This window comes from Bacillus sp. I-2, from assembly GCF_001974945.1.
GTDB classification, from domain to species: domain Bacteria; phylum Bacillota; class Bacilli; order Bacillales; family Bacillaceae; genus Bacillus; species Bacillus safensis.
Window position 1 is genome coordinate 173,014 of sequence record NZ_LZRW01000043.1, and the last position, 57,671, is coordinate 230,684.

Annotated in this window: 42 protein-coding genes (2 of these 42 only partly in view); 23 read left to right on the forward strand and 19 right to left on the reverse strand. The window is 42.8% G+C overall.

Features of this window, described 5'->3' with window-relative positions:
* The 3 genes in view from BAE31_RS13890 to BAE31_RS13900 are tightly spaced (at most 14 nt apart) and all read left to right on the forward strand, a layout consistent with a single transcriptional unit that may run on beyond the window.
* Positions 1–4,015, forward strand: partial view of a non-ribosomal peptide synthetase gene (locus tag BAE31_RS13890; protein ID WP_076840712.1) — the 3' portion only. The gene continues 6,119 nt to the left of window position 1, outside the view; the window shows 4,015 of its 10,134 coding nt (coding positions 6,120–10,134); its start codon lies off the left edge, out of view; its stop codon occupies positions 4,013–4,015.
* 14 nt (positions 4,016–4,029) lie between these two features.
* Complete coding sequence (locus tag BAE31_RS13895; protein ID WP_076840713.1) at positions 4,030–12,225, forward strand: non-ribosomal peptide synthetase; 8,196 nt, start codon at positions 4,030–4,032, stop codon at positions 12,223–12,225.
* Between the two features lie 6 nt (positions 12,226–12,231).
* Entirely contained in the window at positions 12,232–12,972 is a 741-nt protein-coding gene (locus BAE31_RS13900) for a thioesterase II family protein (protein WP_076840714.1), read from the forward strand.
* A gap of 37 nt (positions 12,973–13,009) precedes the next feature.
* Here the strand turns inward: BAE31_RS13900 and BAE31_RS13905 are convergent, their stop codons facing one another.
* A complete protein-coding gene (locus BAE31_RS13905; protein WP_076840715.1) occupies positions 13,010–13,924 on the reverse strand; it encodes a DMT family transporter in 915 nt (304 codons plus the stop codon).
* Between the two features lie 130 nt (positions 13,925–14,054).
* Between BAE31_RS13905 and BAE31_RS13910 the strand changes: the two genes are divergently transcribed.
* Positions 14,055–15,392, forward strand: coding sequence for an aminotransferase-like domain-containing protein (locus BAE31_RS13910; protein ID WP_076840716.1), 1,338 nt, complete (start codon positions 14,055–14,057; stop codon positions 15,390–15,392).
* Here the strand turns inward: BAE31_RS13910 and BAE31_RS13915 are convergent.
* The 5 genes from BAE31_RS13915 to tcyA form a co-directional block, all read right to left on the reverse strand.
* A complete protein-coding gene (locus BAE31_RS13915; protein WP_076840717.1) occupies positions 15,389–16,081 on the reverse strand; it encodes a 4'-phosphopantetheinyl transferase family protein in 693 nt (230 codons plus the stop codon). The genes BAE31_RS13910 and BAE31_RS13915 overlap by 4 nt on opposite strands.
* Before the next feature lie 191 nt (positions 16,082–16,272).
* A complete protein-coding gene (locus BAE31_RS13920) occupies positions 16,273–16,917 on the reverse strand; it encodes a YczE/YyaS/YitT family protein (protein ID WP_041089049.1) in 645 nt (214 codons plus the stop codon).
* A 144-nt stretch (positions 16,918–17,061) separates the two neighbouring features.
* Complete coding sequence (locus BAE31_RS13925; RefSeq protein WP_024427293.1) at positions 17,062–17,805, reverse strand: amino acid ABC transporter ATP-binding protein; 744 nt, start codon at positions 17,803–17,805, stop codon at positions 17,062–17,064.
* A 12-nt stretch (positions 17,806–17,817) separates the two neighbouring features.
* Positions 17,818–18,510, reverse strand: coding sequence for an amino acid ABC transporter permease (locus tag BAE31_RS13930; RefSeq protein ID WP_024424286.1), 693 nt, complete (start codon positions 18,508–18,510; stop codon positions 17,818–17,820).
* The gene (gene tcyA, locus BAE31_RS13935; protein ID WP_076840718.1) at positions 18,497–19,312 is read right to left on the reverse strand and encodes a cystine ABC transporter substrate-binding lipoprotein TcyA; all 816 of its coding nucleotides are present in this window, start codon (positions 19,310–19,312) and stop codon (positions 18,497–18,499) included. Before tcyA ends, BAE31_RS13930 begins: the two co-directional genes overlap by 14 nt.
* A gap of 304 nt (positions 19,313–19,616) precedes the next feature.
* Here tcyA and BAE31_RS13940 point away from each other — a divergent pair, with 304 nt between their 5' ends.
* Together BAE31_RS13940 and BAE31_RS13945 are read left to right on the forward strand one after the other, a co-directional pair.
* The gene (locus BAE31_RS13940) at positions 19,617–20,231 is read left to right on the forward strand and encodes a dienelactone hydrolase family protein (RefSeq protein ID WP_041106580.1); all 615 of its coding nucleotides are present in this window, start codon (positions 19,617–19,619) and stop codon (positions 20,229–20,231) included.
* 314 nt (positions 20,232–20,545) lie between these two features.
* Positions 20,546–21,979, forward strand: coding sequence for an amino acid permease (locus BAE31_RS13945; RefSeq protein ID WP_041106578.1), 1,434 nt, complete (start codon positions 20,546–20,548; stop codon positions 21,977–21,979).
* A 143-nt stretch (positions 21,980–22,122) separates the two neighbouring features.
* Here the strand turns inward: BAE31_RS13945 and BAE31_RS13950 are convergent, their stop codons facing one another.
* From BAE31_RS13950 to BAE31_RS13965, 4 genes are all read right to left on the reverse strand, one after another.
* Entirely contained in the window at positions 22,123–23,673 is a 1,551-nt protein-coding gene (locus tag BAE31_RS13950) for an MFS transporter (protein ID WP_076840719.1), read from the reverse strand.
* A gap of 82 nt (positions 23,674–23,755) precedes the next feature.
* Complete coding sequence (locus BAE31_RS13955) at positions 23,756–24,610, reverse strand: SDR family oxidoreductase (RefSeq protein ID WP_076840720.1); 855 nt, start codon at positions 24,608–24,610, stop codon at positions 23,756–23,758.
* Positions 24,604–25,701 (reverse strand): mannonate dehydratase, encoded by a 1,098-nt coding sequence (gene uxuA, locus BAE31_RS13960; RefSeq protein ID WP_076840721.1) that lies wholly within the window; start codon positions 25,699–25,701, stop codon positions 24,604–24,606. The genes BAE31_RS13955 and uxuA overlap by 7 nt, the downstream gene beginning before the upstream one ends.
* Before the next feature lie 18 nt (positions 25,702–25,719).
* Positions 25,720–26,397 (reverse strand): GntR family transcriptional regulator, encoded by a 678-nt coding sequence (locus tag BAE31_RS13965; RefSeq protein WP_041106570.1) that lies wholly within the window; start codon positions 26,395–26,397, stop codon positions 25,720–25,722.
* A gap of 349 nt (positions 26,398–26,746) precedes the next feature.
* Here BAE31_RS13965 and BAE31_RS13970 point away from each other — a divergent pair, with 349 nt between their 5' ends.
* The 3 genes from BAE31_RS13970 to uxaC all read left to right on the forward strand — a co-directional run bounded on the left by BAE31_RS13970 (position 26,747) and on the right by uxaC (position 30,620).
* Positions 26,747–27,913: a Gfo/Idh/MocA family protein gene (locus BAE31_RS13970; protein WP_041106567.1), complete on the forward strand. Its 1,167-nt coding sequence runs from the start codon at positions 26,747–26,749 to the stop codon at positions 27,911–27,913.
* A gap of 63 nt (positions 27,914–27,976) precedes the next feature.
* Entirely contained in the window at positions 27,977–29,074 is a 1,098-nt protein-coding gene (locus BAE31_RS13975) for a Gfo/Idh/MocA family protein (protein ID WP_076840722.1), read from the forward strand.
* Positions 29,075–29,183: 109 nt separating this feature from the next.
* A complete protein-coding gene (uxaC, locus tag BAE31_RS13980) occupies positions 29,184–30,620 on the forward strand; it encodes a glucuronate isomerase (protein WP_076840723.1) in 1,437 nt (478 codons plus the stop codon).
* Positions 30,621–30,687: 67 nt separating this feature from the next.
* On the opposite strand, the gene BAE31_RS13985 is transcribed toward uxaC, so the two are convergent.
* Positions 30,688–32,181, reverse strand: a complete 1,494-nt coding sequence (locus tag BAE31_RS13985; RefSeq protein WP_041106561.1) for a peptide MFS transporter — start codon at positions 32,179–32,181, stop codon at positions 30,688–30,690.
* A 262-nt stretch (positions 32,182–32,443) separates the two neighbouring features.
* Between BAE31_RS13985 and BAE31_RS13990 the strand changes: the two genes are divergently transcribed.
* The 10 genes from BAE31_RS13990 (at position 32,444) to BAE31_RS14035 (ending at position 43,539) form a co-directional block, all read left to right on the forward strand.
* A complete protein-coding gene (locus BAE31_RS13990) occupies positions 32,444–34,231 on the forward strand; it encodes a right-handed parallel beta-helix repeat-containing protein (protein WP_076840724.1) in 1,788 nt (595 codons plus the stop codon).
* 199 nt (positions 34,232–34,430) lie between these two features.
* Positions 34,431–35,756, forward strand: coding sequence for an LLM class flavin-dependent oxidoreductase (locus tag BAE31_RS13995; protein WP_076840725.1), 1,326 nt, complete (start codon positions 34,431–34,433; stop codon positions 35,754–35,756).
* Positions 35,757–35,773: 17 nt separating this feature from the next.
* Positions 35,774–36,277 carry a GNAT family N-acetyltransferase gene (locus tag BAE31_RS14000; RefSeq protein ID WP_024425523.1) on the forward strand — a complete coding sequence of 168 codons (504 nt, stop codon included), beginning with the start codon at positions 35,774–35,776 and terminating at the stop codon, positions 36,275–36,277.
* 21 nt (positions 36,278–36,298) lie between these two features.
* Positions 36,299–37,093 carry an amino acid ABC transporter substrate-binding protein gene (locus BAE31_RS14005; RefSeq protein WP_024427304.1) on the forward strand — a complete coding sequence of 265 codons (795 nt, stop codon included), beginning with the start codon at positions 36,299–36,301 and terminating at the stop codon, positions 37,091–37,093.
* Between the two features lie 24 nt (positions 37,094–37,117).
* Complete coding sequence (locus BAE31_RS14010) at positions 37,118–37,792, forward strand: amino acid ABC transporter permease (RefSeq protein ID WP_024427305.1); 675 nt, start codon at positions 37,118–37,120, stop codon at positions 37,790–37,792.
* A 12-nt stretch (positions 37,793–37,804) separates the two neighbouring features.
* Entirely contained in the window at positions 37,805–38,551 is a 747-nt protein-coding gene (locus BAE31_RS14015) for an amino acid ABC transporter ATP-binding protein (protein ID WP_025093644.1), read from the forward strand.
* A gap of 34 nt (positions 38,552–38,585) precedes the next feature.
* On the forward strand, positions 38,586–39,743 hold the full coding sequence (locus tag BAE31_RS14020; protein ID WP_076840726.1) for an amidohydrolase: 1,158 nt from the start codon (positions 38,586–38,588) through the stop codon (positions 39,741–39,743).
* A complete protein-coding gene (locus BAE31_RS14025; protein WP_076840727.1) occupies positions 39,734–41,068 on the forward strand; it encodes an MmgE/PrpD family protein in 1,335 nt (444 codons plus the stop codon). The genes BAE31_RS14020 and BAE31_RS14025 overlap by 10 nt, the downstream gene beginning before the upstream one ends.
* A gap of 361 nt (positions 41,069–41,429) precedes the next feature.
* Positions 41,430–42,122, forward strand: coding sequence for a response regulator transcription factor (locus BAE31_RS14030; protein ID WP_024425529.1), 693 nt, complete (start codon positions 41,430–41,432; stop codon positions 42,120–42,122).
* Positions 42,112–43,539 carry a sensor histidine kinase gene (locus tag BAE31_RS14035; protein WP_076840728.1) on the forward strand — a complete coding sequence of 476 codons (1,428 nt, stop codon included), beginning with the start codon at positions 42,112–42,114 and terminating at the stop codon, positions 43,537–43,539. Before BAE31_RS14030 ends, BAE31_RS14035 begins: the two co-directional genes overlap by 11 nt.
* Positions 43,540–43,577: 38 nt before the next feature.
* Here the strand turns inward: BAE31_RS14035 and BAE31_RS14040 are convergent, their stop codons facing one another.
* From BAE31_RS14040 to BAE31_RS14055, 4 genes are all read right to left on the reverse strand, one after another.
* Positions 43,578–44,423, reverse strand: a complete 846-nt coding sequence (locus tag BAE31_RS14040) for a GAF domain-containing protein (RefSeq protein ID WP_024427310.1) — start codon at positions 44,421–44,423, stop codon at positions 43,578–43,580.
* Positions 44,424–44,587: 164 nt separating this feature from the next.
* On the reverse strand, positions 44,588–45,964 hold the full coding sequence (locus BAE31_RS14045) for an aspartate kinase (RefSeq protein WP_034283784.1): 1,377 nt from the start codon (positions 45,962–45,964) through the stop codon (positions 44,588–44,590).
* 174 nt (positions 45,965–46,138) lie between these two features.
* Positions 46,139–47,575 carry an MDR family MFS transporter gene (locus tag BAE31_RS14050; protein WP_076840729.1) on the reverse strand — a complete coding sequence of 479 codons (1,437 nt, stop codon included), beginning with the start codon at positions 47,573–47,575 and terminating at the stop codon, positions 46,139–46,141.
* A gap of 16 nt (positions 47,576–47,591) precedes the next feature.
* Positions 47,592–48,458: a TetR/AcrR family transcriptional regulator gene (locus BAE31_RS14055; RefSeq protein WP_076840730.1), complete on the reverse strand. Its 867-nt coding sequence runs from the start codon at positions 48,456–48,458 to the stop codon at positions 47,592–47,594.
* 322 nt (positions 48,459–48,780) lie between these two features.
* Between BAE31_RS14055 and BAE31_RS14060 the strand changes: the two genes are divergently transcribed.
* The gene (locus tag BAE31_RS14060; protein WP_076840808.1) at positions 48,781–49,092 is read left to right on the forward strand and encodes an ArsR/SmtB family transcription factor; all 312 of its coding nucleotides are present in this window, start codon (positions 48,781–48,783) and stop codon (positions 49,090–49,092) included.
* 31 nt (positions 49,093–49,123) lie between these two features.
* On the opposite strand, the gene gabR is transcribed toward BAE31_RS14060, so the two are convergent.
* Entirely contained in the window at positions 49,124–50,548 is a 1,425-nt protein-coding gene (gene gabR / locus BAE31_RS14065; RefSeq protein ID WP_076840731.1) for a MocR-like transcriptional regulator GabR, read from the reverse strand.
* Between the two features lie 109 nt (positions 50,549–50,657).
* Here gabR and gabT point away from each other — a divergent pair, with 109 nt between their 5' ends.
* Genes gabT through BAE31_RS14080 form a run of 3 tightly spaced genes read left to right on the forward strand, consistent with a single transcriptional unit; the run spans position 50,658 to position 54,753 of the window.
* Positions 50,658–51,974, forward strand: coding sequence for a 4-aminobutyrate--2-oxoglutarate transaminase (gene gabT / locus BAE31_RS14070; RefSeq protein WP_076840732.1), 1,317 nt, complete (start codon positions 50,658–50,660; stop codon positions 51,972–51,974).
* 21 nt (positions 51,975–51,995) lie between these two features.
* Positions 51,996–53,384 carry an APC family permease gene (locus tag BAE31_RS14075; protein WP_076840733.1) on the forward strand — a complete coding sequence of 463 codons (1,389 nt, stop codon included), beginning with the start codon at positions 51,996–51,998 and terminating at the stop codon, positions 53,382–53,384.
* On the forward strand, positions 53,359–54,753 hold the full coding sequence (locus BAE31_RS14080) for an NAD-dependent succinate-semialdehyde dehydrogenase (protein ID WP_076840734.1): 1,395 nt from the start codon (positions 53,359–53,361) through the stop codon (positions 54,751–54,753). The genes BAE31_RS14075 and BAE31_RS14080 overlap by 26 nt, the downstream gene beginning before the upstream one ends.
* Positions 54,754–54,797: 44 nt before the next feature.
* Here BAE31_RS14080 and BAE31_RS14085 read toward each other — a convergent pair whose 3' ends face one another.
* The 3 genes from BAE31_RS14085 to BAE31_RS14095 form a co-directional block, all read right to left on the reverse strand.
* Positions 54,798–55,394, reverse strand: coding sequence for an NAD(P)H-dependent oxidoreductase (locus tag BAE31_RS14085; protein WP_076840735.1), 597 nt, complete (start codon positions 55,392–55,394; stop codon positions 54,798–54,800).
* A gap of 158 nt (positions 55,395–55,552) precedes the next feature.
* Positions 55,553–56,167, reverse strand: a complete 615-nt coding sequence (locus tag BAE31_RS14090; RefSeq protein ID WP_076840736.1) for a YcnI family copper-binding membrane protein — start codon at positions 56,165–56,167, stop codon at positions 55,553–55,555.
* A gap of 16 nt (positions 56,168–56,183) precedes the next feature.
* On the reverse strand, positions 56,184–57,671 hold the 3' portion of the coding sequence (locus BAE31_RS14095; protein WP_076840737.1) for a copper resistance CopC/CopD family protein. The gene runs 147 nt beyond the window's last position; the window shows 1,488 of its 1,635 coding nt (coding positions 148–1,635); the start codon falls outside the window, past its right edge; the stop codon is at positions 56,184–56,186.

Below are 57,671 nucleotides of genomic sequence, written 5' to 3' on the forward strand. Positions count from 1 at the left end.
ATTCGACGCCTTATTGGTCGGTGGTGATGCTTTGTCAGCTGCTCATATCCGTAAAGCGTTGCCGTATCTGCCTGAAGGTCTTTTAAACGGCTATGGACCAACTGAGAATACGACGTTCTCCTGTGTGCATCACATTCGAGCAGTGGATGAGGGGCAGACTTCGGTTCCTATCGGTCAGCCAATTGCGTATTCACAGGCCTATGTACTAGACGACCAGCTGCAGCCGGTTCCGCAAGGTGTCATTGGAGAGATCTACGTAGGCGGTACAGGCCTTGCACTCGGTTACCTTGGAGATGAAGAAAAAACATCGCAATCATTTATCCCGCATCCTTTCCAAGAAGGAGCGCGTTTATATAAAACAGGCGATATGGGCCGCTGGCTGCCAAACGGCATCATCGACTGCCTTGGAAGAATCGATCATCAAGTGAAAATTCGCGGACACCGCGTCGAATGCGGAGAAATTGAAGCCGCCATGCTGCGCTTTGATGACATCATAGAATGTGCGGTCATTCCGCATCAGCATGAGAGTGGTCATAAGCGATTGATCGGTTATTTTGTCCAAAAGGGCAGCATGACCACGCAAGACATTCGCCATCAATTAAAAGAAATACTGCCAGATTATATGGTGCCAAGCCTATTAATAGAGCTGGAGGAACTCCCGCTCACGGCAAATGGCAAGGTAGATCAAAAACGTCTCCCGCCGCCAGAGTGGAGACAGGAAGAAGTGGACAAACCGGCTTACAGGGCACTCAGTGAGGAAGAACGCGTACTGGAAAAAGTGTGGACTCAGCTGCTCGGTACGCCTTCGATTGGCGTACATGATAACTACTTTGAGCTTGGCGGAGATTCGATTATTGTCATACAAATGGTGGCGCGCTTAGCACAGGAAGGCTATGTCATTCAGCCGAGAGATGTATTTGAAAAACAGACGATTTCACAGCTGGCACTTGCTATGAAAAGGTCAGATGCTGCTGCGTTCTATGATCAGTCGCCTGTCACAGGAGATGTTCGTCTGCTTCCAATCCAATCATGGTTCTTTGAGCAATCAATGACAAACCAAGATTATTGGAATTTATCAGCGCATATGGAATTCAAGCAATCCATACAGCTAAAGCAGCTGACACAGGTTCTCTCAAAAATTGTCGATCATCACGATATGCTGAGAGCGATGTATACAAAAACAGCAGATGGATCATGGATTCAAACCATTCGTGCGCCTGGCATCACCCCTTGTGTCACCTTCTTTGATTTGACGGATGTTTCTCATGAGGAAGCGCTGGAACAAATCCGCATGGAGACCACCGCTTGTCAAGGAACGTTGTCATTAGAGCGGGGAGAATTAATCAAAGCCATTCTTTTTCACACAAGTGATGGTACGTCTGAACTCTTTATCGCAGCCCATCATCTTGTAATGGATGGAATCTCATGGCGCATCATACAGGAGGACCTATTAAATGGACTGAAGCAGCTTGCGGCAGGGCAGGAAATCGTGCTTGCAAAGAAAACTGCGTCCTATCAGCAGTGGGCAGAAGCTCTCTATGAATATGCACAAACCGATGAATTACAAGAGCAGGTTCCTTTTTGGCAAAAGATCACGAGCCAAGAGGAAGAGGGTTCTCCTTTTCAAACACCTGCGCTTTTCAATATAGAAGAACATGCAGAGATTTTGTCTGTTCAATTGACGAAGGATCAAACAGATATTTTACTAAGGCAGGCATCACAAGCGTACCGAACAGAGGTAAACGATTTACTCTTATCCGGACTCACGCAAGCCGTTGGAAAGCCGCTGCTCATAACGTTAGAAGGGCACGGACGCGAGGATTTATTTGAACAGATGGATTTGTCACGAACAGTCGGATGGTTTACAAGCTCTTATCCTATTTTTATTCCTTTTATTCAAACCGATATTCAGAGACAAATCAAAGATGTCAAAGAAACCTTAAGAGCTGTGCCGCAAAAGGGAATCGGCTATGGCTTGCTTCAATATATGACAGCATCTCGTTTACTCAAAGAGGCCGCGCCGCAGATGAGCTTTAATTATCTTGGACAGTTAGATCAAATAGACGGTGAAGCACATCTTTATTTAGCAGATGAACGAAATGGACATGTACATGATCCAAAAGCAGAAAGACAGCATTTGATCGATGTATACGGATATGTTGTGAACGGTCAGCTTCAGATGAATTTTATGATCCATCGGGAACTGCTTCAGTATGAAGAGGTGCGCTTGTTACCTGAACGGTTCAAAGAAAAAATGGAGGATATTCTGACGCATTGTGTAGAGACAAAAGGCGGCTTTACGCCATCTGATTTTCCAATGGTTCAGCTGACGCAAAAGCAAATCGAAGAACTGCCAGACAATGTAGTGGATGTGTATCCACTATCTCCAATGCAGCAAGGGATGCTGTTTCATGCTCTATTAGATCAAGCGTCACAGGCGTATTTTGGTCAAGTGCATATGACACTCGTAGGCTTAACGGACGGCGCAGCCTATGAAAAGGCCTGGAATCTGCTTGTAGAGCGGCATTCGATTTTGCGGACAACATTTGCTTGGGAAGGGCTAAAGGAGCCTGTTCAGTTGATTCAATCAGAAGGAAGCATTCATCTCACTCAGCACGATGTGCGCCACCTGAGCGAAACGGATCAGAAGGAAGCCATTCAGCAATATTTGCAAACAGATCGTTTAAAGGATTTCAAACTAGAAGATACGGATGAACCGCTGATTCGTATTGCTTTATTCCATCGTGATGAAAACACATGCACGTTTGTTTTTAGCTTTCATCATATTTTAATCGATGGCTGGAGCTTGTTCAGTTTTATTGAAGAATCCTTTTCTTTATACCGCTCTCTTGTGGATGAACGGGAGGTGGATCTTCCTGCTGTACGTCCATATAAAGATTTTATCGAGTGGCTGCAAAAGCAGGATCAAGAGAAGGCGCTAGAGTTCTGGAAAGGTTATATGTCAGGAGTAGAGGAGGCTACACCGCTTCCAGGAGACGGCGGGCATGCTTCGGATGAAGAAGCAGGTGTTGATCAGCTAAGTATCAAACTAACGCCCGAGATGCAGCAGAAACTCGAAAAGATGACAGGCGCGCAGAAGGTGACAATGGGCACATTGATTCAAACAGCATGGGGGCTGCTTTTGCATCTTCATTCAGGATCAGAGGATGTTGTGTTCGGAGTGACAGTATCAGGACGGCCGGCGGATTTACCACAGGTTGAAAGCATGACAGGGCTCTTTATTAACACATTGCCGCTCCGTTTGCCGATCACGCCAGAGTGTACCATTTCCAAGCTGCTGGCACATACGCAGGAAACAGTTTTTCAGATGCGGGAATTCGAATATACCGTACTGCCGGATATTCAGCAGCTGACCCACATTCCGAATGGAGATTCATTGTTTAACAGCATTGTCGTGTTTGAAAACTATCCGATTGAATCTATCGAACCATACGGAGTACGCATTTTAGACATTGCGAGTCATGAAGAAACGAACTATGACCTGACCCTTGTGGCAGTTCCAGGAGATACGCTGGAGCTTCGGGTCACATATCGCTTCAATCAATATACAGAAAAGCAAATACAATCGCTGATGCAGCAGTTGATCCACACACTTGAAGCGATGACAGAACAAATGGAGACACCCCTCTCTTCCTTCACAATCGTGACGAATGAAGAAAAAGAGCGGATGATCACCGATTGGGCGAAAAATGCACAAGTCAGCGTGCTGTACCCAGATCAAGAAGAGGTCTATTCAGGTGTGCATGATCCTTCCTGTGAGACGGAAATATATGTCCTGAGCGAAGAGCATCAGCTCATGCCGGTAGGATTTCCTGGAGATATTTTTATCGGCGCAAAGGACATCAAAGCATTTTGCGGGGAGCTTGCCGATTGGATGGAGACGCATAAAATTCCGCATCCATTCAAACATCAAACTGGCGAATACCTTTATCCGACAGGGGATGTCGGCGTTTGGACTGAAGAAAACAAGATTCAGATTTTGGATTGGATGTAGGAGGAGAAGAAACGATGTTAGTGAGTAGACGAAAAGGACATGCAGCAAATCATATCGTCAGAATCAACGGAAAACGAATGGATCTCAAAGCATTAGAGCAAGTCATGATGCTTCATTTTCCGCTTAAGGAATGTGCAATCATTCCGAAGAAAAATCAAGAAGGCAGTCTATCGCTTGTGCTATTTGCACAGGCGAAGGACCCTTCGCTGACAAGAGAGGATCTGATGAAAGGTCCGCTTCATCCTCATGAAGTGCCAGCCGCTCTCGTCTTATTACCTTCTTTGCCAAAGACAGAAAGTGGAGCAGTCGACAAAGAGGCACTGCTTTCAATTGAAATCATAGATCAAGAGGAACTAAGAAAGATAGAAGAACGCACCAAAGCTATAGATGGTGTAGAGGAAGCGGCTGCTTTCATTGAAAGTCAGCCAGAAAAACGAACGCCCTATCACTTAGATGATCTGTTTCCTGATCGACAGCGTACCCAAGGGAATGTACCGCTTTCGAAAAGTGAAGCGAGCGAAGCAAAACCATCATCTCTACATGAGAAGCCGCCTGCACTTGTGTATGGCGGAGATGTGATCAAAAAACCAGGCACACCTGTCACGCTGACAGAGGTGCTGATTCGATCAGCCTTTATGTCACCAGACCGCGGGGTGACTTATTTGAAAGAAGGCGGGCGTACGTTGACCCAAACCTATCCTGAATTACTAACTAGCGCTGAACGCGTTCTGTCCGGTTTAAGGGCAGCAGGACTCTCAAACGGCGATCAAGTGTTACTTCAATTGAAAGAGCATCAAGATTTTATCACGGTGTTCTGGGGCTGTATTCTCGGAGGAATCATTCCGACCCCAGTCTCTGTGCCGCCTGTTTATGATGAAATGAATCAAGGTGTGAATAAGCTGAAGGGCGTGTTTCAGCTGCAAAATGAACCTTTCATTATTACGAATGAAGCAAGTGCTGAGGACATTGCTGGGCTGCGTGAAGCATTTGAAACGAAGGTCATGCCTATCTTAACAATTGAAGCGTTGCTGGCGTATGAACCAGATGAACAGCATTATGAGCCAGAGCCGGATGAGCCTGTGCTGCAGCTGCTGTCTTCAGGAAGTACGGGTGTACCAAAGTGTATCCGTCATCATCATCAAAGCATTTTATCTAGAATTATGGCCTTTGAGCAGGTAAACGGCTTTACACATGAGGATGTGTCGCTTAACTGGATGCCGCTTGATCATGTTGGTGGAATTGTTATGTTTCATGTACATGACGTCTACCTTGGCTGCCAGCAGATTAGTCCATCCATCGATCAATTTATCGAGCGGCCGATGGTGTGGCTGGATTGGGTAGAAACATACGGTGTCACAAGGACATGGGCACCAAACTTTGCCTTTGCCATGATGAATGAATATGAAGACGACATTCGTAAGGGAAACTGGGACCTGTCCACTCTGACTTATATCATGAATGCAGCCGAAGCGGTTGTTCCGAAAGTCACGCAGCGCTTCATGCACATCATGGGGCAGCACGGATTAAGCCGTCATGCGATGGTACCTGCTTACGGTATGTCAGAAACATCCTCAGCCATTGTTCAGTCAAAGAAATTTATGCGGAACAGTGAACAGGATGGACAGCTGACGATTGATCAGACCTCGTTAACAAGTGAGATCGAATATGTGACGCACGATCATCCGAACAAGATGACGTTTACAGAAGTCGGCACGCCGATTCCGTCTGTATGGATTCGAATTGTAGATGAGCATCACGAGGTGCTGCCAGAAGATCAGGTTGGGCGCTTGCAGGTGAAGAGTCCAACAATTATGATGGGCTACTATCAAAATGAGGAAGCCAATCAAGAAGTATTTGCGGAAAACGGCTGGTTTCACACAGGGGATTTAGGTTTTATTCATGAAGGGCGTCTCGTTCTGACAGGTCGAGAAAAAGACATCATTGTGATCAACGGCGCAAACTATTTGAATTACGAAATTGAAGCGGTTGTAGAAGAAGTGGACGGGGTTGAAGTCACCTTTGCCGCTGCGTACGGCATTTATAATCCCGAATCAAGCAATGACACGCTTGCCGTCTTTTTTGTCTCACAAAGGGATTCAATAGAGGAACAAATCGCAATAATTCAACAGATGAGAGAGGCTATCATTCGAAAAATCGGAATAGAGCCTGATCACATCATTCCGGTGAAAAAAGACCAATTTCCAAAAACGGAAAGTGGGAAAATCCAGCGTGCCCAGTTAGGCGCAGCACTAAAAGATGGAGCCTTCCGTGACATTGAACAGGCACTGGATCTTGCTTCTGAAAATGAACAAACACTCCCAGACTGGTTTTTCAAACGCATTTGGGCTAAGGAGCATATCGGTCCAACTCAGCCTATTGCTGACCATGTACTCGTTTTCGAGGATGAAAAAGGACTTTATCAATCGCTTTACGCACAATTTGAGCAAAAGAATCAGCCATATATTTCTGTGAGAAAAGGGCATGAATTTTTGCGTCTGTCCAAAGGGATGTACCAGATAAATCCGAGAATCAAGGGGGATTACGTCAGGCTCGTTGCCGCACTTGAAGCAGATGAACTAAAGATCGGGCGCATGCTCCATCTGTGGAATGTGTCAGACAAAGAAGACATCGTTGATCCTGCGCAGTTCAAAGAGCTGCATGCCAGCACGGGTCAATCCATTTTGTACTTGTATCAAGCATTGAGACAAGCAAATAAAGAGCCCATCCGTCTTGTCGTTGTGACAAAAGGCGGTCAATTTGTGAAGCCTGAAGACGATCTTCATGTGGAGAAAACGTCCCTTGTAGGTCTGCTAAAAACCATTCCGCAAGAATGGGAAGGAGCAGAGGTGTCTCATCTTGATATTGAAGCGGAGAATGTAGAACAGGATGCCAAGCATATTGCGGAAGAATTGTCTGCGATTCTTATAAAAGCAGAGGTTTCTTACCGAAATGGGGACAGATTCGTACCAAAGCTTGAAAAAGTCAATATGATCGAAGCGCCTCAAACAGAAGGGTTTTTAGAATATGAAGGTCTTTATTTATTGACTGGAGGACTTGGCGGTATTGGGTTTGAGCTGTCTAAGCAGATGCTCCAATTTGGCTTAAAGCTCGTCTTGATCGGACGGACATCTCTGGAAGACAGCTTGGAAAAGAAAGAAGCCTTCTCACAGCTAAAAGATGTTGGTGACGTCATTTATATCCAAGCAGATGTGACCAACTTAAGTGACGTCGAGCAGGCGATTTATGAAGCAGAAAAGCATTTTGGACAATCAATTCGGGGTGTGCTGCATTTAGCCGGTGCTGGCAATGTGTCTGAACATTTTCAGCAGGCGGACAAGTATTCACTGGCTCATACGTCAGAAGAGGATTTCACAAAAGAAATGTCAGGGAAAGCAGACGGGGCATGGGTCCTGCAGGAAGCCTTTAAGTATGATCCGACAGTACCGTTTGTCTTTTTTGGATCGGTCAATGGCTTTTTTGGCGGCACAACATTTGGGGCATACTCTGCGGCCAACAGCTTTTTAGATGGACTCGCGCACGCTCTCACCTTTCAAGAAGGAAGACGAGCAATCTCTTTGAACTTCAGTATGTGGGATAATCTCGGTTTGTCTAAGGGGCATACCGGAGCAGCTCTCACCGTTCGCAAGGGATTTCAATTGATTGGAAAGAAACAAGGTCTCCATTCATTATGTTTAGGTGTTCGGCTCAATGAAGCGCATCTGTTTATCGGTCTGGACGGAGCAAATCCAGACATCGCCGGGTATCTTCAGCCAGCTCCAATACCGGTCTTTGAGAAAAAGCTTTTTTACACCGTTCAGCCTGGCAAAGAAGTGCATGTTGAAGAGATCACGAGCGTCTCAGAAGGCAAATGGGACATTCAGCAAGTACAGGAAATACCGAAAAAGCAAGATGGCTCTATTGATCATGAAGCACTCAAATTGAATCATGACAAAAACGTCCAAAGCCTTGAAAAGCAATTGCCAGAAACGAAGACAGAGCAGCTTCTTGCCGCCATATGGGAGGACATTTTAGATGTAGATCGCGTGTACAAAGAGGATCAATTCTTCGATCTTGGCGGACATTCACTAAAGGCAACTCAAACCATTTCCCGGATCAATCATGAATTTTCAATGAAGGCGCCTTTAAAAATATTATTTGAAAGCAAGCATCTGGCACATCTGGCGCAAATGGTTGATGACATCAAAGGGGCGCCAGCCGTTCAGGAAGCTAAAATTCCAAAGCTTGAAAAGCAAACAAGCTATGAACTGTCACATGCCCAGAAGCGTATTTGGTTCTTATCCACATTAGAAAAGAGCCATCATTACAATATATTAGGTGCTTGGAAGCTGACAGGACCATTACACATTCAAGCATTAACAAAAGCGATTGGCCTTTTAACAAAGCGGCATGAAGCACTTCGGGCAGTATTTAAATCACTTGGCGGCAAGCCGGTGCAACTTATTCGTGAAGACCTTCCGCCATCTGTGACAGTGGCAAATTTCTCATTATTTAATGAAAAAACAAGAGCGAGAAGACTCAAGCAGCTCATTCAGCAAGAGGCAGAACGTGTCTATGATTTAGAAAGAGGGCCTCTTGCGCAGTGGACGATAGTAGATATGGGCAAGGAGGAGTATTATCTCCTTTGCGCGCAGCACCACATCATTTCAGATGCATGGTCACTCAGCCTGCTCATTCAGGAATTAGAAGTGGCATATGACGCGCTGCTTGCAGATGAAACGCCGCAGCTCCCAGCCTTAGAAATCGAATGGACAGATTATGTACATTGGGAAAATGAACAATTAAAGCATCATCAAGAAGACCAAACCTATTGGCTCAATACGTTACAAGGTGAACTTCCAGTGCTGGAGCTGCCGTTTGACCGTCCTCGTCCGCCGGTTCAAACATTTAACGGTGCTACAGAGCAAATCGTACTGGATGAACCGCTTATCCGCCGCTTGCAGGCTTTGTCCAAGCAGCAGGGCACGACCTTGTTCATGACGATGCTGTCCGCGTACTACGTCCTGCTTCACAAACTGTCCGGACAGACAGATATCATCATTGGATCGCCTATCGCGGGTCGGGATGCCAAGCAATCAGAGCAGCTCGTTGGGATGTTTGTGAATACACTTGCGCTGAGACAGGATGTCTCAACAGCAGAGACGTTTGCTGATCTTTTGGAAAACGTGAAAGAGATGACATTAAAAGCGTTTGAGCATCAGCATTATCCATTTGACAAGCTTGTCGATGACCTTTCGTTAGATCGAGATTTAAGCCGGTCACCTATTTTTCAGGCGGCCATGGGGTATGTCACCGATTCGCTCGATGTAAACCTTAAAGGGCTGACAAGTGAACATGTGATGATCCATCATACAGTATCTAAATTTGATCTCACCCTGCATGTATTTGAACAGGAAGAGCAGCTGTCCATTCATGTGGAATACAATACGGATTTATTTGATCAAGAGACCATTCATCGTTATATGAACTATTATCTCCATGTGCTAGATGGCATGACGGCTCAGCCTGAGCGTACATTTGCTGATTATTGCTTAATGAACAAAGCGGAACAGGCGGCCATGATTCTAGGGAAAAATCAAACAAATACGCCATATCCAAAGCGGACGCTTCAAGAATTGTTTGAAGAGCAGGTGCAGCGTGATCCGCATCGTATTGCCTTGTCCTATATGGATGAACACATGACGTATGAGGCCTTGGATAAGAAGGCGACAAAGCTTGCTGCTTACTTGCAGTCAAAAGGAATTGGAGCAGGCTCCCTTGTACCGATGCTATTTGATCGCTCCTTTGACATGATTGTGTCGGTCCTAGGAATCATCAAATCTGGTGCTGCATATGTTCCGATGTCACCTGAATATCCTGATGCACGCATCCGTCTCATTGTTCGTGATACGCAAAGCGATGTGATCATCACTCAGTCTCATCTTGCAGATCGTCTAGTAGGCTTTACAGGTACAAGGATTATCATGGACAAGCCAATACCAGAAACAAATGCAGGTTATCAAAGAGAATCATCGATTATAGGTAAAGACCAGATCGCCTATGTCAATTACACATCAGGCTCAACAGGTACACCAAAAGGCGTGATGCTCCCTCATGCAGGAGTTGTCCGCTTAGTTAGAGAAACAAACTATATCAAGCTCGGTCCAGATGACAAAATGCTTCAGCTCTCAAACTATGCTTTTGATGCTTTTACATTTGAATTATGGGGGATGCTGCTGAATGGCGGTCAGCTGATTCTGCTCCCAAAATATGCAGCACTGAATATGGAAGAATTAACGCAATTCATCAAAACGTATCAAGTGACAGCCAACTGTCTGCCAACCGCTTTATTTAATCGACTGGTAGAGCACGATCCGAAAAGTGTGGCAGGCTACCGCACATTACTCGTTGGCGGGGAAGCCATGTCTAGTGAGCATGCACGAAAGGCACTGCCGCATATGGAAGGTGTGCTCGTCAATGCTTACGGTCCAACAGAAAACACGACATTAGCCACAACACATCAAGTCACACACGTGCCAGCAGGCGCAAAATCAGTTCCAATTGGTGTGCCGGTGTCGAACTCAACTGTTGTCATACTGGACGAAGCGCTAAACCCAGTACCAGCAGGCGTCAAAGGAGAAATTTATATCGGTGGAACTGGCCTTGCTAAAGGCTACCTTCATGATCCAGAGCAGACAAAGGAGCGGTTTATTGACAATCCTTTTCCTGAACTAAAGGGAGACAAGCTGTATCGTTCAGGCGACCTTGGTACATGGCGGTCAGATGGCACCATTGAATATCTCGGCCGAAAAGATCACCTGGTGAAAATTAGAGGCTACCGGATTGAATGCGGAGAAATTGAGACAGCCCTGCTCAAGCATCCACAAGTCAAAGAATGTACAGTCATCGCCAAAACGTATGGCAGCTCAAAACGGCTGGCGGCCTACCTTGTAACAAACGGAGAAAACCCTGTTCCGGGCTGGAAAGCCTTTTTGCAGGAAAGCCTGCCAGGCTATATGATACCAAGTTACTTTGTCGTACTGGATGAAATGCCGGTGACAACGAACGGAAAGGTTGATCAAAAAGCATTGCCAGAGCCAACAGAAACAATTTCCCTTTCCCATGATGACGACAAACCGGTCACCGAAACGGAGGAGCGGATTGTCGCAGCTTTCAAGGAAGTGCTTGGTGTGAAGCAAGTAGGTATGCATGACTCCTTCTTTGATCTGGGCGGCGATTCCATTATGAGTATTCAGGCTGTGGCCAAATTAAAAGAAAAAGGTGTTCGTGTTGATCCAAAATGGATTTTCATGCACCCGGCGCCTGCGCAATTAGCCGCACATTTGGACGCAGTGCCAGAAGCCGCTGAGAACGTCGAAAGGTCTCCGAAGGACTACGTGATCGAGCTGAAAAAAGGCGATCCAGCCGAACCGAGAATATTCTTCGCGCCGCCTGCTGGTGGAACGGTGATGGGCTATATCGATGTTGCTAAGCTCATGACACATCAAGGCGCTGTGTACGCCTTGCAGTCTCCTGGCCTATATGAGGATGAAGAGCCGCAATTCCTCCATTATACGGAGCTTGTGACCCTTTTTATTGAAGCCATTGAGACGTTCTACCGTCCGGGCATTGACTATCTCGCAGGGCATTCAATGGGCGGGCATCTTGCCTACGGAATGAATCAGCGGCTCTGCCATGCAGGAAAAGCACCGAAAGGACTCATCATTTTAGATACGGTGCCAGTGCTAAGAGATGAGGCAGATCAGGCACTTCATGCCGATATGAACGAAGAAGAAGTGAAAATGCTCGCGCTTGTCCTTGGAATGGGGAACCTGGTCGGCATTCAGCCAGAAGCTTTACAAGGATTGAGCTTCCAAGAAGTGAAGCAGAAAATCCTCAAAGAGGCAGAAAAGGATGAAGTTGTTCATCAATTCATGAATGATCAATATTTAGATAAATATTTACAAATGCAAACGCATAATACGATCATGTCACAAGCCATTGAATTAGAAAAAGAACCATTCCCTGTGCCATTTTATATTGTCCAAAGCAGTGATCACGCAAGCGATTTCCAGAAGAAGTTCGCAGATTGGGAGGCTTATACGAAAGAGTCGTGCTCGTATTACCACATCAAAGGCGACCATGTCACCATGATGAAAAGACCGCAGGCAGATGAACTGGCACGGATTCTTCAAACGATTATAAAGGGGTAAAGACGTATGAATCAGTTATTGAAAACCTTTGAAAAAAAATCAGATCTCATTCAGCTTATTTGTTTTCCTTTTGCCGGCGGATATTCCGCCTCATACCGTCCGCTCTTTGAACAGCTAAAAGACGTGGCCGAAGTCACAGCAGCAGAGCCCCCAGGGCACGGCACCAATCTCATGCCGCTTGAATCAAGCATTGACCGGCTGGCAGAGCTGTATAAAGAAGGACTCACGGACAAATTGAACCGCCCATTTATTCTGTTCGGACATTCAATGGGAGGGCTTGTGGTATACAGACTAACCCAGCTGCTAGAAAAGGAAGGAATTTATCCTGCAGCAGTGGTGATCTCAGCCATTCAGCCTCCGCAAACAAAACGGCAGATGCTGACGCATTTATCCAACGAAGCATTTGTACAGCATATTGCCGAAATGGGCGGGATTCCAAAGGAATTACTAGAGAACAAACCAATGATGGATTACTTTACGCCGTCATTGCGTGCAGACTATCGGGCGCTGGAAACCTTTCAGCACACAGATCAATCGATCATCGACACACCTGTTTATTTATTCAATGGAAAGCAAGATGAGAAATGCATGCAGGATGCAAGCGGCTGGTTAAAATGGGCAAAAACCATCGAACGCACCAATTTCGATGGAGGCCACATGTACATCAACACACATCTTGAGCCATTTGCAGAGCAGATGAGACATGTGATTGAGCTTGCAGCCAAGCAGCAATTGATCAGACATTAAAAAAGAAAGCGGCTCTCTATAAAGAGGCCGCTTTTTCTTATGAATGCTGTTTCTTCACCACATTCCCGCCAATCACCCCGCCAATGACCAGCACCCCTCCGAGGAAATGATACCAATCAATCGTTTCGTGTAAAATGAGAACCCCGGCGGCGACCGTGATAAACGCTGATAAATTGTTAAAGATGCTGACCTTTGCCGCTTCTAGCTGCGAGAGTGCATAGTTTGATAAATATGCGGTAAGAAGAGATGAAAGAATACCTAAAAAGAGCATCGACCATACAAAGGATGCTTCTGTAAATGGACTGAAAAACTGAGGCAATGAGCCATTGATCGAATGCCGGATAAGCGCGGCGGCATTGAAAAAGACAAAGCCAAAGAAGGTCATCACAAAGGTGAGTTCGATCACATGGAATCGTTTTGTAATCACTCTGGCAAACACACTATATGCACTGGATGACAAGGCTGAAAGTAAAATCAGCACATAGCCGATGAAGTGAGAATGCTGGACATCAATTCCCTTCATGACAAAGAGAAGCATTACCCCGCACACAGAAAGAAAGGTAAACAGCACTTGTATCCATGTCGCACGTTCTTTTAAAAACCAGGCTGCCAGCAGCATCGTCAAAATGGGAATCGTCGCTTGAATGATGCCAGCCTCTGAAGAAGATGTATACATCAATCCCCACACTTGAAAAGCAAAGAACAAAACAGGATAAAGCAAGGAAAACGGTACGATATAAATGAGATCACGCCATTGAATGGATATGCAATTCTTCTTTCGTAAAAATGGATACAGCAATAGAGCGGCTGCAAAAGAAACAGTAAAGCGGTGTGCCAATAAATCGATTGGGTTTGCTGATTCTAATGCTATTTTGACAAACAAAAAGGAAAAACCAATGATAGAGGCGTATGCGATTGCGGCAGCATACGCTTTTTGTTTTGAAATATTCATAACGTGACTCCTTACATGAGCATGCATGCTTCAAATGAATTGACCGGTTCTGTTCTTCTATCGTAATCGGATCATTTACCGTGTACAATAAGAGAACATGATATCTGTACCGGTACAAGGAGGAAAAGGTGTGAGGAAATATGATCAGCTTGTTTTGAGTTTAAAAAGAAAAATGGATTCTGGTGAGTACAGTGCTGGGATGAAAATTCCATCCATTCGCCACTTAGCAGCTCAATATGCAGTGAGCAAAAGCACTGTCATCAAGGCGCTGGATACATTGGAGCGTGGACATCTGCTGTATTCTGTAGAAAGAAGCGGCTATTATGTCGTGAAAACGAAGCAGCGAGCAGGCAAGCAGGACGGCACATGGATTGATTTTGCTTCATCTGCACCTGATCCCGTTGTGTTTCCATATGTCGATTTCCAGCACTGCATCAACCAAGCGATCGATTTGTATCAAAATGACTTGTTTATTTACGGCACAGCCAACGGCTTACCATCACTGCTGCCAGTCATTTCAAAGCGATTAATGGATTATCAAGTGTTTGCTCATCCAGAACAGATCGTCATGACCTCTGGCATTCAGCTCGCTTTATCCATTTTAAGCACCATCCCTTTTCCGAATGGAAAACAAACCATCCTAGTCGAACAGCCGGGGTATCACTTATATCTCCAATATTTAGAGAAAAACCAATTGCCTGTGCGCGGAATTCAGCGGACGGAAAAAGGGATCGATCTTATCGAATTAGAACGTATCTTTCGAGAAGAGGAGATTCGTTTTTTCTATACGATGCCAAGATTTCAAAACCCGCTTGGAACGAGTTTATCAAAACGAGAAAAAAGAGCGATTGCATCCCTTGCCGAGAAATATGATGTCTACATTGTTGAGGATGATTATATAGCAGATTTAGAATTCGATACAAAAAGAGACCCGATCTATTCGTATGATCAGGCAGGAAAGGTCATTTATTTGAAAAGCTTTTCGAAAATCATTTTTCCGGGGCTTCGAACAGGAGCGGTCGTCTTACCTGAAGAACTGATTACACCTTTTAGCGAACACAAACGACTGATTGATATCGACAGCTCGATGCTGTCCCAGGCAGCCTTAGAAATATATTTAAAAAGCGGGATGTTTGAACGGCATAGAGATAGAATGCGGGAGACCTATCGAAACCGCTCCAAGCAGCTCGTAGCAAGTTTAAAAAATGATCAGAGCGCTTATCAGCTGGGAGAACAGGAGCCGGCTACCCATACACATGTACGTGTCGACCGGTCGATTCCCATGAATCAGCTCATTCAGCAGCTGAAAAAGGCATCTGTTTCCATTCAGCCAATTGACCGTTATTACCTGTCGGACTATCAAAAGGAGCCCATTCTTCAGCTGAACATTTGGCAGGTGAAAGAAGAGCAGATCACACGCGGAGTTGATCTATTAAAGACGGTATTTCAGAAAAGCACGCGTTATTAAAGGCGGGGCAGTATATCGCTGCAAGTGAGTCTCTCAACGCTTTCAGCCGCAGCAGACTTTCGTGAGCATACCGCCATTTGGTAGGCAGGGTCAAGTGAATATGTTTGAACAAAGCAAGGCGCTTCATGATCAGGTAATGTCAACGCCGCCTGTCCATCCTCTGACAGACGGGCTGTAAAGGACGAAAGCCCATAGGATAAGCCTTTTCCAGTCAGCTTGATAAAGGCCTCCTTCATTGACCATAGATGAAAGAAATAGGCTTCCTGCCGTTCTGCCGGCTGTGAGAGTAAATCCTGATACTCATCCGCTGAAAAAAATCGTTTGGCAATCGCCAAATCAATTGGTTTGATTTCCTCAATATCAATCCCAACAGGTGCATCATCTACTGCACAAACGACCCAATTGCCAGAATGAGAAAGATTAAAATGAAAAGAAGGAAGATGCCGTACGACAGGCTTGCCATTGCCCTCTGTTTCAAAAACGATCTGATCCATAGGCAGATCATACATATCATGGATCGTTTGACGAACCAGCACCTCACCTAACAAGGTTCTTCTTGCATCGATCAAAAAACGAAAGCGTTCAGCCGCTGCACGCTTTTCAGATGACACAAAGGGTTTCAGCCGCTCTATTTGTTGTCGTGCATCAATTTCATCTAAGTGTTGTAATTGGATAGCATATATTTTCATAACGAACCTCTAATTTTTTTACATTGATTGTACCATTGGAGAGTGCCGTGCAAAAGAGAAAGAGGCCTCCTTACAGTGAAAGCCCAAAAGGAGAGGAAGATGCAGGCTGATTTCCTCTTATAATTAAAAGAAAAGTCTGTTTATTTATTTAACCAAAAGAAAAGCCATTCTGATTATAGAATGGCTTGTTCTCATCTAGTCAGTGTTTGAACAGGTTTTTCAGCTGTTTTAGTAATTAGCAGCTGTAGGAGCCGTGTTGATTGCGGCAAGGAGAAACGAAGGACAAGACCTGTGAAGATCGCAGTCAAAATCGTTCCAATGCCAATCGGTCCACCGAGCATCCATGCAAATAAAAGCACTGTTAACTCAATGCCATTTCGAACCCACTGTACGTTCAGTCCCGTTTTCGCTGAGATGAGCAGCATTAATGAGTCCCGTGGCCCAGCGCCAAGATTAGCTGAAACATAAATGCCAACACCGTATCCAGAAACTACAACACCTGTAATAAATACATATAAAGCCGGTAAATACCCATGCGGCGCAGGTAATATCGCATTAAAGAAATCAATAAACACGCCAATCAGCACCATATTTAGTAAAGCGCCGATCTTTGGAAATGATTTCGTAAAAATAGAAGTCAGTGTCACAATAAGTGCACCAATAATAATGGACCATTGTCCAATTGTGAGTCCAAAATGCTGAAACAGTCCGTAGTGGAAAGCGTCCCAAGGACCAATCCCAAGGATCTTCCCTTTCACTGTCAGCGATAGTCCAAAAGCTAGTACGATCAATCCAACAAAATAAAAAAACCAACGTAAAAGATGTTCCCGCTTCAAAAGCATTCCCTTCTTTCTTAAACACTCGATTTCCATCGTAACATACTCTCACACCCCTTTAAATGGCTTTGCTCAATTGTAATCGCTTACTTTTAAAAAGATGAAAAAAGGCTGTCCTCACCACGTGAGAACAGCCTTTTTTCATCATACTGGATTCAAAATCCGGTTTAAGAATTGTTTTGTTCGTTCTTCCTTTGGTCGTTTGAAGATTTCTTCCGGGGGACCTTGTTCGACGATGACGCCGCCATCAATAAAAATCACTTCGTCTGCTACTTCTTGGGCAAACTTAATTTCATGTGTGACAACTGCCATGGTCCAGCCTTCCTTCGCTAGATCCTTCATGACCTTTAAGACTTCCCCGACAAGCTCAGGGTCAAGCGCAGAGGTTGGTTCATCAAAAAGCATGAGCTCTGGCTGAATGGCAAGTGCACGGGCAATCCCGACACGCTGCTTTTGACCGCCTGAGAGCTGGAATGGATACAGATCCTTTTTATCTTCCAGACCGACCTTTTGCAAGAGCCGAATGGCTTCCTTTCGAACCGTTTCCTTTGGACGGCGCTGCACCTGAACAGGACCTTCCATCACATTTTCAAGCACTGTACGGTGAGGAAACAGGTGATAATCCTGAAACACCATTCCTGATTTCCGGCGTAACTTCAGGAGATCAGCTGATTTATTTTTTTTCGAAAAATCAATCGAGAAATCATCGAAGGTAAAGGAGCCGCCATTTGGTATTTCAAGTGCATTTAAACAGCGAAGCATCGTTGTTTTTCCTGAACCAGATGGACCGAGAATGGCCACAACCTGCCCTTTGTTGATCGAAAAATCAATCGACTTTAAAATTTCGTTTTCACCAAAGGATTTCTTGAGACCTTTGACTGTTAGCATGTCGTTCCCTCCTTACCTTGCGACATATCGATCAAGTCGTTTTTCAATTTGATGCTGAACGAGCGATAGAATGAAGCAGAATACCCAATAGATGAGGGCTGCTTCCATATAAATAAACAAGATTTGATCCAAGTTCGCCGCAGCAATTTCCTGTGATTTACGGAACATCTCTGCCACGAGAATTTGGGAGGCGAGGGATGTATCCTTCACCAAACTAATGAATGAATTAGACAGCGGTGGAATCGATACACGCACAGCCTGCGGTAAAATCACGCGGACGAGCGTTTTGCGATGTGTCATCCCAATGGAATAACCTGCTTCCCATTGTCCTTTTGGAACAGACAGGACAGATGCACGGATAATTTCAGACGCATACGCACCTACGTTTAAAGAAAAAGCAATAATGGCACTTGGATATGGATCAAGTGTGATATTAAATGTCGGAAAGAAATAGAAAATAATAAACAATTGCACAAAAAGCGGCGTTCCGCGAACGGCCGACACATAGATGGAGAAAATCCATCTGAGGGCTTTAATTTTAGACATTCTAGCAAGAGCTGTCACAAGCGCGATAAAAATACCAATAATAAAGGCAATGATGGCGAGGGGAATTGTATAATAAATCCCCTGCATCACCATTGGCCAAAAAGATTGCTGAAGAAGATCCCAAGGAATGACGACTCCTAGGATGTTATTTTGTAACATCTTCACCAAACCATTTCTTAGAAATCTTAGCGAGTGTACCGTCTTTTTTCATTTCTTTTAGTGCGCCATTCACTTTGTCAACGACTTCGCCGCTGCCTTTTCTGAATGCGAAATACGTTTCTTGAGGATCTCCTGTTTCAAATGCAACTTTTAGGTTTTTGTTACCGCTTGTTTTCAAGTAATTCAATACAGCCAATTTGTCATTGAACGTCAGATCAGTACGTCCTTGCTGAATCAATTGAATGGATTGTGCAAGACCTTCAACGCCTTCGATCTTAGCGCCAGCATCTGTTGCTAGTTTATTGTAGTTACTTGTTAACGATTGTGCTGCTTTTTTGCCTTTAACATCAGATAGTTTCTTGATGTCGTTGTTATCTGATTTTGTTACAACAATGGCTTGAGATGTCGTGTATTTATCAGAGAAATCGTATTGATTTTCACGTCCAGTTTTCCCCACTTGGTTCGCTACCACGTCAAAACGTTTTGCGTTCAGTCCAGCAAACATACTGTCCCATTGTGTTTCTTTGAATTCAGGTTTTAAGTCAAGACGTTTTGCTACTTCAGTGATGACTTCTACATCGTAGCCAGTTAATTTATCTGTCTTTTTGTCATGGAATGTGAAAGGAGCATAAGTACCCTCTGTTCCGATGGTTAATACACCTTTATCCTGAATGGATTTCCAAAGGTCTCCTGATTCCTTAGACCCAGATTGTTTATTCGCGTTGTCGCTTGCACCAGATCCACATGCCGTGATCAATGCAACACAAGCGCCTAAAATAATGGCAAAGAACATTTTTTTCATTTTATTCCCCACTTTTCTTGTTGGTATTTACAACATATGATCTTACAGAGAAGCAACCTAAAAGTAAAGCATTTGAAACTAGCTTGAGCGAATCTCACCAACTTTATGCCTTCAAACGGTCGAACGGACAAACGATAGAACTATACCCAAGTTAAAAGGTGAATAAAACCATACACAAGTTCAAGATGATTTGATTGGTGGAACGTTAGATAAACGATTCGGGTAAAATATGCTATGATCATCCCAACGAAATTTTCCAATCGATTCAATTGACTTCTAAGAAACAAAAGGGAAGTGTGAACATTTGCATACATCGAAACAAAAACCTGTCATGATCTTAATACACGAAATATACGGAATAAATGATCATATGAAGAGTATGATCCATTATTTCGACAAAGCTGGATTTGAGGTTTATTGTCCTCATTTATTGGGACAGGCGAAGCACTTCCCTTATGTCAGTGAAAATGAGGCTTACGACTACTTTATGAATAAAGTTGGTTTTGATAAGCCTGTAAAGAGTGTACTGAATCTGGCAAAAGAGTTAAAAACGAAGAATGCCGCGATAGACATATTTCTGCTAGGTTTTAGTGTGGGGGCAACAATTGCCTGGCGATGCAGCCAAAATGATCAGCTGTTTACCGGAGTTATTGGATTTTATGGTTCAAGGATCAGAGATGACGTCGATCTTGCGCCCGCCTGCAAAACGCTGTTATTTTTCCCGGAGATCGAAGCATCCTTTCATCCCAGGGAGATTGCGAGTGTTTTGGAGAAAAAGAAAAAGCTTTGCGTGACAATAGTAGAGGGAGAGCATGGATTCGCCAATCCTTATTCTGCGGCTTTTCACGCTGAATCTAAAAATCGCTGCTTTCAGGAAATAGATGAATTTATCAAAGTGTGTTTGCTAAAAGCAGAATGACTTGTGACAAAAGTGATCATAAGAACTGTCTAAAATGAGACTCGAAAAGAATGAAACGAAACCAGTGTGCAACGATAAAGTTTCATGCTGGTTTTTTTGTGCAATATTTTAGATATATGGCATCCTATCAAATGGTTTGATCCACCACATATTTGTGCGAACATTACTAAAATAAAGACTTTGAGACAGTGACCATAGAAGGAAGCATATTTATTATAAAAGATGTATAATTAGTAGGTTGTTTTGAAAATGGAATGAATCACATGGAGACATGTTTTGATAACAGAGCATCTTAGAAGAAGGAGGGCATCATTGTGGATGTTGGACAAAATCAGCCTGAACAATTGAAAAGGGCGATGACCTCCCGCCATTTATTTATGATTTCACTTGGCGGTGTCATTGGGACAGGCTTTTTCTTAGGAACGGGCTATACGATTGGACAAGCAGGGCCGGTCGGAGCCGTTCTTTCATATATTGTGGGCGGATTGATCATGTATTTAACCATGCTGTGTCTTGGGGAGCTGTCTGTTGCACTTCCTGTGTCGGGCTCGTTTCATACGTATGCGACGAAATTTGTCAGCCCTGCAGCAGGTTTTGCTGTCGGCTGGATTTATTGGCTCGGCTGGGCGGCTACGGTCGCCCTTGAGTTCTTATCAGCAGGACAGCTGATGAGGCGCTGGCTGCCGCAAGTAGATGTGTGGATTTGGTGTCTCATATTCGGACTCTGTCTTTTCTTATTAAATGCCCGGTCAGCGAAAGCGTTCGGGGAGTCGGAGTTTTTCTTTTCCACCATTAAGATTATTGCGATTTTACTCTTTATTGGCGTAGGCGGAGCGGCGATGTTTGGGTTTATTGAAACAACGAGCGGTGAACCCGCCCCATACTTCAGCCATTTTGTGAGTGACGGGCTATTTCCAAATGGCCTGCTCGCTGTTGTGGTTACGATGATAACAGTAAATTTTTCGTTTCAAGGAACAGAGCTGATCGGGATTGCGGCAGGTGAAAGTGAAAACCCTGAGAAAACCGTTCCCCGCTCAATCCATCAGACCGTATGGCGTACACTCGTCTTTTTCGTCTTATCTATTTTTGTCTTAGCGGGTATGGTGCCTTGGAAGGAAGCTAGTGTGCTGCAAAGCCCATTTGTTACTGTGTTTGAGAGAACGGGCATTCCTTTTGCGGCAGACATCATGAACTTTGTCATTATCATTGCTTTATTATCTGTTGCGAACTCTGGCTTGTATGCATCAACGAGAATGCTGTATTCCTTATCGAAGGAAGGAATGGCAGGAAAAGCATTTAGACGCGTCAATCAGCGCGGTATTCCGATGAATGCCTTACTGCTCACCTTCCTGTTTACAGGGATTTCGCTGTTATCCGGCTTCTTTGCAGAGAAAACGGTATTTGCCTGGATCGTGTCCATTGCCGGCATGAGTGCCCAGACAGGCTGGATCACGATTACATTATCACAGCTGCTTTTCCGTAGAAAATACTTGAAAGCAGGCGGAAAGCTGGAAAACTTAAAATTTAAAACGCCTCTTTATCCGGTGCTGCCGATCATCGCAATTACACTGAATACCATCGTATTGGTCAGCCTTGCCTTTGATCAAGAGCAGCGCATCGGGCTATATGTCGGTGTACCGCTTATGATCATTGGATATGTTGTCTATCACCGCTATGTGAAAAAGCATCAGGCGAAAAGTGAACCGCTGAAGCTGCAGATCCGCGGAGATGATGAGATCCGGTTTTAAAATCAAAAAACACTAAATTTAAGATATTTAAAAACACCTCTGATATCAATCTGAAGGTGTTTTTTTTTGAAGTGATTCTGGAACTTCTCCTATTAATAGAAGTACTATTTAACTGAGCTGTAGTTCTTAACTAACAACAAAAGTTAGTTCATATCCTGCTTAAAATCTTGTTGTTCAAAATGTTGGCGCTTATTCTGATATCCTACGTTATTATTACCCCAAAGCTTCTCGTAATCCCATCCTGTTAGCGCTTTCAAAACACTTCTTGTTTCATCATCAGCCTGTTCCATTGAACCATTATTCTTTAACCTATTAATTTCATTAATCATAATGGAATGAGTTTTCTTAGATAATTTAAATCTAAATGAAATAACTAAACTAATACCGACTAGCCCTACAGTTCCGAAAAACAGAATACCTACAATCCCATTTATTGCTGTAGTAGACTGTGTCGTCGCATTTGCAACGAATCCACTTTCCTGTAAAATAACTCCTACCAAGAATGTGGCTAAAGCTGTAGTACTCTTGCGTGTAAAAGTCATAATACCTGCAAATATTCCTTCTCTTCTTTTACGAGTGACCATTTCATCTACATCAGGAATGAAAGTGTAAATATTCCATGGTATATAATATAATCCACTCTTTCCGATGCCTAAGATAACAGAGAACGCATACAACGCTATAATCATATAAGCTGGCTGTGTGAAGTATAAAAATATATAACCACTTATACATGTAATAATCGCAATATAAGATATTTTCAAAGATGGCGCAGGACCTATTTTAATCACGAGCCAACCAAACAATATTGTACATACCATTTGAAGTAATGAACCAATAGATAATAAATCGGCTGCCAGCACTGCATCTTTATTTAAAGAAAACACAACAAAGTAGACAAAGACAGCGTTTAAAATATCCATGGCCGTAAACGAACAAATATACATCGTGAGGTGCTGACGGAAACTTCTTATTCTAAAAGTAGATGTTAAGTCAATGATGACTTTTTTTATGGATTCTATAGCAGGTACTTTTTCTACACCATCAGGTTCTATCATGTCTTCTTCTATTTTACGTTCCCATGTTGTTCTATGTGTAATTAATAATGCGGCCATAAAAATAAAGGTGAAGATAATCCCATTGTAAAGAAAAACTTGAGGTGAATCTTTTCCGAATATTTCGAATAATCTGCCTGGAATAAAGGTAGCTAAAAATGTTCCTAGTCCTGAATAGATTAATCTTATTGTTGAGAGCTTGGTCCGAGCATTAAAATCATTCGTCATTTCAGCTCCAAGTGTTTCAAATGGAATTAATACCATTGCTGCAAGGAATTCTAACAAAATATAAACCGTTAAATAGTACCAGTAATTCATATCAGAAATCCAAAGAAGAGAATAAATAACCATTAAAGGGCTTCCAACTAGCAAAAAGAACCTGCGTCTTCCAAATTTTTTCCCAAGTTTTGTACGACCAAAATTATCAGTGATATGGCCCATAATTGGGCTTGCTATCGCATCAATAATACGTGCAATTGCAATAATAGATCCTGCTTCAACAGGGGTAAGACCGCAGTATGTAATGAAAAAATATAACATCCATGCGCCTATTATAGCGAATGCTCCCCCTCCAAATATATCCATTGTTCCATAACCAATATAATTTTTGAGTGTTAGTTTCCTGTTCTCAGTCTGCATTCTTATGTCTCCTTTCCAAGCCTACTTATAAATTTAAAAAACAGATAAAATAAAGATGTATGACAAGGAAAAAATAAAAATATTAAACACCTGAATACGCCATAAAACCTCCATCAACAGGAATTGTCACGCCGGTAACAAATGCTGACATATGATCATCAACAAGCCATAATAGGGTACCAAGAAGATCTTCTGGCGTACCAAACCTTCTCATTGGTGTATTCGAAATAATCTTATGTGACCTCTCTGTATAATCTCCATCTTCATTTAGGAGAAGGTTTTTATTTTGTGAGGTTAAAAAGAAGCCCGGTGCAATAGCATTTACTCTAATTCCTGCCTCAGCCATATGAACAGCTAACCATTTGGTGAAATTTTCAATTGCTGCTTTTGCCGCGCTATAAGCAGGCACTTTGGTCATTGGAGAAGGGGCACTCATAGATGACATGTTGATGACAACTGCTCCCTTTTGATGAACCATATGTTTAGTGAAAATTTGTGTAGGAATGAAAGTCCCCATAAAATTTAAATCAAATACATTTTGTACACTATCTGTACTTAAATGAAAAAAAGTATTTACCTTAGGATTAGTAAGATCTTCTGTTTGAAATATTTCGTTGGTTGTATTTGCACTGGAGTGGTTACCACCAGCTCCATTTATCAATATTGTACACATGCCTAATTCCTCTGTTACAATCTTCTCGGCTTGTTCCACACTATCTTTATTCATCACATCACATTTAATCGCAATCGCTTTCCCACCCATAAGGTTAATTTCTTCGGCTACCTTTTCACCCTTTTCGACTGTTCTATTTAAAATAGCCACAGACACGCCATGTCTAGCAAGTTCCTTTGCCATGGCGCTGCAAAGTACGCCACTTCCTCCTGTTATGACAGCTACTTTACCAGCTAAATTTTTATTTTCTTGTATGTTTACCATGTAGCTTCCTCCTTTGCTTCTTTTCGTACAGACTGTTTATTTTTTAAAGCATCCCAAGCTCCCCACAAATACATAATTCCAAGTGCTCTATCATAAAGACCATATCCAGGCCTGCATTGTTCATCCCAAATGTGTCTTCCATGATCGGGTCTACAATAACCTTTGAATCCGCTTTCATAATAAGCATGTATAATGGCTGAAACGTCTACTGATCCATCTTTTGATCGATGCGATGTTTCAACAAAGTCCCCGTTATCATATACGCGTACATTTCTTATATGAGTAAATGGTATTCTATCAATAAATTCGTGAATCATAGAAACTAAATCATTCTCTAAGTTTGCTCCTAAAGATCCTGTACAGAGCGTTATACAATGATATGGGCTGCTATTTAGTTGTAAAATTTTTCTGATGTTTTTTTGGTTAGTTACTATTCGCGGTAGACCAAAGACAGGCCAAGGTGGATCGTCAGGATGAATAGCCATTTTAATATCATGAAGTTCTGCAATTGGAATAATCTGATCTAAAAAATATTTCAAGTGGGCCCATAAATCCTCTTCTGTTATATTTTTGTAGGCTTCAAAAAGTTGGTGGAGGTGATTTAACCGCTCTGGTTCCCAACCTGGCATGGTTAAACTGGAGTTCTCACTAATTTTATTTACTAATTCTTTCGGATCAATATCTTTAATTCGACTATGTTCATAAAATAGAGCTGTAGATCCATCAGAAAGTGTTTTATTTAAGTCTGTACGGATCCAATCAAAGACAGGCATAAAGTTATAACATATGACTTTAACACCCACCTTTGCTAGCTTCTGAATTGTTTTCTTATAATTTTCTATGTATTGATCTCTAGTTGGAAGTCCGAGCTTAATGTCTTCATGAACATTCACGCTTTCAACCACTTCAATATGAAGGTTATGTTTATCGGCTAATTTTTTCATTTCTAACATTCTTTCTATTGGCCACTCTTCTCCTACGGGCACATCATGCAGTGCCCAAACAATTCCTTCCACTCCTGGAATCTGCTTTATTTGTTCCAGTGTGATCGTGTCGTTTCCTTCTCCAAACCATCTGAATGTCATTCTCATCTACCATCACCCCTAATTTTATTGAAAATAATTTGGATATTCTTTCTTCAATAATTCTTTATCAACAAGTGCAATTTTCAAATGTTCTTCCATGATTTTTTCAGCTTTATCAGCATCTTGATCTTGTATAGCTTTGAAGATATTTACATGTTGAGAAAGAATATTATCCCAATTATAATCTGTTACTAGCCTTAACATGCGACTCCTATTAAAGTGTACATTCATCTGTTGAATAACTAACCATGTTTTTTCTTTTTTACACCGTTTGAAAATAGTTCTATGAAACTCCTCATCTAATTCAAACATTTTTTTATAGTCTTTTTTCTTAACGCAAATTTTTTGCATACTTAAATTCATATCTAAATCATTAATCAGCTCTTCCGAAAATTCCTGACAGGCTAGTCTAATCACTGCCTTCTCGAGATGTTCTCGCATAAACCGTGCTTCCTCCACAAGGTTCAAATCAATTAAAGAAACAAATGTACCTCGTTGAGGATAGATACTTAATAATCCTTCTTGAGATAATTTTAAAAAGCTTTCTCTTACAGGAGTTCGACTCACATTAAATTGAACTGATATTTCCTTTTCAGAAATATTTGTCCCAGGTGGAAGCTTCAGGCTTAATATTTGATCTTTTAGCATATTGTAAACTTGTTCCCTCGTAGAGAGGTTTTGGTTTTTAAAATCAATATTCATTATTCTAATCTCCTTTCTCTAACATACTACCATACAAGTAGATTAGAATGGTAGACATTCATTTCATTTTTCTGAATACTTGTACTGTGAGCATCTCTTGATGATTCCACTGTGTAAGCCATGATCAATCATAAAAGTGTGGGATATTAAAAAGAAAATTCAAAAAACTATACAAAATTCAAAAAGATTGAGTTATAATGTTTTTGATCTACCATACTAGTATAACTAGAATATTAACAAAATGAACGGTACTCTGATCTATCAGTTAGGTGAATCATTCAGTTTTTTGAAAGCGCTATCTCATTATTGGAAGTGAAAATTTATCTTATTGCAGAAGGGAAAGATTGATATGTCCAACATCGCCATTATAGGAACTGGATCTATTGCAACTGCCCATATCGAGGCTTATCTTGCAATGCCTGAAATGAGTAAAATTGTAGCTTTAGCTGATATTTATCCTGAAAAAGCAATGTCTGCAGCAACAAAATATAACCTGGAAGCACGGGTTGTCGCTAACTACCAAGAATTATTGAATGATCCTACGATTGATGCCGTTTCCATTTGTACACCTCCTTATATGCACGCAACCATTGCCATCGATTTTCTTAAAGCAGGCAAACATGTCTTAGTAGAAAAACCTATGGCTTCTTCTCTAAAAGAATGTGACGAAATGATAAAAGCATCTATTGAAAGCCAGAAGCTTTTATCTGTTGTTGCTCAAAACAGGTTTATGACGCCCATTATGAGATTAAAACATGTCCTTGATCAAAACCTCATTGGAAAAATCGCTCATACTCAAGTTGATTCTTTTTGGTGGCGTGGTCATAGTTATTATGATTTATGGTGGCGCGGTACATGGGAAAAAGAAGGTGGAGGCTGTACACTTAATCATGCTGTCCATCATATTGATATGTTGCAATGGATGTTAGGATTGCCGGCTGACATTTTTGCAGCAACTAGTAATACCTTGCATGATAATGCAGAGGTTGAAGACCTTTCTATTGCTGTACTTCGCTATGGAAATGGCAGCTTAGCACAAGTAACCAGTTCTGTTGTTCATCATGGAGAAGAACAACAACTGATTTTTCAAGGTGAAAAAGCTAGAGTATCTGTCCCATGGAAAGTAAATGCTCAAATAGCTAAAGAAAATGGGTTTCCTCAAGAGAAAAATGATGAGGATTTAGAAAATCGTATTCAGGAAGCTTTTCATCAATATCCGGAATTACTATTTGAAGGGCATAAAGGACAAATAAATAATTTTTTAATGGCTATCAAGGGTAACCAGAAGCTTCTAATTGATGGAACGGAAGGAAGAAAAACACTAGAACTCATTACAGCCATCTATAAATCTGCCAACCTAGGTGTTCATGTGAAGCTTCCTCTTTCAGCAGACGATCCTTTTTATACACGTGAAGGAATGCTCGCGAACGTTAAGCATTTTTATGAAAAACAAAGCAGTGTAGAAAATTTTTCAGACGATACGATAACCGTTGGAGGGAATTACGAGGAAATATAAGTCTAACGTTATCAAGTTATAAGTATTCAAAATAAACTGGAAGCTACTTGAGGAGGAACAATCATGCAGAAAAGTGATGGAATGAATTATGCTCCTAAGGGAAAAAGTGCCCCTGTCGTTACAGAAGGACAATTCGTCATGGCGGCTATTGGTCTTGATCATGGACACATCTATGCAATGTGCAATGGATTAACTGAGGCTGGGGCTACATTAAAATGGGTTTATGATCATGATCAGAAAAAAGTACAAGAATTTTGTAAAGCATATCCGGAGGTACAGGCAGCCAAAAGTGAGAAAGAAATTCTCGAAGATCCAGATGTCAGGCTCGTGGCAGGCGCAGCCATTACATCAAAACGCTGTGATTTAGGGCTGCGTGTTTTAGATCATGGTAAGCATTACTTTACGGATAAATCACCTTTTACAACATTAGAACAATTGGAGCTTGCTCGTAAAAAAACAGCTGAAACGGGGCTTAAATGGGCTGTTTATTATAGTGAACGTTTGCATGTGGAGAGTGCCGTATTTGCTGGTCAATTGATTGAACAAGGAGCCATTGGAAAAGTGGTACAAGTTCTTGGAACTGGCCCACATCGTAGTAATGTAGAAAGCAGACCAAGCTGGTTTTTCGAAAAGGAATATTATGGAGGTATTCTATGTGATATTGGCAGTCACCAAATTGAACAATTCCTTTTCTATTCTGGCGCAAAAGATGCAAAAGTTGTACATAGTAAAGTGGGCAATTATAAGCATCATCAATATCCAGAATTAGAAGACTTTGGTGATGCTACTTTGATTGCTGATAATGGGGCTACAAACTACTTTAGAGTAGACTGGCTGACTCCTGATGGCCTTAGCACTTGGGGAGATGGGCGCACATTCATTCTTGGAACAGATGGGTATATTGAAATTCGCAAATACGTAGACATCGCAAGGGATAAAATAGGAGACCATTTATACTTAGTAAATCAACATACAGAGCAGCATTTTTCTCTAAATGGAGAAGTAGGATTCCCTTACTTTGGCGAACTTATTTTAGATTGTTTAAACGGTACTGAAAATGCTATGACTCAAGAACATACTTTTAAAGCCGCAGAACTATGCTTAATTGCACAACGAGACGCAATCTACGTAAATACGGAGTGTGAATTAAGTAAGATCTAAAAAAGTGAGGTGTTATTTTTGTTAATAACACCTTATTTAAATTTAATTGAGATTTTCTAAATTAAGTTTGAAGGATAAAGAAACGATAAAATGTATAGAGGTGACGATATTGTCTACATTCCTAAGCGAAGATATGATGCTTCATCACGAAAGTTCAAAAGTTCTTTATCATGATTACGCGAAAAATATGCCAATCTATGATTTTCATACGCATTTAATGGCTGATGACATTGCTAATAACAAAAAATATGAAAATATGACTGATATTTGGCTTAATGGAGATCACTATAAATGGAGGGCTATGCGATGGTTAGGCGTAGAAGAAAGATTGATCACGGGGAATGCAAGTGACAAGGAAAAATTCTTAGCTTGGGCCCAAACTGTTCCATATACAATAGGAAATCCTCTTTATCATTGGTCACATTTAGAATTAAGTCGTTATTTCAATATAAATGAGTTGTTCTCAGAAAAAAATGCACATAAAGTTTGGGATATCTGTAATGAGAGATTAAATGAAAGTAACATGTCCACAAATGGAATTTTAGAAAAATTTAATGTAAAAGTTGTATGTACGACTGATGATCCAATCGATACTTTAGAAATTCATCAAATCATACGTAAAGATGTAGGAATTAAAACCAGGGTCCTACCTACATTTAGACCGGATCATGCTTTAAATATTGAACAATCAAATTTTCTGAACTATATAGAAAAATTAGGTGATTCAATCAACGGCGCTGTTTTAACATATGAAAACTTTATCGCTTCATTACATTCACGAATTGATTATTTTCACGCGAATGGATGCAGAATTTCTGATCATGGTTTTGAAATATTTCCATTTTCACCAGCTACTGAACAAGAAGTGTCTTCTATATTTGTACGTGCTCTGCAAGGAAAAACACTATCCCTAGAGGATATCAATAAATTTAAAACAAACACTCTTATTCACCTGAGTAAAAAATATCATTCTCTTCATTGGACCATGCAATTACACATAGGTGCTTTAAGGAATAATAACACACGAATGTTCAAGTTAACGGGGAAAGATAGTGGGTACGACTCTATGTCTGACTTTCACCTAGCAAGACATTTAAATGGTTTTTTGAATGAATTAGACAAAGACAACCTTTTACCTAAAACCATTATCTATAATTTAAATCCCGCTCATAATGCGATTGTGGCCTCTACTATAGGGAATTTTCAGTCTTCTGATGCCAGAGCAAAAATTCAATTTGGATCCGGGTGGTGGTTTAATGATCAAAAAGACGGCATGCTAGATCAAATGAAAACATTATCTAATATAGGTTTGCTTAGCACTTTCGTAGGTATGCTTACAGACTCAAGAAGCTTTTTATCGTTCCCTCGCCATGAATATTTCAGAAGAATTTTATGTCATTTATTTGGGACTTGGATAGAAAATGGTGAGCTTCCAAGGGATTACGAATTTATAGGAAAAATAGTCAAAGATATTTGTTATCACAATGCCGTGAATTATTTTAACATTGAAATAAATGAGACAGTACCAATGAAAACGAATGAATAATGCAGTAAGATAATGATCATAAATAAAGTAAAAAACTGGACATGATGTACTCATGTCCAGTTTTTTATTAATGAACGCCTTTCATCGCTTTCTTAATTACTGGTGTCAGTAATAGCATCACACCGCATAAAACGATGGCAAGGAATCCGATGATACCGAAATAGACGGTTTCTGGCACTTTATCAAACAGTTTGACTACTTGCGCATTGATCGCCTGTGCCATTGCATTTGAAAGGAACCAAAGGCTCATCGTTTGCGCTGAGAAGGCAGCAGGGGCCAGCTTTGTTGTCGCTGACAGTCCAACTGGTGATAAGCAGAGCTCCCCGATCACGACGAGGAAGAAGCTCAAAACGAGCCATAATGGGCTCACAAGTGTGTTCGGACCAGACATGTATGCAGGAATGATCATGATGATGAAGGATAACCCTGCAAACAAAAGACCGAGTGAGAACTTAATCGGGGTAGACGGCTGTTTCTTCCCAAGTCTGACCCATAACCAAGCAAACACTGGAGACAGCAGCACAATAAAGATTGGGTTCAATGATTGGAACCATGAAGACGCTAGTGTCATCCCAAGGAAATTCAAGTTTGTTCGTTGATCTGCATATGTTGCTAAAATGTTTGAGCCCTGCTCTTGAATCGCCCAGAACATCACGGCAGCAAGGAACAATGGAATATAAGCGAGAACCCTGGATTGCTCCACTGCGCTCGTCTTTTTACTGAAATACATGACAATGAAATAAACAATCGGAATGAGTACACCAAGGGCACTAACAAACCAAGTGAATAGATTAATTGTGAGTGCGCCTGTTTGAATGCCAATGACAGCAAAAACCGCAAGCAAAATCACAACCAATGATCCGTAAATTTTGAAGTTCTTACGTTCGGCAGCTGATAATGGATTGGTCACATACGTGCCGGCAAGACCAAGGTTCGGTTTTTTTGTGACCACAAATGTAATAAGTCCAACAAGCATCCCCACCGCAGCGAGTGAGAACCCGAGGTGGAAATTCACTTTTTGACCGAGTGTTCCGACAATTAATGGGGAGATAAAGCCGCCCATGTTGATCCCCATGTAGAAAATACTAAATCCAGAGTCCCTGCGCGGGTCTGTTTTTGTATACAGGTCGCCAACAATGTTTGAAACGTTTGGCTTGAGAAGACCTGTCCCGATAATAATCAGTCCCATACTAATAAAGAGCGCTGTTGCTCCGCTTGGCAAAGCCAAAATCACGTGGCCGAGCATAATAAAAACTCCGCCATAAAAGACCGTACTGGACGAACCAAATACTCGGTCGGCGAGCCATCCGCCAATCACTCCTGACATATAGACAAGCGCACCATAGACAGACATGATCGAATTGGCTGTCGTCTGGTCAAAGCCTAGACCGCCTTTTGTCACCTCTGTGTACATATAATAAATAAGCAGTGCACGCATGCCATAATAGGAGAAACGCTCCCAAAATTCAGTGAAAAACAGTGTGTAAAGTCCTTTAGGATGTCCAAAAAACCCTTTTTGAGGAACACTTTTAACAATTTTATCGTGATCAATTGTAGACATGGCATAGATCCTTTCTTAAAAAAAGAGATATGAGAAAAATGATATTCTTGTATAGTTCTTGTGTCAATATAAAACTATTCTAAAACAGGAAAATGTTAGTTCAATAGGCGTAAAGACTCAAAAAAATGAAAAATTCTTTGAAGTGAAAATTATCGGAAAGTTATTCCAAAAGAATTTATTTAAAATTTGAAGGAATGTACAAGCAAACCTTTACCACATGCATAGGATGACAAGAGAACATGTGTGAAAAGGAGTGATTAGGTTGGGGGAATTGAATGAAGCTGATCTAAGAAAACCTGTTGTCAATGTACTAGATTTTGGTGTAATTGCTGACGGGAAAACGGATTGCACAGCTAAGCTCAATGAATGTTTAGAGTGGACAAAAGCACAGGGATATTCCCATATCTGGCTGCCGAGCGGCACATATTTAATCGATGCGGTGTACAGAGGTGATCCATTTTTTCCTTTCCGAGGTGCAGGTATACGGGTGCCAAGTCATATATGCATTGAGATGGCGTCAGACGCTGTAATAAAGGTGAAACCAAATGATTCATGGGGGTATGCAGCTTTTTATATAGGAAAGGTTGAGAATGTGACCATTCGAGGCGGGCGTATTGAAGGGGATCGTCATGAGCATGTATACAAGCCGCTCCCCGCTGAACGAAAAACCCATGAATGGGGCTTTGGGATATGTATTGAAGGTGCCTCCCATGTAGAGGTCAATCATGTCCAAATAAAAAATTGTACGGGAGACGGCATCATTGTCAGTCCCCACGGTTTGTTGACAGAGGGGGAACCATACTCGCCTGCTGCATCTATTAATATTTCTGGCTGCACCATCACAGATTCGAGACGCAACAATATTTCGATTACAGGATGTGATGGGGTTATTGTGGAGGACTGTCTCTTGGAAAGAGCAGGAGTAAATGGGGTCGAGCCAAGAATGGGCATTGATATTGAAGGCTATGGAGAAAATGCCGTTAATATGGAGGAGCCTTTGAATATTCAGATTCGCAACAACATCGTCAGAGGAGGTGCAGCAAGCTCCATCTATAACTTTAACGGCTATGGTGTGATCATTGAAGGCAATCATACAGATAGCAGTATCTCCTATGGCTTCTCCACCGAAACGATCATTGCCAACAATTTGATTCGTGCAGTAGGAGGAGGTGTTACAAAAGCAGGGATTACGAGTTTAGGCGTCTCACTTGGCCAAACGGAAAACAATGTGATGATTATTGGCAATATGATTGAGGGGTTTGAAAAAGGAATTGATGTGAGAGGAGACAGCGTTCACATTACAGGCAATAAGATTAGTCTTTTTGAAGATGCGGCTGTGTCCGTTTATATGGCGAATCGTATTCTAATAGAAGGAAACCATATTGAATCAGGAACGAATACCGGAAAAAGAAGCGCCTCGCTGCGTATCTATCAATCGGATAGTGTCGTCTTTTCAAACAATACGGTCTACTCTGTTATCGATGCGGCCGTGGTGAGAGGAACGAATATTCTCATCCAGCACAATCAATTCAAAGAATTCAGCAGAGGAATCTGGGTGCAGGAAGGGGAAGCAGGAATCAACGGCAACCACTTTATTCAAGAAGGACACCCGGAGCTAGATTCTTCGTATACGATCAGTGTCACTGGAAATGCAAAGGCTTTCATCTGGCAGAATCGCTTTAAGCACTATCAAAACTACGCTGTATACAGCAGCACGACGGGGGCATTGGAAATTAAAGATAATTCCTTTGAAGAAACATCCTTATATGTCGTGATGTATATTAAAAATGGTTCACCACAAATTGGAGATAACCGCTTCTATTTAAATCGATCGATTGGACAGCCGACGGCGATCTTTATTGACCAGACTGCCTCAGCCCGTGTGCTGCGTAATAACATCATCAATAGATCTCCTCAAAAAGCAATTGCCGTCCGCACCGCAAATTCCACTCATTCTGTGATCGCTCACAACATGCTGGAGCGTAGTCAATTGGTGACACATACCACAGACCGGCTCATCGGAAATATTGAGATTGATACACCGTCATGAGCGTTTGAAATCCCTTATTTTGGAGGTTCAGAAGGCGGTTGACAATCCTGTAAAAAGGGCATATAGTAATAATTATTTTTCATTTTTCGCAACATTTGCCCTTTTTTTTATTAATAAAACCGATTAATTCAATCAGAAAAATGTATCTTCTAAGGACTTCGGTTTGATACATTTAGGATATAGAAAGGATGAAGAACAAGTGTCACAGCCGAAAAGGAAGCTCAAGCTAGGCGTATTCATCGCAGGAACTGGACATCACGTTGCCTCTTGGAGACATCCGAATGCAGTACCAGATGCAGCCATGAACCTAAATTATTTTAAACAATTAGCGAAAAAGGCAGAGGAAGGAAAGCTGGATTTGCTCTTTTTAGCCGACAGTTTATCCATTAATCAAACCTCTCATCCGAACGTATTAACGAGATTTGAACCGCTCACGCTGCTTTCATCTATTGCTGAGTCTACTTCAACCATTGGTTTAGCAGCAACAGCTTCCACTACATACAGTGAGCCTTTCCATATTGCAAGGCAGTTTGCCTCCCTTGATCATTTATCAGGCGGAAGAGCGGCATGGAATGTGGTCACATCTTCTATTGAAGAAACAGCGAAAAATTTTAGCGGAGAAGAGCATTTAGCACACCATAAACGATATGAGCGGGCTGAAGAGTTCGTCGAGGTCGTCAAAGGTCTCTGGGATTCTTGGGAGGAAGACGCTCTGGTCCGAAACAAGGAAACAGGAGAATTCTTCGAATCTAGTAAGCTTCATGAGCTCCAGCACAAAGGTGAGTTCTTCTCAGTCAGGGGGCCTCTCAACGTATCACGTACGCCGCAAGGGCAGCCCGTGATCATTCAAGCAGGATCTTCCGAAGATGGCCAAAAGCTTGCAGCAAAAACAGCAGAGCTCATTTTCACAGCACAAAACGATCTCGATAAAGCGAAGGAATTTTATCAAAGCTTGAAGGGGAAAGTAGAGGCTGCTGGCCGTGCTAGAGAGGACGTCAGTATCATGCCGGGTATCTTCCCGATCATTGCTGATACAGAGGAAGAAGCCCAAGCGAAATATGAAGAATTACAGGAGCTGATTGTTCCTGAGATTGGACTGAGCATTCTGCAAAATTACTTAGGCGGAATTGATCTGTCTCAGTATCCTTTAGACGGACCGCTTCCAGAGATTGATCCGAGCACGTCAAATGCGGTGAAAAGCCGTTTTGATCTCGTGATGAATATGGCGAGAAAGGATAACCTGACCATTCGCCAGCTCTATCAATCGGTTGCCGGCTCACGCGGTCATAATATTTTCATTGGAACGCCGCAGCAGCTGGCAGATGTGATGGAAACATGGCTTCGTGAAGAAGCAGCAGACGGCTTTAATGTCATGCCGCCGCTCTTGCCAGAAGGGCTGGATGTGTTCGTAGACCGCGTCGTCCCAATCCTTCAGGAACGAGGCTTATTCAAAACCGATTACACAGGACAAACCTTGCGAGAAAATCTCGGATTAACAGAGCCAAAAAATCGCTACACGACATAAGGGTGAGGTGACTAACGTTGGGATACACGTTTCGTCTGGCAACAGAGGCAGATATAGAGGCGCTGCTTGAACTGACAACAAGAGCCTACGAGCCAATTCGTGAGCTCGGCATCCAGTTTCAAGCAGCACATGCTGATTTCGCTCTCGTTCAGAATAATGTACAAAAGAATCTTTGCTATGTGATGGAAGAAAACGGAGAGCTTCTATCCACCTTATCACTCCGTATGCCTTGGGGAGAGCAGCCAGGACCGTTCGGCGTCCCTCATATCTGGTGGTTTGCCTCAGAACCAGCCGCCAAAAAAGGCACAGGCTCAGCCTTGCTGGAATGGGTGGAAACCGAAGTGCTAAGGGATACACTGAAGGTGCCGTACGTGTCGCTCGGTACAGCTGATAAGCATCCATGGCTGATAGAGATGTATGAGCGTAAAGGCTATGTCAGAGCAGGTGAAAAAGATTTAGGCAAAGGTCATATCACGGTTTATTTCAAAAAACAATTAAGATCAGATATCACACAACCATAAGAGGAAGAAGGGTTTACAAACATGAAAAACAAAAAGTGGCTAGTCGTTCTATTTGCAGCAATGCTGGCAGTTTTAGCAGCTTGCGGCGGCAACAATCAGAGTGAAGGCAAAGACGAAAAAGTGTTAAAAGTAGGCGCTACAGGACAAAGCTATCCGTTTGCTTATAAAGACAATGGCAAGCTTGTAGGATTCGATGTTGAAGTAACAGAAGCTATTGCGAAAAAGCTTGGCTATAAACTAGACTGGCAGCTGAGTGAATTCAGCGGACTGATGGGACAGCTAACGTCTGGTAAGCTCGATACCGTGTCAAACCAAGTCGCCATCACAGACGAGCGTAAACAAACATTTAACTTTACAGATACGTACGCTTACGCAGGAACACAAATCATCGTGAAAAAAGACAACAACGACATCAAAGGTCTTGACGATTTAAAAGGAAAAACAGTGGCGGCGGTTCTTGGCTCTAACCATGCTAAAAACTTAGAGAGCAAAGACCCAGACAAGAAAATTAAGATTAAAACATATGAAACGCAAGACGGCGTATTAAATGAAGTGGCAAATGGCCGCGTAGATGCTTATGTCAACGGACGCAGTGTATTACTTGCTCAAATTGAAAAAACAGGTCTGCCGCTGAAAATCGTAGGCAACCCAATTGTGTATGAAGAAGTAGGCTACCCATTTGCGAAAGATAAAAAGCATGACAAACTAAGAGAAGAATTTAACAAAGCCATCAAAGAATTGAGAGAAGACGGGACACTTAAGAAATTGTCTGAGAAATATTTCAAAGACGATGTGACAGTGCCAATTAAAAAATAACGACAGCGGCGGTGAAGAGCAGACATGAACAAAATTGATTGGCAGTATATGGTGACGGTGTTTCCGACATTGCTTCAATACTTGCCGATAACGATCTTCATGGCGATTGTCTCCATGGTATTTGCCATTATCATTGGTGTGGTATTCGCTCTCATTACGAAAAACCGGATACCTGTTTTATACCAATTTGCCAAGCTGTATATTTCTTTCTTCAGAGCGGTTCCAACCTTGGTTCAGCTCTTTCTCATTTATTTTGGTCTCCCGCAGCTATTCCCTGCGATGACCTCAATGGATGCTTTAACAGCGGTCATTATCGGATTAAGTATTAAAAACTCCGCATACTTAGCAGAAATTTTCAGAGCGGCTCTGAACTCAGTGGATGAAGGGCAGCTTGAGGCATGCTTATCTGTCGGTATGACAAGATGGCAGTCTTACGTTAGAATTATTTTCCCGCAGGCGATTAGAAATGCAATTCCAGCGACGGGGAATACCTTTATCGGTCTTTTAAAAGAAACATCTCTTGCCTTTACGATTGGTGTGGCAGAAATGTTTGCACAAGGGAAGATGATTGCATCGGCGAACTATAAATACTTTGAAACCTATTTAGCCGTAGGGATCGTGTATTGGGTGATGACGATTATTTATAGCTTCCTGCAAGACCTATTTGAACGAAAAATCAGCAAACCTTACCGGAATTAAGGAGGTGTGGACATGATCAAGCTCACCAATTTGAAGAAATCATTCGGCGACCTTGTCGTCTTAGACGGAATCAATCTCGACGTGAAAAAAGGGCAGGTTGTGGCCATTATCGGACCTTCTGGCTCCGGTAAATCCACCTTGCTGCGCTGTTTAAATTTATTAGAAACACCTGATGAAGGCACGATTGAAATTGGCGATGCGAGGCTCGATGCGTCCAAATATTCACGTAAAGAAGCCCATCACCTGCGTCAACAAACGGCCATGGTGTTTCAAAACTATAATTTATTTAAAAACAAGACGGCACTGCAAAACATAACAGAATCACTGCTTGTGACGAAAAAAATGACGAAGCAGCAGGCGAATGAAATCGGTATGAAACTGCTGAAGCAGGTAGGGTTAGAGCAAAAGGCTGACAGCTATCCAGTCACGTTATCTGGCGGACAGCAGCAGCGGATTGGGATTGCCCGCGCGTTAGCGGTTGATCCACATGCGATTTTACTGGATGAACCAACGTCAGCGCTTGATCCAGAGCTTGTCTCAGGTGTGCTTCAAGTCATTAAATCCATTGCGATTCAAGAAACAACGATGATCATCGTCACACATGAAATGGCGTTTGCAAGAGAAGTGGCAGACCATGTGATTTTCATGGCGGATGGTCATATTATCGAGCAGGGAACGCCAACTGAGCTATTTGATGAAACGAAGAATGAACGGACGAAACGATTTATCCAAAAAGAAGCAGCGGCTGAAGAAGCATAAGCTGCTTTTTATTCTTTAGAGGGGTGAGTGTCTAGTGAAATCAATAGGAAATGAAGCTTTAAACAAACGTTTGATCAACATTCGCCGAGCGCTTCATGAGCATCCAGAGCTGGCGTTTGAAGAATTTGAAACGACAAAGAAACTGCGCCGCTGGTTAGAAGAGGAAGGGATCACTGTACTTGATATCCCAGCCCTTCAAACAGGCGTTGTCTGTGAAATCAAAGGAGAACAAGAGGGGCCGACAATTGCTTTGAGAGCCGATATTGATGCACTTCCGATTGAAGAGGCATCTGGCGAACCATTTTCTTCAAAGGTACCGGGCAAAATGCATGCGTGCGGTCATGATTTCCATACAGCTTCTATTTTTGGTGCGGCTCTTTTATTAAAGGAGCGGAAACATGAGATCAAAGGAACGGTCCGTATTTTGTTCCAGCCGGCTGAGGAAGTTGCTCAAGGGGCGAAACACGTCATAGAGGCAGGCGTTTTAGATGGAGTCGATGCGATTTTCGGTATGCACAACAAGCCTGACCTGCCAGTTGGCACGATTGGCATTAGAGAAAAAGCATTGATGGCGAGTGTGGATCGTTTTGAAATCGATATTAAAGGAACGGGTGGCCACGCCGGTATTCCAAATCACACGGTAGACCCGATTGCCATCAGCGGGCAGATCACAAGCGCCCTTCAGCAAATCGTCAGCCGCCGCATCAGCTCCTTGCATCATGCAGTTGTCAGTATCACACGCATCCAAGGCGGTACATCATGGAATGTGATTCCCGACCGTGTTGAGATGGAAGGAACCGTTCGGACGTTTGAGCCTGAAGTAAGAGCGATGATTCCAGAGCTTATGAAACAAATCGTCAGCGGAATTGCAGAAGGATTTGGAGCAGAGGCTGAAGTGAGATGGCATCCTTATTTGCCATCTGTCATGAATGATGAGCGTCTGACAAAGGTGGTAGAAGAAACGGCTGGCTCACTTAACTTACATGTCGTGCAGGCAGAGCAGTCACCGGGCGGAGAAGATTTTGCCCTTTATCAAGAACACATTCCAGGCTTTTTTGTATGGATGGGGACTGGTGGTACGAAGGAGTGGCATCACCCTGCGTTTACATTAAATGAAGACGCACTTCCAATTTCCGCTGCCTTCTTTGCTGAGCTTGCCGTTCGGGCATTGGAGTCTCGATCATGGAATTAACAAAACATCTGGCAGAAGCAGTGCTTTCTGCTGATCCGCTGCAGGATGAGCGGGCCATTCAAATGGCTAGAAATGGCCTGTTAGACGCTGCGGCATCAGCGTTTGCTGCGAAAGAGGATGAAGGGCTTCAGCAGCTGATGCAGCTTATTGAACAGGAAGGCGGAGCCGCTCAGATTCCTGTCATTGGACAAGGGAAGAAGGTGAGCCGCCAATCTGCAGCCATGCTGAACGGCTACCTCATCCATGCCCTGGATTATGATGATGTGCACTCAGATGTGAGAGGACATCCGAGCGCGGTCATCATTCCAGCGCTGCTATCACAGCTGACAGAAGGCAAAGGGTATGGCGATCGGTTTTTAGCTGCCTACATCACAGGTGTTGAAGTGATGGCAAGACTTGGCGAATCCATCGGCAAGGCGCATTATGAGCGGGGCTGGCATAATACAGGAACACTCGGAGCCATTGCGGCAGTGTGTGCGATTGGCTATTTGAAACAAGTCTCGCAGGAAGAACTGACGAAAGCAATCGGCTTTGCCGGAGCGCAATCAGCCGGAATGCGAAAGCAGTTTGGCTCTGATATGAAACCATTACAAGCCGGCTTAGCTGCTAAAACAGCCGTTTGGTCTATGGATTTAGCTTGTTCAGGTTTTGGCGGGAATGACTCGGTTCTTGATGGCGCGCTTGGTTTCTTTTCACTCTATGGAGATCTGGAACTTGCGAAAAGCCGTTTGCTAGAGGGTTATGGTTCTACATGGCGTATCGTTTCGCCGGGGCTGTGGTTCAAAGTATATCCATTTTGCTCAGCTGCCCACCATGCAGCAGATGCAATCCAATCCTTAATGAAAGAGCGGTCTTTCTTGCCGGAGCAGGTAAAACAGGTCAATGTCATATTCCCGCCAGGCGGAGATGCAGCGCTTATTGAGCGGACACCTTTAACCGGGGAAGAAGGACGATTCAGTGTCGAATACGTCATCGCACTTGCAGTGTTTGAACAGACGCTTACGCTGGATGCCTTTACGAAAAAAACCATTCCATTAGACATGCGGACATGGATGAAGCGGGTAAGCAGAGGATATGATCAAACGACAGAACCCCATCCCGACGCTGTTCCAAAAGGACGCTTTACGATTGTGAAGCTCACCTTATCTGACGGCACCACCATTAGCAAGCGGGTTGATATTCCGCAGGGAGCACCAGGCTGTGCGTTATCGAAAGAAGACATCATACAAAAGTTAAGCAGCGTCACAAGCGCATCACAGGCACAGCAGATTTTACAGGCGGTTGAAGAGGAAAACGACACTGCTTATTTGAAGTTGCTGGCATGATAAAAAAGCTCATCGACAGGGGACTGACCCCAAAAGATGAGCTTTTTTAATCCATCTTTTAACTGTCAGGATGCGTGACACATGAGTTTAAAAACCATAAATGACACTGTCCTTCTCTTGATATTTTGTCACGTCATGTTGAATCATATCTTCAACTAACATCTTGACCATCTTCTGCAATGCCATCATATAAAAAACCTCATGTGATTCACCGCAGTATTAGTTCTTTCAAAAAGTATGAATAAAAGATGACCAAACGATGATAAGTTTTTAAAAACAGTGGAATCCAATTGAGATTTGAAAGGGAACATGTAAAATAAAGCTACATAAAGAAAAACAATGGTAGCAGCGGAGGCTGATCATGAAAATATTAATGATTGAAGATAATCAGAGCGTTTGTACAATGACGGATATGTTTTTTCAACGAGAGGGATTTCAAGCGGAATTCGTTCATGATGGATTAGAAGGATTGAATCGCTTTAAGCAAGAGGAGGATTGGGATCTGCTCATTTTAGATGTCATGCTTCCTTCGATGGATGGTCTGACTATTTGTCAAAAGGTGCGCCAGATCAGTGACATTCCGATTATCATGCTGACAGCCAAGGAAACCGAATCTGATCAGGTACTTGGTTTTGATCTTGGGGCAGATGATTATGTGACCAAGCCCTTTAGTCCACTAACCTTGATGGCAAGAATTAAAGCGGTGAAACGACGCTTTGCTCATACAACTACTCAAGAAAAGGTGAATGAGGGCGAACGGCTGGAGACAGCACATTTTCAGTTGGATAAGAAAACGAGGGAAGTTTTTCTGGATGGAGAGCGAATAGAGAACCTCACACCGAAAGAATACGATCTGCTGTGCTTTTTTATTCAGCATCCTCGGCAAGTATTTTCACGAGAACAATTGCTTGAGCAAATTTGGGGATACCAATTTTATGGAGATGAACGAACGGTAGATGTTCATATTAAACGGCTGCGCCAAAAAATTGGGGACGGGCCTAAGCCCTTTTTGTATACAGTATGGGGCGTAGGGTATAAGTTCGATGAAGATTAAATATTTTTATCAGCTGCTGATCAGCCATCTTGGGTTATTGCTCATCGCCATTGTCATTATCAGCACCCTTTTATCTCATTTTGTGAAAGATATTGCCTATCAAAACAAAGTGAATGAAATGAGCTCCTATGGGAATGAAATCTTGCAAGATTATAAACGACTCCCTAAAAGCGAGATGACCTTTCGTCTGCGGCCATTTGAAGATATTCTTTCGACGAGACAAATTCGTTTTTTCGTGTTTGATGAAAAAGGAGATATTCTGTCTCAGCAGCAAGAGATGCCGCCGCATGAAGTATTATTGACAAAGGATTTATGGGCCAAACTCTCAAAAGGAGAGCAAATCATTGTGAAGCGAAGTGATTCACGCCGCCTTGATCAAGAGGCATCACTTGTGGCGCTCCCTGTCATGGAGGATGGAAAGCTAAAGGGCGGAGTTGTCCTTATTGCCCCGATTCAAGGCGCTGAACAGCTCATCGCCCAAATGAATCGTTATCTGTATATCATCGTATTTGTGGCGCTGACGATCACCTTTATTCTCAGCCTGTTCCTGTCTAAATTTCATGTGAACCGTATCAAAAAGCTGAGAGAGGCGACTGAAAAGATTGCGCAAGGTGATTACAACATCAAGCTTGAAAACAAACACCTTGATGAAATTGGCACACTTGGTGAGGATTTTAATATGATGGCCAAGCGTCTTCAGCAATCAAGAGAGGAAATTGATCGGCTCGAAAAGCGCAGACGCCAATTCATCGCAGATGTGTCTCACGAATTGAAAACACCGCTGACCACCATTCGAGGACTGGTGGAATGGCTGAACACTGCGGATGTGTCAGCAGAAGAGAAAGAGAAATGCTATGCCTTAATCACTGACGAGACAAAACGTATGCTGCGCCTCGTCAATGAAAATATGGATTATGAGAAAATTAGATCGAATCAAATTACCCTTCAGAAATTTCATTATCCACTCATTGACACATTTGAAGTGATGAAAGAGCAGCTGAGCCGAATCGCCGAAGAGAAAAACAATCAGCTGATCGTGGACGTTGATCCCGAGCTAAAGGTTTATGCAGATTATGACAGGCTTATTCAAATACTTGTCAATATCACAAAGAACGCCATTCAATTCACAAAAGACGGCCGTATTTACTTAAGAGGAAAACAAGAAAATCAAGAGACGATCATCGAAGTGGAAGACACAGGCATTGGCATTGCGCCAGACGAAGTCAAACACATATGGGAACGTTTTTATAAAGCGGATATCTCAAGAACGAATACACCGTATGGAGAATACGGATTGGGCTTGTCTATCGTGAAGCAGCTTGTGGACCTGCATGAAGGACATATTGATATGAAAAGTGAAAAAAACAATGGAACGACATTTACCATACGACTGCCGTTTCCAGAAGAAAAGGGCTAAAATGAAGTTCATTTTAGCCCTTTTTGGTGAATCACCACTTATTCATTTTTGGTAAACGTCAACCCAATATGAGCAAGTGCCTGCGGCAAGTCTTTCCGGATAGTGATGTCTTTAAACGATATATTGGATTGAATCGCACTTAAAGCAAGGTCTTGCTTAATACCTGTTAAAACTGCCGAAATTCCTAAAAGTCTCAGCGTTTGTGCGTAGCTGACTAAATATTGAATGCTTTGTTCATTCAGGCTTTTTGTTCCCGATACATCAATGACCAAATGAGAGAGCGACAGCCTGTAGCTTTCCTGTAAAATGGTTTCCAAAATATGCTGAGCACGTGTCTCTTCGATGTCACCAAGCAGAGGAAGCACAGCGACACCGTCAACAACTGGTACGATCGGTACAGACAATTGCCGAATTTGCCGGTTGGCACGGTCTAGTTCGAGGACATAGCTTAATAATGAAGCCATCGTTTCAAACATATATACATGCTCTTCTGTGAACTGCTTCGGCCTCAAATCAAGTCCGCAAATCGTTCCGTAGTTCGTCCCATCTGTGAAATTAATGGGAACTCCAATAAACGAGCCGCCTTGAAGATTTTTCGTAACCTCTAAGTATTTAAAACGGTCATCCTTCGAAATGTCAGGAATCACAAGTGTATCCCGATGATCGACCACAAGCTTGCAAAATGTCTTTTCGTAAGGAAGTTCTTCTCCTTCTTCAAGAAGCTGCTCGTCATGATTTAGCACCTTTACAATTTGATTGGTGTTTTGATCATTTTTAGCAATAAACAGTGTATTCACATCAATGAATTGACTCATCATGTTTAAAATACTAGTAGAAGCATCATGAAAATTGCGAAACTGTTTTAATAGTTGTTGAAGAGGCATTGTTTTAGGACTCCTTGTAGCTCCGATCATAGGCCGGAACGGATAGTTGATTTGTCTCTATCATACAAAATCAAACAAGAAATAGATACACTTTAATGCGCAAAAACACTCTGATCGTCGAGATGAAAAAAGACTGCCGATCCAAAGATCTGGCAGCCTTCTGATTAAAGAGAGACAGGGACAGTAGACATAGAGAAAAATTCCTCATACAAGGCTTGAACAGCTTCTTTTTCTTGAGCCGCTTTGACGCCAAACATCATGCTGACCTCTGAAGAGCCTTGATTGATCATTTCAATATTGACCTTCGCTTTTGACAGCGCCTTTGCCGCTCTTGCTGTTGTACCAACATTATGACGCATCGCTTCTCCTACAACCATAATCAGCGAAAGATTTCGCTCTAAAACGACCTCATCTGCATCAAGCACGAGCTTCAAACGGTCTAGCAGCTCCTCTTCAATATGCTGCTCCTCCAGCTGATCCTGCCGTAAAATAATGGTCATATCATCAATGCCAGAAGGAACATGCTCATACGTAAGCCCATACTCTTCTAGTGTTTGCAGCACCTTTCGTCCAAAACCGACTTCTCTGTTCATCAAATATTTACTAATGTAAATGCTGCAAAATCCATTGTCTGAGGCGATTCCAACAACAGGTCCATTTGTATGGTCCCGCTGATTTACGATTTTTGTCCCTTTTGCCGACGGGTTGTTGGTGTTTTTAATCTGAACCGGAATGCCTGCACGGAAGGCAGGAATAAGTGCTTCATCATGGAACACAGAAAAACCAGCATAGGACAGCTCGCGCATTTCCCGGTATGTCAGCTCTGTAATCTCTTTTGGTTCATGAACGATCGTTGGATTGACGGCATAGACAGCATCGACATCTGTAAAGTTTTCATATACATCTGCCTTCAAACCGTTCGCCAAAATGGAGCCGGTAATATCGGAGCCGCTTCGCGAAAAGGTGACGATGTCTCCCGCGAGACTAAAGCCAAAAAAGCCAGGGAATATAATAATGCCAGAGCGCTCTCTTAATTTGTACAAATGATCATAAGACTCCGGCAGAACTTGCGCTTGGCCAGGCTCATCGCTCACAAACAAACCAGCTTCCTTTGGATTCACATAATGAGCTTCCACACCTTGGTGGCGGAAATAGGCGGCAATGAGCTTAGCGTTATTGTCTTCACCGCTTGCTTTAATGGCATCAAGATAGCACTCAGGGCGGGATGAATCAGCCTGTAATAATGTGTCTAGATCTTGCCTGATGGTATCGATAATGTCTTGACCTAATCCGAGTTCATCCGCTATTGAGGCATACCTCTCGATGACTGCTTCCTTTAAATCATGTGCTTCGCCTAAACGTAAATATTGTTCACCGCAGCTAATTAATAAATCGGTGACCTTTGTATCCGTTGAATGCCGTTTTCCTGGTGCGGAAACAACGACTGCTTTTCGAGCTGGATCTGCTGTTACAATGTCAAATACCTTTTGCAGCTGCTTGCCAGAGGCAAGTGAACTGCCACCAAATTTAACGACCTTCAATGCATACATCTCCTATAGTAAAAATTTTCTCACAAATTGAATAGTTCCTATTATCAACTCTTTTCCTTAAATTATCAAGGTTTTTCTTCACTAGAAATACAAATGTTTTTATAGAGAGGACAATATTGTGTGAGTATATGAAAAAAGAGCCGGCCATATGCCGAGCTCTTTTTCTTATGAAGAAGACGAGGAGGAAGATAGCTCCTGCTTCATTACTTTATTCTCACGTTTTTTTTCCTTTAAGAAAAAGGAGAGGACGAGTCCAATGACCGCAATCAGACCAGAAATGAAGAATGACGTATTCATTCCATGAACGGCCGATTTTAATGGATTGGATAATTCTGCATTTGCAGCAGAGCTGCTCATGATGGAAACAAGCACAGCCGTTCCAATGGAACCGCCTATTTGTCTCATCGTGTTATTCATCGCTGTTCCATGAGGGATCAAATGAGGCGGTAAAGAGTTAATACCTGCGGTTGTCAGCGGCATCATGATCATCCCAACCCCAATTAACCGAAGCGTGTAGGCGACCGTAATGAGGGCGATCGATGAATCAAGGGTGAGCAGCATAAATGGCAGGGTGGTAACGGTGAGTATCGTAAATCCGCCTAATGCCAGCCCTTTTCCGCCGACTTTATCAAAAATCCGTCCAATAATCGGTGACAGGAGTCCCATGAAGAGAGCACCTGGCAATAAGATAAGCCCTGTATCAAGTGCAGACAGCCCTCTGACATTCTGCGTATAAAGCGGGAGAATCGTCTCTGTCCCAATTAATAAAGCAAAGACAAGCATGCCGAGGAAGGTTGTTAAGCTAAAGATCGCAAATTTAAATACGCCAAACTCCAGCATCGGTCTTGTTAAGTTCGACTGGCGCAGGATAAAGAAGAACAAGCTCACGGCGCCTACAATCAGCGAAATGAGAACAGTCGCACTCGTCCATCCATACGTGCCGACACTAGAAAATCCGTAAAGCAGCCCGCCGAAACCGAACGACGACAAGATGACAGATAAGACATCAATACGTGTTTCTCTTTGCTGCGTCACATTTTTCATTAAGAAAAAAGCAAGAATGAGATCAATGATACCGATTGGCAGAACAATATAGAACAAGAACTTCCAGCTGAAGGAATCAACAATCCAGCCGCCAAGTGTTGGCCCAAGCGCAGGTGCGAACGAAATGACAAGTCCGACCATGCCCATTGCCTGCCCGCGTTTTTCTTTCGGGAAAATGGTTAAAAAGATCGTTTGCATCAGCGGCATTAAAATCCCTGCACCGGCTGCCTGTACGATACGCGCTGCAAGTAACACCGGGAAATTCGTTGCAAATGAAGCAAGAATTGTACCGGCTGTAAAGATGCTAAGTGCCGTTAAAACTAAAGAACGGCTTGAAAATTTCTCAATGAGGAAAGCCGTAATGGGGATGAGAATCCCGTTTGTCAGCATAAAGGCTGTTGTAAGCCACTGTCCTTTGCTGACCTCAATATTGAAATCTTCCATGATATGCGGGATCGCTGGAATGAGAAGCGTTTGGTTTAAAATCGCAACGAATGCCCCAACGAGGAAAATCCCAACAATCACAGATCGATTATACGATGTAGTAGATTGGTTCATGTTATCCCTTCTTTATCTATAAAATGATGCTTTTCAGCTGTGACACGTTTTGTGATAAAACGCTGTTTTTGCCTAAATAATCGAGCAGTGAGCTGACCAAAAAGGTTCTCGGTTCATCCTTTGATAATTCTTGATTGAGCAGCTCATACGCAGAGAGGAGATCGTCTTTTTCTTCTCCGTTTGACAGTGCGTGAAGCTCTTGTTTGATCTTCGTTAAGTACGAGATGACAAGTTTTTCTTCATCATATCCGTCCTGTGAGGAAAACAAATAAGAGTCCATGAGCTGATCTGTTAACACAGGCTCAATTGAGCAAGGCTTTTTCGATACACGGTCCATCACACCGATGATCATCTCGGCAGCATTTTCTAATTTGATGTTCTTGTGCTCAATCGCCAGCATTAAGATGAATTCTCTCATTAATCCATTGAGAACAATCACGAGATCCCAGACATAAGGAGCGACAGATTCACCATATGTGCTCAAAATTATGTCTCTGTGCCGCTGCATGATAATGGAGCGTGTCTCGCGTAAGTGTTTAATGACAATAGGCGAATGCTGAGAAAAAGCTTCAAAAGACAGCATGTTCAAAAATTTATGATTCTCTTTAAACTCTTCAAGCTCAAGCTTGATCTTCTTTGTGAATTTTTCCTTTTTGGACAGCGTCGTTTCTGAATGAATGATGCGAGAAATCTCTCTCATTTTGCGCTGATTGTATTTAATCAGTTCTAGTAGAAGAGCTTCCTTTGAATCAAACAGTTTATAAATAGACGCTTTTGATATTTTACAGGCATCGGCAATTGACTGCATGGAGACACTCATATAGCCTTTTTGAGAAAATAATTTCTTTGAAACCCGCAAAATCTCTTCTTGCTTTTCGTTCATCTTCAATAAGTCCCTTCCGAATCGGCAAAACCATATGGTCACAATGGAAACCGAGTGGTCACTTTTGCTATGATAACAAAACCAATGACCCATGACAAGAAAATGAACTTAAAAAATACCCGTCTGTGACAAGTATTTTATCCTTCCGCATGTGCGGTATATATATTTTTGTTTTGCCGTGAAGTTCGGCGATCAAAATGGGTTCCTTCCCTTCAGACAGTCTCATGAATAATGGACGTTTGTGAAGTCATATCGTTACTTGACTAGTCAGCTCCAGGTGAATGAGATTGTGTGTAAGCACAAAATACGATACATTTATCGTATGACGAATCCAAACCATCCAAACAAAGAAGATATGAGACTGATTTCTGTGCTGCACGCATTGGCTGATCCAATCCGGTTAGAAATTGTCCGCTGCTTAGCGGAAGCGGGGGAGAGGACATGCGGCACGTATGAGATGAATATTGCCAAATCCACGCTTTCCCATCACTTTAAAGTGCTGAGGGAGGCAGGCGTCGTGAAAGTGAGAATTGACGGGAAGCACCGTTACTATTCTTTAAGAAAAGAAGACATCGAGACCGCTTTTCCTGGACTCGTGTCATCGATTCTAGCTATAGATAAAAAGCGGTGGTAAGCCAGCTGTCTGTGAAGAGCAGCTGGCTGTTTTATTTCCCCAAAATGGCGTCATACAGCCGTTTCACTGCCGGCTGAATATCCTCTTGCTTCATATGTGAGAAGCCGAGGACGAGCGGAACAAAGCCTGGCTGATGCCCCGGCAATTGCTCATCAAGGGTAAAACGATCCATTCCGTACATTTTCAGCCTTCTTTCTTTCGCTCGCTGTAAAATCTCATGCTGCGTTCGATTTGAGCGGAACTCTGCAATAAAATGAAGACCGGCATTTTCTCCAATAATCCGCACATTGTCAGCAAAAATCGTATTGAGCTCTTCAATGAGCTGCTTCCGTTTTTCCTCATATAAACCATTCATTCTTTTAATATGCCGTTGATACGCCCCATCTTTTATAAAATGAAGAAGGGTGTATTGTGTAAAAAGATTAGCTGTTTGAATGAAAAAATGCTGTTCCTCCTTATAGCGTCTCAATAAATGCTGAGGCAGCACCATATAGCTTAGCCGCAAGCCGGGCAGCAATGATTTTGAAAAGGTGCCCATATAAATGACTTTGTCATATCGGTCGAGACTTTGCAGCGCCGGAATGCTGTCTGTGCCATATTTAAATTCACTGTCATAATCATCCTCAATGATATAACGGTCTGGCTGATCAGCTGCCCAGTTTAACAGCTGAATACGCCGGGAAATCGGCATAATCACCCCTGTTGGAAATTGATGTGAAGGGGTAATGATCAACACATTTGGCTGTTTCTTATGAATGTCGCTCATCCGCACACCTTTTTGGTCAATGCCAATCGTTTCAATTTGGTGATGATTGTTTTTCAGCATTTGATAAAGCCGGCGGTAGCCAGGGTTTTCTAACCCATATATTTGATCGGCCGGAAGAATGCTTGATAACGAATGAATCAGTGACTGTGTGCCTGCACTTAAAATGAGCTGTTCCGGATAGCATTTGACCCCTCGTGCAAGTCCGATCAGCCGGGCAATCGTTTCCCGGAGTTCATACACACCTTGTGGATGCGGAAGCTCACCAAAGGCTTCTTGGTGGAGATGGATCGCCTTTTGTTCACTTTTCAGCCAGCTTTTAAATGGAAAGTTCGCTGTATCGACGGAGATATGTGAAAAGGAATACCAGTCGTCTCGTGCAATCGGTTCTTCCTTTAAATCTACAGGAAGAGAAGAGGGTTTCAGCTGACCAGATTCATGAAATGTTTCTAGTGATTCCACGAAAAAACCTTTGCGTTCAACCGAATATAAATATCCCTCAGCAAGCAGCTGCTGATAGGCGCCATTCACTGAATTAACGCTGACGTTTAATGTATCGGCTAACTCTCGTTTGGACGGTAATTGATCATGCGGCTGCAGGTTGCGGTTTAAGATTTCTTCTTTGATTTTCATATAAATTTGATGATAAATATATCCGTTTTGTCCTGTTTGATCTAGTTGAATTGTCAGCATCTCACCATTCCATCCTCTCTGGTACCATGAAAAAAATGATATTGGTACTTTCTATCATACCAAAAAATATTCAGAATAATAAAAAAGGATATAAAGGGGATGGATGACAATGAGTCAAACGACAACAAACCGTTTTTCAACCGAAGAATGGCAGGGGAAAAGAGATCAATACGTCGCAAGAGGCGTGAGTAATGGCAACCGTCATCTTGCAGCGAAGGGGAAAGGAGCCGAGCTGTTCGATATTGATGGGAAACGATTTATCGATTTTGCAGGCGCCATTGGCACATTAAACGTAGGACATTCACATCCAAAGGTCGTAGAAGCGGTCAAAGCACAGGCAGAGAACCTGATTCACCCAGGATTCAACGTGATGATGTACGAATCGTATATCGAATTGGCAGAGAAGCTGTGTCATCTCACACCAGGGGATCATGATAAGAAAGCCATTTTTCTTAATTCAGGTGCAGAAGCTGTTGAAAATGCGGTGAAAATTGCACGTAAATATACGAAAAGACAGGCTGTTGTGTCGTTTACAAGAGGTTTTCACGGCAGAACGAATATGACAATGAGCATGACGAGCAAGGTCAAGCCATATAAATTTGGCTTCGGGCCATTCGCATCTGAGGTGTACCAAGCACCGTACCCTTATTACTATCAAAAACCAGAAGGATTAAGCGATGCAGCCTACGATGAGTACATCATTGATCAATTCAATCAATTCTTCGTCGCTGCCGTTGCACCAGAAACCGTTGCGTGTGTGGTCATGGAGCCAGTCCAAGGGGAGGGCGGATTCATTGTGCCATCGAAGCGCTTCGTTCAGCATGTTGCTTCCTTCTGTCAGCAGCACGGGATTGTTTTTGTTGCAGATGAAATCCAAACAGGCTTTGCAAGAACAGGGAAATATTTTGCGATTGAGCACTTTGATGTGGTGCCGGACTTAATCACCGTATCAAAATCTCTTGCTGCGGGGCTGCCGCTAAGCGGTGTCGTCGGTAGAAAAGAACTGCTTGATGCGGCAGATCCAGGGGAGCTCGGGGGTACATATGCAGGAAGTCCGTTAGGCTGTGTGGCAGCACTGGCTGTTCTTGATATCATTGAAACAGAACAACTGAATCAACGATCTGAGCACATTGGACAAGTCATTGAGGACAAAGCAAATGAATGGAGAAAGGCGTATCCATTCATTGGGGAAGTCCGCCGGTTAGGGGCAATGGCGGCGATTGAAATTGTGGAAGATCAAACAACGCGTACACCAGATAAAAAAACAGCCGCAGCGATTGCAGCATATGCAAACGAGCACGGACTGCTCTTATTAACGGCAGGGATTAATGGGAATATCATTCGCTTCTTAACACCACTCGTCATCACAGATGAGCTGCTTCACGAAGGACTAGGGATCATCGAGGACGCCTTCAAAGCACGCTAAACAACAAAGGGGGATGGTTGTATGCAAAATCAACAAATGGCAAAAACCATGTCGCAGTCTGACGTACTGTTTTTGTCCATTGGTGCAATGCTTGGCTGGGGCTGGGTTGTACTTTCGGGAGATTGGATTTTAACAGCTGGATTTTTAGGCAGTGTGATTGCTTTCGTTATAGGCGGTATTCTCGTCATCTTTATTGGACTTACGTATGCCGAGCTTTCATCTGCAATTCCAGAGACAGGCGGAGGGCTCGTCTTTGTCCAGCGGGCATTTGGGATGAAAGCAGCGTTCGTCTCAGCGTGGGGCGTATTATTTGGTTATGTGTCTGTGATTACGTTTGAAGCTGTCGCCTTGCCGACCGTCATTGATTATGTGATTCCAACACAGCATGTTGGTTTCTTATGGAATATAGGGGGATGGGACGTTTATTTCACGTGGGTATTGATTGGATCTGGTGGTGCATTGTTTTTAACAGCGCTGAATTACATTGGGGCGAAGCCTGCTGCCATTTTTCAGTCCGTGTTCACAGTGGCGATTATTCTGACAGGTTTTCTCCTTTTAGGCGGCGCAACATTTAATGGAGATTTTGCAAACCTTGAGCCGATGTTTCAAGGCGGGGTTGGCGGTCTTATGGCGGTGTTAGTCATGATTCCCTTTTTATTCGTTGGGTTTGATGTCATTCCGCAAGTAGCGGCGGAGATTAACGCACCAAAAAAAATCATTGGGAGAATCTTGATTATCTCCATCGTGAGCGCGGTCATTTTTTATCTGCTTATTGTCTTTGGGGTAGCAGCTGGGCTGTCAAAAGGACAGCTTGAAGCCTCTTCATTAGCGACAGCAGATGCGATGGTACAGCTTCTCGGTCATCAAGCATTTGGAACAGTGCTGGTTATTGGCGGTGTAGCAGGGATTGTGACGAGCTGGAATGCTTTTATTATCGGTGCAAGCCGTATTCTATATGCTATGGCGGAAAGAGGTATGATTTCCAAATGGTTTGCGTATATTCATCCAAAGTATAAAACACCGACAAATGCCATTTTATTTCTTGGAGCTTTAGCTTTTTTCGCTCCATTATTAGGGCGTCCTGCCCTCGTATGGATTGTCAATGCGGGCGGTGTCGGAATCATCGTCGGGTACTTAATCGTGTCCATTGCCTTTATGAGGCTTCGCAAAACAGAACCTGAGCTGGAGCGTCCATACAGCATTAAATATTGGCGGACGACAGGTGTTTTAGCCATCGGACTGAGTCTTCTTTTCCTTTCATTTTACTTTCCAGGAATGCCGGCCTCCTTATCGTGGCCAGCTGAATGGATATTGCTTTTAGGTTGGGTACTCATTGGGTATATACTATATGTAATGAATCCAAGAACGAAGGAGACGGTAGAGCATGACAAACGAACTCAAAGTGTATAATCCTGCAACAGGAGAAGAAATTGCTTCAGTTGCTCAGCATACAAAAGAACAGATCGAAGACGCAATTTCCCGTTCACACAAAGCATTCAAATCATGGGCAAAAACGTCAGCGCATGAACGTGCCAATATCATTCGCAAGTGGTTTGATCTGATGATTGAGCATAAAGAAAGGCTTGCGAAAATCATCACAGAAGAAAACGGAAAGCCGTATCAAGAAGCATTAGGAGAAATCGTCTATGCGGCTGGTTATATTGAATGGTACGCAGAAGAAGCAAAGCGAATCTACGGCAGAACCATCCCGTCACATACGACGAACAAACGCCTTTTCGTCACAAAACAGCCAGTTGGTCCGGTTGCTGCCATTACTCCGTGGAATTTCCCTGCGGCGATGATTACGAGAAAGGCAGCTCCTGCGCTTGCAGCAGGCTGTACGTTTATTGTAAAACCTGCTGAAGACACTCCGCTGACAGCCATTGAACTAGTAAAATTAGGTCATGAAGCTGGCATTCCAGAGGATGCACTGCAATGGGTTGTGGGAGACGGCAAAGAAGTGGGTGAAATCTTCACAGATAGTCCATTGATTCGAAAAATCACGTTTACAGGCTCAACGCCCGTCGGAAAGCATTTGATCAAAAACAGTGCCAGCACAGTCAAACACGTATCAATGGAGCTTGGCGGTCATGCTCCGCTCATCGTAGACAAGGATGCGAATCTTGAACTAGCTGTCAAACAGGCAGTGGCATCTAAGTTCCGGAATGCAGGACAAACCTGTGTCTGTGCCAACCGCTTAATTGTGCATGAAGACATTCATGAAGCATTTGCGCAAAGCTTCAGTAAAGAAGTAGAAAAGCTGAAAGTAGGAAATGGCTTTGAAGAAGGCACATCTATTGGACCAATTATCAATAAGCGCGGCTTTGATAAAATTGTCGGTCAAATTCAAGATGCAGTGGATAAAGGGGCGAAAGTTCTTGTCGGCGGCGATACGCATTTCGACGATGACAAGTCGTATTATTTTGTCCAGCCAACGGTTCTTACACATGTGGATCCTTCGATGAACATCATGCATGAAGAGACCTTTGGTCCAGTGGCACCAATTACGACATTCAAAACGTTAGACGAGGCAATTGAATTAGCCAACAATACACCTTTTGGCCTTGCAGCTTATTTCTTTACAGAAAATTATCGGAACGGACTCTACATTTCAGAACATCTCGATTATGGGATTATTGGCTGGAATGATGGCGGTCCATCGGCTGTTCAAGCACCTTTTGGCGGTATGAAAGAGAGCGGAATTGGCCGAGAAGGCGGCATCGAAGGGATCGAACCTTATTTAGAAACAAAATATGTATCGATTGGTTTAGACGAATAAACGTGAAAAAGACTGTCAGAGGAATCTCGGCAGTCTTTTTTATGTTAAACAGCCGGCGGGAAAAGCTGATCCACCGTTTCTTTCGTTTCTTTCAGAATTTCATGTATGTAATCTGCAGATGCCTGCTCCATGCTGCTGAACAAAAGCCGTTCTACAGGCTGAACGCCAATAAAATTGAAGACTTCAGTATCAGTTGTCATGTGATGAGAGGAGCTGAAGACCTTATTGGAATCAAGAAAAGTCCTCGGTGCATCGTGTGTGTTGATAATGACACCTTTTTTGTGCCGAAGCAGATTTTCAATTTCTCCATCCTCATTGGTCTGATAAGCAAAACCTTCAGAAAAGACGCGCTCTACATATCCTTTTAGCATGGCCGGCAAGCCGGTCCACCATATTGGAAAAATAAACGTCAACACATCCGCTTGCTGAATCAGTGTCTGCTCTCTTTGAATGGCAATCGGGACATCCCCGCATTTGATGGCAGCCTTTTCTGCAATGGTGAGCTCTGGCGAAAAACCTAGGGCATAGACATCACGAACAGTCACTTTATGACCATTGTTCAATAGAGTGCTCACAACAAGATCTAATAAGGTTTGATTTAAACTTTGCTGGGGATGAGCAAATATGATTACATGGTTCATCTCATAGCCTCCTATGTGGTCATCTGTCTCATTATGTCACGCGGTATTATCCTGTTCAATCCTATATTGGTAATAACAAGTTGGGAAAATGGAAAATAATTGATTCGTCATAAAAGAAAAAGCGATCGTTTCTCAGAAAACGATCGCTCATACAGCCTTTATTTTTTTCTAAAAGCAAGTCCAAGTGCAATCAGTGCCACGACTAGAGCAGCAATGGACAACCCAAGCACAAGTGGTGAGGAAGAAGAGGAAGCTGTTTCAGATGCCTTTTCTTCTTTTGGTTTTTCTTGACCATGTGAATCCGTTACCGTATTAGATGCGACAATGTTTGTGATGGAATGCGGCTTGTCAGCATCTTTATCGCCAGTCCATTCAACGACCGTTCCATCCTTATAATATTGATACGCATCCCATGCAGCTTCACCTGCTTTTTCAGGATTTTTCGCTACAAAAACGAATTGCTGGAACTGTCCAGCAAGCACACCTTTACCCGTTGCTTCCCAAGTCACTCTTGTCACCTTGCCATCTTTTTCTTCAGTTGAAGTTTTCCAGCCAGGTACTGGCTCGTATTGTTGGAATTCTACGCCTTTAGGCATTGTGACGACAACTTTAGTCGTCGGACTGTCACTTTCAGAAGGAACTTTCAAAGTATAAGTTTCCCACGCATTTGTCGCAGATGTATCAGGCTTGACTGTCACGTGCGCACTCACAGGAATGGCCAATAAAAATGAAGCGAGAAGCATTGGTAATAAAGCTTTAACATATTTTTTCATATCATATGAACTCCTTTTAGTTTCTTCTAATAAATGTGGTATCGATATTTTCAAAAGAACCGGTTAATGCATGGATTTCAATTTTCCAAGTACCCTTTTCATTTAATAAGAGATTTTCAGCAGAGAAATGACCATTTTTTAATCGTTTCAGCTGAAATTCACTCGGTTTCTCTTCACCGAATAAGGCGACTTTATGGATCTTGGCTGTCACAGATTGAATATCAGTGATCGTTTCTCCATTCTTCTTTGTAAATGCCACTTCGAACGAGTTTTTCCCCGGGGCATTCGGGGTAATGCTCAAGGACACAATGTCACGATGCTCGACCTGATTTGCGCCAAAGAAGGGCTCAGGTGCAGGCGGAGGAGGGCTCGGAATATTGGTAAAGACAGCCGTTAATAACAAAATGGCGATCCCGATCACCCATTCAGCTCGTAAGGAAACGCTGCGTTTCTGCTTCTTTTCCCATCTCAGCATCAAGTAATGCATCAGCCCAAGAAGGCCCATGATGATAAATAAACCAAGCTTGATTAAAAAGGTGCGTCCGTATGCAGATTGGAAAAGAGCGTCAAACGATTGCAAAATAAAGATGGCATTCACAAATCCTGAGAACACAATGAGTCCAACAGAGAGCAGTGCCCAAGGATGAAATGCTGCTAGCGTACTCCGTATGAGCGGCTGATCTTCATTTGGCAGTTTCTTCATCAATAGAAGGACAATGGCTGTTAAACCACCGACCCAAATTGAAGCAGAGACGAGATGGATGAAATCAAGTGATGTTGTGAGTATTTTATTGTCTGTTGCGGCTGGATGTCCGATTTGTGCTTTCACCCAAAGGAGCACTGTGAATAGAAGCAGTGGAAACATCCAAACCCGAAAAGAAGAGAAGTCCCCTTTTCTTACCGCCACAATCGTCCAGATGGTGAGAAGAACAAATGACGCCATAAGCATCATCCACAGACTACCGCCAGAAGTGGACGCAATCGTTTCTTGTAAAAGCGAAGGCTGAAATGCCCCCCAAAAGGACACGTCTGCCGCTGATTTTGTCTGAATCGGCAGCTGGAACACAAGTGCTCCGCCCATCATGATCAATGACAATGTCAAAAGCCGCTGCATTCGTTTCGCCAATACAGGTGAAATCGCAGTCTTAAACCAAAGCAGTCCAAACAAAATGGTCCCAAGGAATAAGCTGAATGACGTATAAAGAAAGGCTTTATCAATAGTTGAGGCCACATCAATGGATTCATCCGTTTGACCTTGCTCTAATTGGTCAAAACCGCCAGCCGCTTTTCCAATACTAAACGGAATCATGCCAGAGACAGAGTGTCCGTCCGCTGATACCGCATTCCACTGAATGGTGTAAATTCCTTTTGGTAAATTCTTTTTTAAAGCCGCTTCCATGATCTTTTGATCTTTAATGACCGTATCTCCTTTATCCACACGATCACCTTTTGCATTTAGCACCTTAATGGCATGAAATCCGCTCTCAATTCCTTCACTAAATGT

Bases quoted from the DNA above. Each gene is read 5' to 3' on its own strand.
- BAE31_RS13915 (WP_076840717.1), bottom strand. From the start codon at position 16,081: ATGAAAATATATGCTATCCAATTACAACACTTAGATGAAATTGATGCA.
- BAE31_RS13905 (WP_076840715.1), bottom strand. From the start codon at position 13,924: ATGAATATTTCAAAACAAAAAGCGTATGCTGCCGCAATCGCATACGCC.
- BAE31_RS14010 (WP_024427305.1), top strand. From the start codon at position 37,118: ATGAACAAAATTGATTGGCAGTATATGGTGACGGTGTTTCCGACATTG.
- BAE31_RS13970 (WP_041106567.1), top strand. From the start codon at position 26,747: ATGTCCAACATCGCCATTATAGGAACTGGATCTATTGCAACTGCCCAT.
- BAE31_RS14015 (WP_025093644.1), top strand. From the start codon at position 37,805: ATGATCAAGCTCACCAATTTGAAGAAATCATTCGGCGACCTTGTCGTC.
- BAE31_RS14025 (WP_076840727.1), top strand. From the start codon at position 39,734: ATGGAATTAACAAAACATCTGGCAGAAGCAGTGCTTTCTGCTGATCCG.
- BAE31_RS13965 (WP_041106570.1), bottom strand. From the start codon at position 26,397: ATGAATATTGATTTTAAAAACCAAAACCTCTCTACGAGGGAACAAGTT.
- gabT (WP_076840732.1), top strand. From the start codon at position 50,658: ATGAGTCAAACGACAACAAACCGTTTTTCAACCGAAGAATGGCAGGGG.
- BAE31_RS13925 (WP_024427293.1), bottom strand. From the start codon at position 17,805: ATGCTAACAGTCAAAGGTCTCAAGAAATCCTTTGGTGAAAACGAAATT.
- BAE31_RS14090 (WP_076840736.1), bottom strand. From the start codon at position 56,167: ATGAAAAAATATGTTAAAGCTTTATTACCAATGCTTCTCGCTTCATTT.
- tcyA (WP_076840718.1), bottom strand. From the start codon at position 19,312: ATGAAAAAAATGTTCTTTGCCATTATTTTAGGCGCTTGTGTTGCATTG.
- BAE31_RS13895 (WP_076840713.1), top strand. From the start codon at position 4,030: ATGTTAGTGAGTAGACGAAAAGGACATGCAGCAAATCATATCGTCAGA.
- BAE31_RS13955 (WP_076840720.1), bottom strand. From the start codon at position 24,610: ATGGTAAACATACAAGAAAATAAAAATTTAGCTGGTAAAGTAGCTGTC.
- BAE31_RS14080 (WP_076840734.1), top strand. From the start codon at position 53,359: ATGACAAACGAACTCAAAGTGTATAATCCTGCAACAGGAGAAGAAATT.
- BAE31_RS13900 (WP_076840714.1), top strand. From the start codon at position 12,232: ATGAATCAGTTATTGAAAACCTTTGAAAAAAAATCAGATCTCATTCAG.
- BAE31_RS14050 (WP_076840729.1), bottom strand. From the start codon at position 47,575: ATGAACCAATCTACTACATCGTATAATCGATCTGTGATTGTTGGGATT.
- gabR (WP_076840731.1), bottom strand. From the start codon at position 50,548: ATGCTGACAATTCAACTAGATCAAACAGGACAAAACGGATATATTTAT.
- BAE31_RS14075 (WP_076840733.1), top strand. From the start codon at position 51,996: ATGCAAAATCAACAAATGGCAAAAACCATGTCGCAGTCTGACGTACTG.
- BAE31_RS14005 (WP_024427304.1), top strand. From the start codon at position 36,299: ATGAAAAACAAAAAGTGGCTAGTCGTTCTATTTGCAGCAATGCTGGCA.
- BAE31_RS13950 (WP_076840719.1), bottom strand. From the start codon at position 23,673: ATGCAGACTGAGAACAGGAAACTAACACTCAAAAATTATATTGGTTAT.
- BAE31_RS14040 (WP_024427310.1), bottom strand. From the start codon at position 44,423: ATGCCTCTTCAACAACTATTAAAACAGTTTCGCAATTTTCATGATGCT.
- BAE31_RS14085 (WP_076840735.1), bottom strand. From the start codon at position 55,394: ATGAACCATGTAATCATATTTGCTCATCCCCAGCAAAGTTTAAATCAA.
- BAE31_RS13930 (WP_024424286.1), bottom strand. From the start codon at position 18,510: ATGTTACAAAATAACATCCTAGGAGTCGTCATTCCTTGGGATCTTCTT.
- BAE31_RS14060 (WP_076840808.1), top strand. From the start codon at position 48,781: ATGACGAATCCAAACCATCCAAACAAAGAAGATATGAGACTGATTTCT.
- uxuA (WP_076840721.1), bottom strand. From the start codon at position 25,701: ATGAGAATGACATTCAGATGGTTTGGAGAAGGAAACGACACGATCACA.
- BAE31_RS14030 (WP_024425529.1), top strand. From the start codon at position 41,430: ATGAAAATATTAATGATTGAAGATAATCAGAGCGTTTGTACAATGACG.
- BAE31_RS13975 (WP_076840722.1), top strand. From the start codon at position 27,977: ATGCAGAAAAGTGATGGAATGAATTATGCTCCTAAGGGAAAAAGTGCC.
- BAE31_RS13985 (WP_041106561.1), bottom strand. From the start codon at position 32,181: ATGTCTACAATTGATCACGATAAAATTGTTAAAAGTGTTCCTCAAAAA.
- BAE31_RS14035 (WP_076840728.1), top strand. From the start codon at position 42,112: ATGAAGATTAAATATTTTTATCAGCTGCTGATCAGCCATCTTGGGTTA.
- BAE31_RS14055 (WP_076840730.1), bottom strand. From the start codon at position 48,458: ATGAACGAAAAGCAAGAAGAGATTTTGCGGGTTTCAAAGAAATTATTT.